We start from the raw sequence: 57671 nt of genomic DNA, 5'->3' as shown, positions 1-57671 counted from the left end.
CCAATTTCGGCAGTTTTCGGGCTCCGAGTGTAACGCGTGGTGCAACGTGGAGGCCGTTGTTACACTCCGAGCATGGGCTCAATTCTTACCCGCCGTCGGAAGAACGGATCGCTAGGTTACACGGCACTCGTGCGGCTGAAGCGCGACGGCAAGACAGTCATCTCCGAGTCCGCGACCTTTGATCGGCGCCAGTTGGCCAACGAGTGGATACGTCGGCGAGAAGCCGAACTGGACCAGCAGCGGGCGCGCGGCGAGCCAATGGGAAAGGGCGCCACCCTGGCCGAGCTGCTGGAGTGGTATGGCAAGGACATCAAGGAACTCACACCATGGGGACGCACCAAGGAAGCCGACCTGAAGCGCCTGGCCGGGTACGAGATCGCAAAGAAGAACGTGCTGCGTCTAACGACCGCCGACTACATCGGCCACGTCGAAGCGCGCCGACGGGACGGCGCCGGCCCGGCGACCGCCAACAACGACCTGATCTGGCTGCGCCAGGTCCTACGCTCCGCTCGCGCTTCCCTCGGCGTTCCGATCGACCTGCAGCTTCTGGAAGATGCCACGCACGAGCTCCGGCAGCGCCGGGTGACCGGCAAACCCAAACAGCGCCAGCGCCGATTGACGACCGCCGAGGAAAAAGCCCTGCTCGACCACTTCGCCGTGCGCGACGTGCGCGCAGAGATTCCGATGGCCGACATCATTCGCTTCGCCTTGCTCACCGCCCGCCGCCAAGAGGAAATCACTCGACTCAAGTGGGCCGACCTCGATCGCGAGAAGGGTATCGCCTGGCTGGACGACGTGAAGCACCCGCGCAAGAAGATCGGCAACCGCCGCGCCTTTCGCCTGCTGTCCGAGGCCTGGGAGATCATCGACCGGCAACCCAAGATCATGGTGGAAGGCCCGGATGGGAAGCCGACCCCCGACCCGCGCGTGTTCCCCTACAACCCCAAGTCGATCGGCGCCAACTTCACCCGCGCCTGCCGGCTCCGCGGGCTGGAGGACCTCCACTTCCACGACCTCCGCCACGAGGCCACCTCCCGGCTGTTCGAGCGCGGCTACGACATCCCGGAAGTCGCCCAGTTCACCCTGCATGAGTCCTGGACGACCTTGAAGCGCTACACCCATCTCCGGCCCGAGCAGGTCGAGGAGCGCCCTGCAAAGGCCTCCGCCTGACTCACTTGCCATTTATATCAATACGGATATACTCATGCCCGTCAAGCCAATCGAGTTCCTGGGAGACTCCCTGCGCAGCCTGCGGGAGTTCCCGGATGACGCGAAGCGGGACGCCGGCTACCAACTGGATCGTGTACAGCACGGATTGCAGCCGGACGACTTCAAGCCCATGCCGGCAATTGGCAACGGCGTCGAGGAAATCCGGGTAAGGGACGACACCGGCGCCTACCGCGTCATCTACACCGCCCGATTGGCCGAAGCGGTGTACGTACTCCACGCCTTCCAGAAGAAGACGCAGGCCACATCGAAGCGCGACATCGAACTGGCGAAGCAACGCTTTGCCCTGCTGAGCAGGAAGTGACCATGAGCAAAACTAAGACCGAACGATTCGCCAGCGTCTGGGATGCGCTTGCCGATACCGCCGAGGAAGCCGCTAACCTCAAGGTGCGGGCCGAACTTATGCGGAAGATCGCCGCGCTCGTCCAGGACAGCGGCTGGACACAGGCCGCGGCTGCCGAACACTGCGGGATCAGTCAGCCGCGCATCAACGACCTGCTTCGTGGCCGCATCTCGCGCTTCTCGCTCGATGCCCTAGTGAACATCGCCGCCGCCCTTGGCCAGCAAGTCCACGTGGAACTGGAAGCCGCATAGCTCACCCTGCCCCGGAGCCACCGCAATGACGCACGACCACACTTACGAAGGAACGCACGCAGGAGCGGACACCCAGCAGAAATCGACTCCGTCGGACACTGCCGCACAATCGCCTATCGACAAGATGGTCGCCGCCATGACCCGAACGCTGGAGGAGATCCAACGTGATCCCCTCCTCCATCACAAGCTCAGCCAACGAGGCTTCTGATGCCCGGCCCTTCCCTCCGACTCGGTCCTGATCCGAATCGCACCTATCTGGAGCGATGGAACGAAATGCACCCGGATCGGTACGGGAGGCCTGATTCTTCGGCCGACAGTGACAATGGCTGGCAGCGAGGTCTTACGAACGACGATTTGGATGTTGGCAGCGTCTCAGGGAGCTTCCTTGACTCGTTGCTTGGCTTGACCATCCCCATCGTGGCGCCGCTGACGGGAGCGATCACAACAGTTCTAATCTACCGCTGGACCGCACCCAGCCATCTGACAACTGGCTGGATAATTGGCTACGCGGCAATCTTCCTGGTTACCGCATGGATGAGCACCATGCTCGTCTATGTACTCCGACGGTTGCTAGTGGCAGCAGCCATCGCTGGTGCCACCCTCGGCATCGGTTACCCGGCCTGGAGTCTGTGGCTCAGTTGAGCCGCAACAGGTGTGAGTTCCCGACAGCAATTATCTGCGAGCTCGAAAGCGAAGGGAGGACAACTAGCCCGCTTTCGGCCAAGCGCTGCTTATAAAGAATGTCGCCAGAAGCGGTGTTCGATGACAGTATCGACCCGAAGCGGACTCTACGGGGGTTCTCGGCTCCGCGGTGGGCTCGTAGTCCGTAGACCAAAGGGGAGAGTAGAAGCATGCATATTTCGGAAATTCACGCATCCGGATTTCGGTGCTTCGGACCGGACAGCCCCTTGTCGCTGAAACTCCGGCGCGGATTGAACATTCTTGTCGGGCCGAACGATTCCGGGAAGACTGCCATTATCGATGCACCGCGATTCGTGCTTTGGACACGAGGCGATGACTTCCTTCGGCTTGATCCAGGCGACTTTCATGTCAAGCCAGACGCGACCAAAGTCGGTGATCTTTTCATCCGCTGCACGTTTGAGAGTCTGACGCCAGACGAGGAAGCCCGTTTTCTCGAATGGTGCTCAAACGAAGCCGGCACGCTGCGCCTGCATGTTTGCCTAAGGGCCAGCCTGCGCATAGCCGCCGGCGGCGGCGAGTCTGTCATTACGCAATACCGAGCGGGCAGAAACGCGGACGGCCTGCCACTTGAGGGCGATCTGCGCGAGTACCTGAAATCCACCTATCTCCGGCCACTGCGAGATGCCGAGCGCGAACTACGCTCGGGGCGGCGATCGCGGCTCTCCCGGATTCTCGGCGCGTTGCCAGCCATGTCGAGCCAGGCGGCGCCCGCACAGCTGGGTCAACCTGAAACGCTGCGCGACACCATGAATCAGGCCAATGCGAATGTCGAAGCCAATCCGGCAGTACAGGCGGTCCAGAGCGATGTAAACACATCCTATCTCGAGGCCCTGTCGTTTGCCGACGATCCCCTTGTGGCCACCCTTGGCCTCGGCGTTAAGGGTTCCTTCGACCAACTTCTCGAACGGTTTGAGCTTTATCTCAACCCGTCGTCGGGACGGGCAGTGCGTCTTACGCGCGGCCTTGGATATAACAATCTGTTGTTCATGGCGGCGGAGTTGCTACTGCTTCAGTCGCATCCCGATCAGGTTCCATTCTTGCTGCTGGAAGAACCCGAAGCCCACCTTCACCCGCAGCATCAAACGCTTTTCATGCAGGTGCTTGAACGGAGAGCCGCACCTATTGCCGCGGGCGAGGCTGGCCAACAAGTTCAGGTTGTGCTCAGTACGCACAGCCCGCAGCTTGCCGCGGGGGCCAATCTTGACGCCGTAGTGATGGTGCTCGGGCATAAGGTATTTCCGCTGGCCGAGGGCATGACCAAACTTGAGGCGGACGATTACGCCTTTCTGCGCCGGTTTCTCGACGCCACCAAGGCGAACCTCTTTTTCGCGCGCGGGCTGGTGATTGTCGAAGGCGATGCCGAAAACATACTGCTGCCCGCCCTGGCAGCGAAGATCGGGCGTCCGTTTGGCAAGCACGGCGTTTCGATAGTCAATGTCGGCCATCGGGGATTGTTTCGCTACAGCCGCATTTTCCAGCGCACCGACGACACCGTCGTCCCGGTGCCAGTAGCCCTTGTGCCGGACCGCGATATTCCTCCGGACGCTGCCGCCGAGCTTGTCGGTGGGGACCGTCAGACGCAAGGACAGTGGGATGCCGTCGCCCTTACTGAACACATGAGAAACCTGTCGAAGCATTCGGGTGGAGCGGTTCGCGCGTTTCCTTCCGAACAATGGACGCTTGAATTCGACCTCGCCCGGCAGCCGGCACTCGCCAGTCTTGTGCATCAGGCGGTTCAGATCGGCAAAGGCAGGGCAAACAGAACCCGCACACAGATCATCGAGGAAGCGAGGGCCGAGGTTGATGCGTGGCAAGCCGACGACGCCAGGACCGTCGATGACATCGCGGTGCTCATATTCACCCCGCTTCACAAGAAGCATGTTTCCAAGGCTGTCGTCGCCGAGCAGCTTGCCGCCCTGATTGAGGAATTACCCGATGACGCCGCCGCATTCAGGGTGAAGCTACCAGCGTATCTTGTGACGGCGATCGAATACGTCACGGCGACGCCGGGCGCTGCCGCAGGCGAGGAACAAGCGGCCGTCGCTGATGCAGGAACGCCCCCGGCATGATTGCGATTCCGCCCCTCACTCCGGATCTGCTGGACCAGCTCGGAACAGAGCTGGGCGGTTGCGATTTTACCGGCGCCAACCAGCAGGCCTTTTTATCCAGCTTAGACTCCTGCGACGTGCAGGCGGCACCGGGCCACGGCAAGACGACGTTGCTCGTCGCGAAACTCGCCTTGCTGTCGCGATGCTGGGATGCGCGTGCGCAAGGCGTTTGCGTGATTTCCCATACGAATGCCGCCCGCGAAGAGGTAGAGAAGAAGCTGGCACATCATCCAGCAGCGTCCGCATTTCTCGGCTATCCGCATTTCATCGGCACGGTGACGGCCTTTCTCGACCGTTACATCGCACTTCCGTATTTGCGCGGCCTCGGATGGTCGGTTCATCGCATCGACGATGAGGTATTCGCCGCCGCAGCCGGTTCCAGGTGGCGCTCGAAGCAGGCGCTTGTCGGCTATGCACAGATGAACAACGGCGCCAATCGGCGGGCCGTCGAGCATGAGTTTGTGCCGAAGCTCGCCTTGGCGCAAACCTTCGTATGCGATGCCGGCATCGCACCGCAACGTCTCGCTATCCGCCATCGCCACCGCCAGCCCGGCCCGAACAGCGCATCGGGCGCTGCCCTTGAGGAACTGAAGGCGGAGCTTGTCAATGACGGCTACTATCGGTTCTGCGATCTGACGGCGCTCGCGGTTCAGGCCCTCGAAAAGTGCCCGGCCGTCGTCGAGCGCATCCGCAGACGCTTCCCCCTAGTACTTCTTGACGAGGCGCAAGATACGAACGGCGAGCAGCTCGCGCTACTGAATCGCCTGTTCGCCGCCGACGTTGCGTACCAAAGGCTGGGCGATCAGAACCAGACGCTTTACGAAGATGAAGACCTGACGCCCAACGACTACTGGCGTGCAGGAGACGGCGTCATACCCCTGAATGAATCGAGGCGCTTCGGCACAAGCATCGCTGAATTCTCAAGCCGGCTTACCGTACGGGCGCAGCAGCGGATTGCGGGTCTGCCCGATGTGCCGAGCCGCCGGACGCTGATCCTGTTTTGTCCGGACACGATCGGCGTGGTGCTGCCGGCCTACGTCGCCGAGGTCCGCAATCACTGGGGCGACGCCGTCAACACCGGTATTGATATTCGCGCTGTTGCTTCGCGCCACAATCCGACGACCGACAATACCGGCGAGTGGCCGAAAACCCTGGTCGAATACTGCCCGAATTACAGGAGTGGGCGCGGACGCCAGAGCCGTCCCGACACGCTCTGTACCCACTTGCGGCAGGCGGCCCTGCTGCATCAGGCGCTGTCTTCACCCGCGGAGGTCGCGGAGTTGTTCACTGCCGGCATTGCCGGCCTGCTGCGGCGCCAGCTCTGGCGCAACGCGCTCGGCCAAGCTGCCGACGGCCGCAACCTATGGCGCATTCTTGCCGCGCACGAAGACAGGCTGGCGCTCAGGGTGCGGCGCTTGCTGCGTGATCGGATTGCCGTCGGGAATGCGCCCTGGAGCGCCGATAGCTGGAACGCCTTTCGCGAAGAACTGACCGTCATGCTCGGCATACACGGCGCATTGACAAACGCCGCAACGACCTACCTCGAGTTTGTCGCCGCCGGCGCCGCCGACCGTGAAGGACTGGCGCCCCAACCGTCGAAGAGCTTGTTCGAGCATGATGGCGTTACTGTCAGGCTCGGATCGATCCATTCGGTAAAGGGCAAGACCGTCGATGCGCTTCTTGTCGTCGAAACCGAAGTTTGGCGGGGCCAGGCCCTTGCCAACCGCGCCATGGATCTTGCCACGGTCCTGCCCCATGCGTTCGGCCTTGAGGATCGGGATTTCAGCGCCAATATCGCTCAGCTAGCAGCAGCGACGAATATTTTTGTAGCAGCGACGAGGCCGCGCCAGTTACTTGCTTGTGCGGTCCGCAAGGCGGCCGTGACAGACGACCTTGTTGAAGCGGCCCGCGCCCAGGGCTGGCAAGTTTGTGATCTCACCGTGGTGCCGGCGGCGGGTCAGTCCGCGCCGGAGGGCAATGGCTCATAGAGATGTTCGTTGATCGTGACACGACATATTCGGGGTGAAAGGGCCGGCAGCACGATGAGCGGATTGTTCGAGAGCGCGGTGCAGTCGATCCAGCTCGGGGTCGAGGACTATCTGGCCAATGATCCCAAGCGCGCATTGTCGGCCGTGCGGAACTTCTATGCCGGCGTTCTGCTTTTAGCCAAAGAGGTTCTGGTGCGCGCAGCGCCGGGCGCGAGGCCCGAGGACATAATCGGCGCCCGCTACAAGCCGGTGCCGGACGGCAGCGGCGGCGTGACGTTCACGCCGGCATCGCATCAGACCATCGACTTCACCACCATCGGGCAGCGGTTCAAGGACTTCGGGCTGCCGATCAATCAAGACGCGCTCGACGACCTCAACCGGGTTCGCAATGAAGTAGAGCATCACTATACCCAGAAGCCGCACGCGGCCGTGCGTGAGGCAATCGCCAAGGCCATGCCCGTCGTGGCGGACCTGTTTCGCCTCATAAACGAGGCGCCAAACGAGGCGTTGGGTGATGCCTGGCAGGTGATGCTTGACGTGCACGGTGTTTACGAAACCGAACTCGCCGCATGCCGCAGCACATTCGAGACGATCGCATGGCCGGCCGGTATGCCCGCTGAGCTATGCTTCAACTGCCCGGAGTGCCATTCCGATCTGGTCGCGCAGCAGGACCCGGCCAACACCGGCCACGAAACGATGGATTGCCGGTGCCGGTTGTGCGGCTATGAGTTTTCGGCGGAGGAAGCGATAGCACGGGCGCTGGAAGCGTGTTTTGAATCGGAAAGCTACTCCGCGCTCACAGACGGGGGCGACCAGCCGGTTCAGGATTGTCCTGAGTGCAGCCTTTCAACCTTCCTGCTGACAGACGAGCATGTGGGTTGCGTCTGGTGCGGCCTTGTTCTCGGCGAATGCGGGCGGTGCATGACGGGCCTCACGCCGGAGAACGTCTCACCTGACAATCATGGCCTCTGCGGCTATTGCGACCATCTGGGGTCGAAGGACGATTGAAATCCTAGCTCACCGGCGCCGCTCTATCGGCTTTACCAGCAGTTCTCTCCATGGTCGTGGTCCGTTTCGAATCATCTGGCGCGCGGTGGCGGAAAAGAAGTTGATACAGCATCGTGACGCCCGACCGCCGCAATAGACCGTTCGGCGCGCTTCGGCGGATGATGGCGATCCAAAGCGCGGGCGGCTGAAATGGGTCGGCAGCACATCCGCCATCGAGCTTGTACCGCAATGTGGACTACCAATCCCTGTCGCTCCGCGACTTACGTGCCGTCCTGGCACCTGGCCACCATCCGGGTGGCCTACTCGCCGCGTCCTGCGGCTCGCCGGATTCTTGCGAATCCGGTTTGGTCAGCGTGGAAGAGTGCGTCGGCGATAGTGTCGATAATCGCTACAGGATTTGTCGTAGAAGTCCCAATCGTGCATGCCAACCATGTTGAGACGTTCTTTAAGATTCTGCTTTCACTCCCGGCCACCGCCCAGCATCGAATGCGGGCTTGAAGAACTCGGCCAAGGCAGCAATCTCTTGCTGCGCGAGTGATTCACGCACTTCCTTGGCTATACGGTCACGTTGGGTGCTAGGCCTCTCCGAGGTCCCCTCCTCTGCCTCCGCCCCCCCCTCCGCGACCGCTCGCCGGTTGTCCTCAGCAACTCTGGTCAATTCTTCGACAAGATGGCGGAGGACTTGCTCCTCACAGCCAGCTTCAGCGAGCACTTGTTCACGAATGTAGTCGTTCAAGGGCAGGCCGGCGTCGCGGGCACGCCGCACAAGCAAGTCTCTCTCTTCGGCGCTGTACTTCACGCAGAGTGAAACGGGTTCGGCAGCGCGGGCTCGTACCATGGCCTCAATGGTAGCGCTCGTCGCTAGTTTCGCCGAGAAAAGTTCAGCACGCTGAACTTCCGCCTGCAGCGGCTTTTTTAGTCACGGCGCTTCGGAGGTCAAGACGACGGACTCGGGCCGAGAAGGCCGATTTCGTGACGCGAGAGCCCAGCCACCTATAGGTGCGTTTCGCCGGGGCGACGTGCCATCTACTTCCTTCTGCCCTTCTCGGGCACCGGCCTGAAGAACATGTTCCGTGGATTCTGAGCCGACTCTGTCCATCTCCGCCGGATAGTGGCTCCCTTCCCGAGGACGCTTGCCGAGTCAGTCCTTCTAGGGGATCTGCGCCTATAAGTTGCACAACAAAGGTCGATCGCTGCTGCTCACGCAACTTCCAAGCCTTCAAAGCGTCCACATACTCCTCGCTGCAAGATAGTCGATGAGCGATGTCCGGCGAAGGTGTTCATTGCACGGCTTCCGCCAACCCGCCCATCCATTCCAGGGTCCCTGGACACTCAAGCAATCTCTTGACGCGATGGCGGCTGCAAACTATGCCTTTGATCCGCAAAGACTCCGAGATCCTTCGGTAGCTAATGGGTTCACCCAGCTCCGAGACGACACCCGCGATTGCGGATCTAAGCTTCTTGTCTTCAACATCACGCGTTCTCGACCCATGGCGAAGCCACGCGTAGTAGCCGCTTCGAGCGATTTCAAACGCATTGCAAGCTGCCGCAGTCGGAAGGTCACTCATACGATCTCTGATGAACTCGTAAACGGCTTCCCTCGGGATACTGGGAACCGGGCGAAGTTGCCGCACCTGCTGCTCAATCAACCTGTTACCCCTGAGCGCCTCAATGATGGCCGCCTTTTCGCTTAGATCTTCCCGTCTGACAGAGGAGACCCAGCGGCTCATCCCCATCCAATGAAGAGCTACCTCGGCGGCCATCAACTCCGCTCGCAGGACTTCAATGCTGGTTCTCTGAACCGCACTTTCGATGAGCTCAGGACAATCCTTCCAACGGTAGACGCTAGCAACAGAGACGAAGTGCGACTTAGCAATGCGCCGGGCATCCCTGCGTAAGACCGCGAAATCGCGCACTACAGCGACTTTGGTTGTCTGCGAAAACTGATGGTCATCGAGCATGAACCTAGCATCGCTGTGGCAGTGCTCCGCCACAACTGTCCTCAAATCTTGACCACGATGCTATTCATAGATTGTTCAGTTTGATTCGGCGTGTTGAGATGGCTGTTTTCGGCCGATTTTGTGCCATTGTGCCATTGTGCTCAGGCTTTTTCGGGTTTCGATGGAGTTAGCTTCATTCTCACGTTCTTTCGTGAGAGGCACGCAATGACACACACGGAACTCCAGATCAGCCAGCAGTACGGAGCACCACTGATACCCCTCGCGGCCGTAGCAACCATCCTCGGTCGTAGTCCTGGATCCCTGCGCATCTTGATCAACCAAGGCCGGGGCGACCAAGCATTGGCAACGAAGCTGAGAGCTTGCCGCGCGCAGCTCGGCCGCCGGACTATGTTTCGTGTGTCGGACATCGCTCGGCTGATCGACGAGGCATGAGGTTAGGCCATGAGCGATCTCACCAAGCATTGGGCTTGGAAGCAGCGGCTGGCTCCGAACCTCAAGCTGCTGCTCCTAGTGCTCTCTGACGAATCCGACGACCGCGGTGAATGCGGCACGTCGCCGGTTTCCCACTTCTCCTACAAATGCTGCATGGGCGAGAGGACCGTCTTTCGTCTGCTGCAGCAGTTGGAGGAGTGCGGGCTCGTCACGCGCACCAAGCGGTTCCTGGGAGGGAGACAGGTCGCCAGCCAGTACAAGCTGAATCTAGCCAACCATTACAAAGGCGTGGTGCCGGATGACCAGTTGGCCACAAAGCGGTCTGCCAATCTGGCAGACCGTAGCAACGTCAAGCCGGTCAGCGTCGAAATCAGCCGCCCTGCCAACTTGGCAGTGCGCGAAATGACAGGCCGGACTGCCAGTTTGGCAGAGGAAACAACAAAAGCTGTTGTTGTTAGTTCAACAACCAAACGGGGTGACAGCTGTGGCAGACCGCACGCTGAAGGTCTGATCCCGCCTCGAAGTTACTCGCCGGCGCAGCAGGCGTCGGCACTGGCAATGGTCGCGACCCTTGCCGCCCCAGTCGGCCAACGGGTGATGGACGAGGCAGAGGGCTACGAGCGGAAGGGTTTGCGGACGAGCAGTGATCCGCTGCGGCTACTCCAGAGCTTCGTCCGGGCAGCCGAGACAAACGGCACCTTCGATGGCACACACGGGATCGAGATCGCTCGCGAACGGGAACGTCGTGCCCGGGAGGCCCGTGAAGCCGCAGAGCGGGCCGCCGCACGGACCCGCCTCAAGCCATCCGACCCGAACACTGCCAAGAAGCACTTGGATGCGGTTGCAGCGATGCTCCGCAGCGGGAGCAGAGCATGATGCCCAGCCGTCCGCAGTGGCCTTACGGGAGATCCAGCTGTCCTGCTCCACGTCGGCTTCTGGCACTGATAAGGCGCCTTTCATGGTCGGAGTTCAGCACGCTGAACTCGAAAGCACCGCGAACACAGAGGGTACTCCGCGTTCAGGTTAGTCCGGCGCGCTGGACTCAAAAGCACTGTGTGGGGAGAGGGCAGGATAGGGAATCGTGTGCGATTCCCCGGGATTCCTCCCGTTGCCCCCACTCCCCACCCGCTGCGCGATTGCATGGAGGCAATCCATGCCTCGTGTAGAAACCACGATCGACAGCTTCACCAAGAACGCATTCCACGCGCTGGCCAAGCGCTCAGGAGTAACGGAAGCCGCGCTGCTCCGGCGCGTGATCGCGACCCTGGTCAGGTCGAATCCCAGCGGTCCGGTCAACAAGGCCGCCGAGGATCGACGCTCGATGCGGCTGTCGGTAGGGGTTACGCCTGGCCTCTTCGATGCCATCACCCAGGCTGCCAGAGACGCACACACGACCCGCCCCAGCATCGTGCTCGGGACGCTGCGCTCGCGGTTCCTGGATGCACCCACGCTGCTTCCGGTCGAGTTCGAAGCCGTGTCCAAGGCCGCCTACGAGGTCGGCATGGTGGGCGTCAACCTCAATCAGCTCGTCCGCTCGCTTCATCAGGGCCAGCATGTCGGCTTGGCTGCCTGTGAAGGGGTAGTGGGCGAAACCGCGGCATCGCTCGACACACTGCAAGGTCAGATCCGCCGATTGATCGAGACCGCCACTGTCCGCTGGGGACCGACGGAGGGCTGGGAATGAATCCGTCGCTCGAGTCCCTTGACCGGCTGTTGCGCGGCCCCGTCCGCTGGCGCCGGGAAGCGCCCGACCAGCCCGCCAAGCGCCGCCGCACGACCCTGGCCGAGGACCTGCAGACCGTCGCCCGCGTCACCGCCCGCACGCCAGAGGTGATGGTCCGCATCTCGGGCAAGGCCAAGGGGGCCAAGCATGTCGAGGAGCATCTGCGCTACATCACCCGCGAAGGCGATCTGACCGCTGAAGACGAGAACGGTCGGTTGGTTCTTGGCCGGCGGATGGTCAAGGAAACCGCAACAGCATGGATGGCGGGCAGCGAGATCAACCGGCGCAAGAACAGCCGGGACACGGTGAACATCGTGCTGTCGATGCCGCCTGGCACCGACAGGGACAAGCTGCTGGACGCTGCGCGCCAGTTTGGCCGGGAGACCTTTGGCGATCGATACGCCTACCTGCTTGTCCGGCACGACGATACGGACCATCCGCATTGTCACCTGACGGTGCGCTCGCTCGGCTTCTCCGGGCATCGCCTGAATCCGAACCGGGATGACCTGCAGACATGGCGCGTCACCTTCGCCGCAGCCTGCAGGCAGCACGGGATTGCGGCAGAAGCAACGCCCAGACGGGTTCGTGGCGTTGTCCGCAAGCCGAAGAAGCAGGCCGTACTCCATGCCGACAAGGCAAGGCGCTCATCCGTTCAGAAGGCGAAGCTGCAGGAATCGCTTGTAGCGGTAAGCCGCGAGAACGGGCAATCAGACCCGCGTGACAAGGCGGCGGTAGACGCACAACTGCGGGTGCGCAAGGAGTGGAAGCAGGTTGCCCATGACCTCGCCAAGACGACGGCAGAGTCAGGCCAGGCGATGGCGAGGCAGATCCAGCAGTTCCTCGCACGGATGCCAGCACCGGAAACCGAACGGATGCAGATCCAGAAGCAGCTGCGTCAACACCTCCACCAACAGAAGGATCACGACAATGAGAAGCCCGAAAGGTCGGCTTGAAGACCAGGCCAGACTTCAGAGCGGGGAGTCCGGCCGCGCAATGAGGATGTTCCTCCTCACCTACGAGTACGGCAGCACCACCGTTCCGCTTGCCCGTTGCGCGGAACTGTTCGGCTACTCGCCAGACGAGGCCGCCAAGCGGGCTGCACGTGCCGCCTTGCCTGTTCCGGCTTTCCGCTGCGGAAGCCAGAAGTCGCCCTGGCTGGTCAATGTGGAAGACCTGGCCGACTACCTCGAAACACAGCGCCGTCAGGCCCTGCAGGAATGGAAGAGGGTCAACGGCGTCCCATACCAGCTGTCCTGACGATGCACCACACACACATCATCCAACGGGTGAAGGGTCACGCCCCGCCGCAAGGCGAAAGCTCCAGGCATCCCTCCTGCCTCCGGTCACACAACGCCGGCAACTCACGCCAAAGGAGCGGACACATGTCCCTGCCAACCAGATCCACGCCTGCTGTCATCACGGTCAGGCCCACCCGCGTCAGAACCGGGGGCCCGAACCCCACACCACCGCCGGACGACTTCCATCACCGACTCAGGCGACCATTCGCGATCGCGATCTACATGGCGCTTGGCACGTGGATGGCGCACCTGATCGCTTCTGGCTTCAGCAGTACCGCCGCCTTCTGGGTCGGGATCACAGGCATGTGTGCCACTGGCCTCGTCCTTTACCGCGAGCTATACAAAGCCGGCGCGATCCTCAACTGGATCGTTGGCGCACTCATCGTGCTTGCCACGCTCCTACTACCAGCCGTTTTCACGCATACGCCACTTTCAATCTTCGGACTGAGTTCGAACCACTTCGGAGCCATCAGCCTGGGATTGGCGATCAGTTGGTTCGCACATGCCTTGAGCCGGATCAACAAGGGAGAGCCGCCATGCCGAACCGCCCTCTGATTCTTGCCGGGCGCGGCCATGCTGACGCTGGCTGGCTGCTCCGAGTCCGAACCTGCAACTGATGCAGCCCTTGCACCCCTGCTGGGTGGCGAGATCCCGGACTGCCTGACTCTTACATCTCCTGCACATCGGGAATACCGGATTGCCGCTCGCCGCGAGTGCTTGGCGCAGCCATCTCTCGATGCTCGCACGAAGTCCAAGGGCTGTCTGATCCAACAGGAGATCGGACGCTGCAGGACCACGAGAGAAGCCAAGGCGAACGGCTATGGCATCGAACAAGTGCAAGCCGAGCAGGCAGCTGCAAGGCGCTGACAAGGAGAACGGAACATGGAACCAGATGACCTGATGATCGCCCGCTTCCTGCTTCAGAACTTCCAGCCCGCGATCGAGAACTTCGTGGTTGACGGCAGCACCACCGTCATCGGCGTCATTGCCGGACCGGCAGTGGCCTTGCTTACCATCTACGTCCTGTTCTGGGGCGCAGCGATGGCCTCGGGGCAGATCTCCGAACCCTTCACCGATGGCATGACGCGGATCATCCGCATGATCGTCATCGTCGGCCTGGCGCTGACCGCAGGCCTCTACCAAACCACGATCGGCGAGTTCTTCATGCGTGCGCCGATGGAGATGGCGGCCCAGATCGCCTTGCCCGGAAGCGACCCAAGCGGCGGCGACCTGGACTCGATCGCGACAGCCCTTGACCAGGTAGGCGCCAGCGGTGGCGAGTTCGTCACCAGGGTCTACCAGGAAGCCATCTCGCTCCACTCGGAGAGCTTGATCGGAATCAGCGCCACCGGGCTCGTCTACGAGTTCACGGCGGTGTTCTTCTTTCTCATTGTTCTGCTGACCATCGTTTCCGCAGCGGGAATGGTGCTGGTGACCAGCCTCGGTCTGACCGTGCTGCTGGCCATTGGGCCCCTCTTCATCCTGCTTGCCCTGCTGCCAGCAACCCAGCGATGGTTCGAGGCATGGATGGGCCAGGTAGTGAACTACGCCATCAGCGTCCTGCTCATCATCCTGACCGCCAGCCTGGTGTTCAAGATACTCGACACCTACTTCGCAAGCATGGCCGGCGTGAGCGTCGCGGAACTGGTGATGTACACGTTGATGGCTACGGTGATGTCGGTCTTCACCATCGGAGTGATGTGGAAGATGCTTGGCGTTGGCGCGGCCATTGGAGGAGGTGCGGCTGCATCTGCAGGAGGCGCCGCAGGTCGGCTGGCAGCAATGGGGACCGGCGCGACTCGCATGGCCGTCACGGGGCATTCCAGCCGCGCGATCACTGGGGCCGCGGCGCAGCGGACTGCACGCAACGTTTCGAGTACCGCGAAAGCCGGATACAGGACGGTGAAGGCTGGGTACGAGATGGCCAGAAAGCGATTCAGATCGCCCAATACAATCACGGCGCGCTAGCCAGATCTGCCCTCTAGGGGATGGGCCAATCATCCCAAAGGCTTGCGCAAAGGCACTTTACTGCTCAACCCTCGGCATGCTTTTCCTCTCAACTGATCATTCGAATCTACTACGTACCGTCTTGCGCTTTGAATAAGCTGAACTGTCTTCTAGGCTCTGGACGCGCGTTCGATAAAAGCAGCCCACGAAGATTTTCCAGTATCTGTTGTGCTAACAAGCTACTGTCTACTGCTCGAATCTCAGCCAACAAGCTAACAGTCGCTGGAACGTCCGTAGGACGTATCGCCCTTTCATCTATTGTCACGAATGGACCATCTGTCTCCGTCAACAAGCGATCGCTTGGCAGTGCCCGCAAGATCGGTCGCATCTTCTCGGAACGAATCATTTCCATGTTGACTGAAAAGCAGCAGCCCATCTCGATGGCCCTAGCCATCTCAGACCTTGTCCCGGTGAACCAATGCAGAACAGGAACGCAAGTTCGACTCGGCAAGTTGGCCTCTAACTCGCGCAAAACTTTCGAGACGGATCGCACGCTGTGGATGCTCAGCACTTTGCTGCCTTGCTCGTCACAGGCTCGGAGGATCCTTGCGAAGATGCGCCGCTGTTCTTGGAAACTGGCGTAGAACCGAGGGCCGGCATCCAGCCCAACTTCCCCTACGTACTGGGTACGATGAAGTAGCTTCTCGAACAATGAGAGCTCACCCGCTCGCTCCGCAACTAGCTGCGGATGCAATCCTAACCCTACTAGCACATAGGGATAACCAACCGCCATTTCCGCATTGCGTTCGAACGCCTTTGGAGTGGTAGTCACTCCAAGGGTAACGATGCTCGCTTCATCGCACTGCCGCAGTAGACGCTGATGATCCCGATACAGATCCAGATGACAATGGAAATCGACCCATCTTGAAGTTGCTGGGATCATGCCTGTCAGTCTAGGGGCCTCGCCTCCACGTTCTCAAGGAGACTGGCCACCTCCTCCAAGCCGTCGCGATACACGGCCTCATAGTCGTCCCAATCGTTCGGAAAGTCTACCAACGGTCCAGGCTTGTGGATATCGAAGCGGGCACGCTCAGGCTTGCTCCTTAGTCTGGCGATCGCAATCTGGAACGAACGAACATGCTGACCCTCAGCCTTCTTGCTATCGAGGATAGTAGCTTCTAGATCGACGAGCTGATACTCCGTCCCGTCCTCCCCTAAACCCCTCTTCAACGCAGCGCGTCTAATCAGACAAGGAACGCAATGCCCGCAATTCTTTGATTGTCTCCGTTCCTCGTCAGGAGAGAAACGCGAGTTGGCAGGAGAAGAACACGAGATAGTATTGGCCGCCTGTGCTCGGAGTAGTGCTTGATCCGCACATTGCTCCACCATCTCTCCCTTTGTCATGTGTCGATAGGCGTTGTGCAATGAGCATCCCAGCCCAAGCTGAGCCAGGAGATCGTTGAATCTTGCCATGTAGTACGGATGCGTGGTTCGAGTGCTTAAAGAGCCCAGGCGTAACGGGTCTAGCGGCACGTTGAGAGAGATAAGCCCGTTCTCCGGGACATGAATAGTGATCTCTCCGCCAATCGCATCTGCCGACATCGCCGCCAGCGCAAAGAACAGGAATGAACGCCCCCTCAGGGTATTTTCCATCAAGCTACCATCCACCGTCCCCTTGGCGAATCCGACTCTGGCACGCACGGAGTAGAAAGGGACATCCTTGAACCGCTCTGCAAGAGCAGTAAGGCAGAATTCTTGATGCTTGCTGGTGACACTATCCCAATAGTGACTGACGAGCAGAACGCTCTCGCCTTCTGCCAACAGGTCGACCGCGCCAATGAAGCTGTCGAGACCGCCGGAGAATAGGCATACCGATGTTGGCTTTTCGGCATGGGTTTCCGTGAATGGCTCAAGGATTCGTTCTACGGACCGGGATCTTGCTCGAAAGGACAGTGTCCAAATGTCTCCGGTCAAGAAGTTGAGCGTTTTCTCCAAGAGTGGCGTTGCACGGACCCATGTCTGCTGGTCGCGAACGGGAATGCAGACCTCCAACTCCCTCGTCCATCCATCTTGTGCCTCGACACCTCGCTCAACACGCGTATCAGCCGCCGTCACCGCGGCCGCCAACACAGCCAGATCCAATGACATCTCGGATGGCTGCAAGCTCAACTTCTCAAGCTTTCCCAGCATGCCCCCGAGCAGATGATCTATGTCAGCAAGGCCGTCGTAATGGATTTCGGTTACATGTGCTCCTGAAAGCCTCGGTCGAACCGCCCTAGTATCGTCGGCGCCGATACGAAAAACGATCGCTTGCCTACTCATTCCACGTCTCCCGCGGTTGCAGAGACCAACTCAAATGCGGCTTCGTAAATCCTATCGACGAGCTCGTTAACCTGCTGGTCTGTCTTCTCCGAGAGCCCGTCGAAATGCTGGCCAAGATGGCCGCGGACGCAACCGGCGATAAAATCATGCAACTGCTGCTGCACTTTCTCAACACCGTCCACAGTGTCGGGAAGATCGATCGAATGCTTGCCTATGTCGGCAATCACGCGCCCTTCGATGGTGCGAATGACGAAGTCTTGGAAGAACTCAGACAATTGTTCTGACGACATCTCCTCGATGCGGCCGACACCCGCTTCGGCCAGATCGGCGATGGCATCCAGCAGCGCCTGTCTGGCGATCGCTTCGTCCAGGCGTCCGCCCGGGGGACAAATTCCCTCTACAAGCGCGACAAAGACATCCCCCGCCGGCCGCCCCGCGAGGTTTCCCAAGTTGAAGCGCTGCAGGGCCGCCGTGGCACCCTGACTGTTTATATCCCGGATGACCTGCAGGAGCTGTGACCCAACGCCTCGGGAAGCTCCCATCCGACGCGCCGCCTTACGTGCCGAACCGGTGCCGTTTCGCACGTACTGCGATACCGCTCGCCTTAACGTTGCCGAGTCGCCGCTATGCACAAATCGGGTGAAGTTGCCTTTTGCTCCACTGAGTACGCCTGCAGACGAAGTATCCGGCGACGCGGCTGGGACTCTGGGCGGCTGACCCGGTGGAGTTCCGGATGCACCATCACCACCTCCGGGGACGACCGCAGGAGCCGCGGCGCCCGCTGCCGTGTTATCGACCCAGCTGGGGACAAGTCCCGAGGGCGACCCCCCATATCCCTTTGATGTCCCCATAGGTCACCTCATCCCCTTTTTTCTTTGATCTGGCTGATGAGCTCTGCTGCCTTCTTGAGAGTTTTGTTATCGGTCTGATCCGACCATCCTTTCAGTACCACCTGGTACTCACCTTGGACGGTGCGATCGGTGAATACGTTGCCAAAGACCGCCGGCGCCCATGCACCAAGCTTGTCTGCCGAGAGTTCCTGTGCAAACTCAAGCAAGGATCCTTCCAACTCTGGACGTACTTTGACCAGTTCCACCAGACCAACAACTCCTGCCGGCTGAGTGGAGAATGCGTCCTCTTCGAGGATCCGAAGTCTCACGGTGTCAAAAAGCTCCTTGACTGCCTGCGCCGTCAGATCGCGCGCTCTTTGTGCGGCAGTCTTTGCTTTCAGGGGAGTGGCCATCAGCTCGTCAGCGATCTGTCCGAGTTGCGATGTCGCACCGGCACCGCCCAGCGACATCCGCTTGTCCCGGGTGACGAAGATATAGGGTCGAAGATCTATGCTCGCCAACGGCGGTTGAATGCAGGCCCACGTATGGATCCAGTCAATTTTGACCCAATCCTCAATCTCCTCAGGAACCGATGGCTTGCCCGGCTTTCCTCGCAGAAGGGTGCCAGGTTTCGTTGATTCCGCCGGAGCAAGCGCGCCGGAAGCGGCCACGAACTCCTCAAGCCGCTTAAGGCGTAGCGACCTGCCGTCATCAGATGCGCTGGCCTCACGCGCCACTTCTTCGAAAAAGTCCGCTTTAAACCTCTCCGCGAGCATCAACTTCCCGAGGACCTTCATGGAGATGTCTCCACCAAACCCCCTTGCTTCACCAATCTCTTTTCGCAGCATCATGGAGTTTAGGAAACGCTTGATCTGACGAGGGTTGCCTTTAGTTCCTTCGGCAAGCATTGCTGTCAATTGTCCCGCGAGCACCATCGCCTGGTCCGCTGCTTGGGGAACATTCTTCCCCATTGATTCCTCCATTATCCGGGGAGTGATGCCGTGGCTTAACCACGGGCGACGCATGTCCTCTCGGGCCGCACTGAGTAGTTTCTTGAAACCTTCGTTATCGGCGCCGTATTCCGCCTCCACCAGCAGAAGCGTGATGTACGTGCGAGTTTCCGCTACGCCAAGGGAGGGGATTCGGAACGGAACCTGGATCAGCTTCTCTAGATAGTTGCGCGCGTAGCTGACGGGACCAGCTGAGGGGGGCAGGTCTGGGAAATGCTCCTTGACAGCGTATTCGATCATCATCTCGTCCGCGCCAATGACAAATGCGGTGCGATCCACAAAGAGGAAAAGCCGGATTGCCTCGAGAGTGCTGATCGCGGTCGCTGGCAAGCAGCGATCCAGGTCATCCACCATCACGATCAGCTGCTTGATCTCGGCCGCCTCCAGCAATTCGACGAATTCTTTGCGGAATGCATGTATGTGCGCAGGAACGCTGTCCTCCTCCGCATCCTTGAACAGACCGGTGGTTTCGTCTGCAAACCCCTCGATATCTTCTCGCGTGAGGTCCGCTGCACTCTTCCCTAGCGCCGACCTGGCGGCACCTATCAGATCCCCGATTTGGCCGAAGGTCGGCATCCCTGTCGCAACCGTAAAAGCAAGACCTCCCGCCTTCTTCGCCGCCTTCAGCCAATCAATCCGCTTGAACAGCTTTCTCGCCGCGTCCTTGACCTTCTGTACCTTCGGCCTCGCCCGCTTAATCTCATCGATGATCGTTTCCAGTACAACGGTCTTGGCATCTTCGAACCCCTCGAATGCCCAGCCGTTGAACCAGATGCAGAGGACTCCATCCTTTCCTTCGAACGCGGCCTGCGTCATCTTGAGCACGCTCGACTTTCCTGCACCCCAATCGCCGTGCACGCCTATCGTTACTGGTACGCCTGGGCTCCCCTGAATTAGCTTCACGACGGTCTTGGCTATCGCCTCGTACTGCAACATATCGGTTGCAGTCTCGTGGTCGCTTATGAACATGCCACCCCCCGTTTCCATACTTAGAACTCTCGGCCGCGCCGGCCAATAGCAGTGCTGCGTTACGAGTTCGACGCTGGGTTAGTTTCGATCAGAACGAGGGAAGTCGTTCATGCACGCTTACCAGCCGGCAAGAATCCGCTATGCCGTCCGATCTAGCGGCGTTTAACGATCGAAAAACTACTGGCAACGAAACCCGTCATATGTGGCTTTGCCCCCTCGGACCACTATACGGCGAGCGACTCGCTCGGATCACAGCCAGATACAACCCATTTGCAACACAGCAAGAGGCAATCAGCCTAACTGATTGTTATACGTATGGTTTTTTGGAATGACGATCCAGTCCATCATCGGGGCGACCGACAGGCTTACGGAAGCCTCATATCGCGATGTAGCGCGCAAATCCAAGTGCTTGGCCCCGGCTCCGCCGTTGTCGGCGTGCGTATGATCGATCAATTCCGGCGAGTTTTCGATGGCAGGCGGCGGCACGAGGGCTTGGCGCACCAACTGTTCCCTCGAGGCGGGTCGCGCTGGCTCTGGCATTGCCGGCGATGGACCCGACACGACGGTGCGGGGAGGGTGCCGGCGGCCCTGCTGTCCGCAGGGTGGGAGGGCTTGCGTCGGCTGCGCCCCGAACCGCCATCTCATTCGAACGGAATGTTCGATATTCACCGTCGAGTTGCCCAGGGCGAAGCCGCAGCCCGCGTCCATTGTTCCGCCAGCACGTAGTTCGATGTACTCCAGCCCGGATGCATTCGAATCGTGGGACTCGAGCACCAGGTACCAGTCGTCCCCGCTGAGCCGTATACGGCCCGCGCCATCTTCGCGCTGCATGCCCGCATGCTGGAGTTGGTCGACGATCCTGTCCTGGAGCGGGCGCGGCACCGCGAGGCTCACCCCCACGATGTCCTCGAAATTCCGGCCATCCTTCCATCGCACGGCCAATGCGTCGGCTCGGCGGGTGCGGGGGACTGTCCCGGCATTTCCCGACAACCAGGACACGAATTCCGGCCTGTCATCGCCCATAGCACCAGCCGGGGATTGTCGCTGGTGGCATCGACCTGGATGGCGTCGTACCAGGGCACCAGTGGATCCGTGCGGCCGAACTTCACCTCGGAGTGGCGCACATCCGCGCCGTAAGCTGCACGCCACGCCTGCTCCAGTGCCTCAAGGTCGGCGGCTGCGTCCAAGCCCATTGCGATCCCCGCCTTGCCGACCGGCTCGCCGAAGCGGTTGCCGGGCGCGAAGAATTCCAGGTAGGTGTTGCGTCCACGGAGAAACAGGCGGTCGCTGTCATCGGTGGGTTGCTGGAAGTGCGGAAGACCTGCGTCCGGTCTGGCCAACGCACGCTCCACCCACGGACTGTCGCGCAGCGCAGCGAACGTCTCGGCATCCAGGACGACGTACAGGTGGTTGAGCGCTGGCCGCGGCAGCGCTTCTGCGGCGCCGCCGGATGCGTCGGCAGTCGGCTCGCGCTCCGCCCAGGTCGGGCTGAGCAAGCCGATGCCCAGGCAGGCAACCGCCAGAAGGCTGGCGGAGGAAGGACGCCGCCGCTTCACGGCCTCGCGCCTCGGGCGTGCTGCCTGACATTCCGGACAGCACTCGGGGTACCGAGCTGTCATTGGATCACTGATCGCCGTCGAGGCTCACCACCGCTTGGTCAACGTCAGCCGGACGGCGCGCGGCGGCTGCGGATAGAGCTGCGCGAACCCGCCGGTGATGTAGTAGCGCTTGTCGGTCACGTTGTCGACGTTCAGCAGCAGGTCGATGCCATCGCCGAACGCGTAGCGCGCATTCAGGTCCAATCGCGTGTACCCCGGCAGGAACAGCGTGTTGGCGGTGGTGCCGGCCTGCTCGCCGGCATGGAAGACGCCACCGCCCACGGTCAGCCCCGACAGCACGCCGCCGAACGCCCATGAGGTCCAGAGGCTGGCATGGTGGCGCGGCACGCCGGCGAGCCGGTTGCCGACGATGAAGGGATCGGAATCCTCGTGGATGGTGGCGTCGGTGTATGCGTAGGACGCGACCAGCGTCCATGCGTCCAGCGGCCGGATCGACATTTCGGCTTCGACGCCGCGCGAGCGCAGTTCGCCGGCCTGGATGACCAGATTCCAGTCCACCGGGTCGGCGACCACCGCATCGGTCTTGCGCAGGTCGAACGCGGCCAGCGTGGCTTCCATGCGGCCATCGAGCAGGATCGACTTGATGCCGACCTCGACCTGCTCGCCACGCGTGGGCTTGGGCGTCAGGCCGCTTTCCAGCAGGCCGGCGTCGGCCTCGTTGCGGAACGATCGTGCCCAGCTGGCATACAGCGACAGGTCCGGCGTGAGCATAAAGGTCAGGCCCGCGCGCGGCGAGAACGGCGTGTCGCGACGGGTCACGGCCGGGTCGACGCCGCCGGTGTAGAACGCCAACGTGTCGGTGCGCTCATAGCGCCCGCCCAGCAGCAGCCGCCAGCGGTTCCAGGACATCTCGTCCTGCAGGTACAGCGCCGTGGCCTCGAACTCGTAGCGGCTGTCGCCGACGTCGAGATAGTTGTCCGGCCGCCCGGTCGGCTGCGGGTCGTACAGGTCGATGGGATTGCCGTAAGAGATGCGCCCGCCCAGGTACGCCAGACGATCGACGCTGCGCTCGGCGCCGAACATCAACCGGTGCTGCACCGGGCCGGTGGACCAGCGGCCGTACAGTTCGGCCTGCAGCGTGGAGTCCTTCTGCGTTTCGCGGTAGCTGACGAAGTTGCGGTTGACCGTGGTGCCGCTGAGCGTCGGGAAACCGTAGTTGAAGAACTCCTCTTTCGGCACGTCCACGTCCGACCAGTACGCGCCCACGCGCAGGCGCCAGTCGGCGCTGAGCACCCGATTGAACTCCAGCGCGCCGACCAGTTGTTCCTTGCGCACGCGCATGAAGTCCTCGCCATAGTTGCGGCCGATCGGCACCTGCAGGAACAGCGGGCTGTTGCCGAGGCCGCGATCGAAGGCGGCGTCGCGCTCCAGGTATTCCAGCCGCGCCAGCAGACTGGTGTTCGCGTCCGGCCGCCATTCCAGCGTCGGTGCGATGAAGGTCTGGCGGTTGTCGATGCCGTCGCGGTAGCTGTCCGAATCCTCGTGGGCGAAGTTGAGGCGCGCCAGCAACTTGCCCTCCCCGTCGAGCGGTCCGGTCAGGTCGACGCCGACGCGGGCATGGTCGTCCGAGCCCACGGTCAGCGCGGCCGACGCCGCGAACTGTGGCTGCGGCCGCTTGGACACGAAGTTGATGACGCCGCCGGGTTCGAAGCGTCCGTACAGGGCCGACGCCGGCCCCTTCAGTACCTCGATGCTCTCGACCGCCTGCAGGTCGATCTCCGGTTGCGACATGCTCTGGCGGAAGCCGTCGCGCAGGGTGCTGATCGCCTGGAAGCCGCGGATGCGGAAGCGCTGGTTGCCGGAGAACCCCATCGTGCGTTGCACGCCGCTGATGGTCTCGGTGGCCTGGCCGATGTTGGTGACGCTGCGCAGGTCCAGCAGCTCGCGCGGCACGATGTTGACGGTGAACGGCGTTTCCAGCACCGGGGCGCCGGACTTGGTCGCGGTCTCGCCCGGGATGCGGCCCAGCGGCCTGCCGTACACCGTCACGGTGTCGAGGTCGGTTGCCGTTGCGGTTGCGATCGTGGTTCCGTCGTCGTTGGCGACGACGGAATTTGCCACGCTGGCGAGCGCAAGTGCAGTGGCGACACGCAGGCATTGGGACATCGGGGATTCCTCTTGCTGAAGGCGGGAAAGAAGTTGGGAAAAGGTTTGGGGACCACCGGTACGGCATGCACATCGACCAGCCCGTTCTGCAGGAGCGGGCCATGCCCGCGACGCCGGTGCCAGCCCGGTCGCGCCCATGGGGCGCTCCTACATTCGCGAGTCGGCGTGCTGCCGCTCCGTGCGCTTTCAGGCCGGGCCGCGCCCGGCCCGGCGCAGTGCGAGCGTCGACAGCACGAGGGCCAGCCCCCACAGCACGAACAACGGCCAGCGCACGACGCGCCACGCGCTTGCGGCATCGGGTTCGACGAACGCAAAGGTGGGCAGCGCCTGCAATCGCTGCGCGTCGAGCAGTTCGCCACCGAGCATCATTCGCCCGGTGCGTTCGCGGAAGTCGACCAGGTGCGCTCGCGACTGCGCGATGAACGCGCCGCGGCGACGCTCGTCGGTGCCAGCGGTGGCGATCAGTCCGCGCTGCAGCATCAGGGCCGGCGTCGCGAACTGCCAGCGTTCGACCGTGACCTGCTGCGCGGCCAGTGCTTCATCGAAACGACGGACGACCGGTGCGACCGCCTCGTCCACCAGGCGCGAGGTCAGGAAGAGGTTGGTCGCCCAGGCCGGCAGGTTGCTGCCCGCGGTCGCATCGAGTTCGGGATGGTCGTGCGCGTAGTCTCCCAGCAACGCCGCCCCACGCTTGATGCCGGCGATCTCCTGCGCGCGCGCGGTGGCGATCAGCTCGAAGCGCGACGGCGGCGGGTGCAGTTCGCGCGACACCAGGCCGGCCAGCGCCGGCAGCGCCAGCACCAGCAGCACCCATGCGGCCAGCAATGCCAGCAATGTCTGGCCTTCGCGCAACCGCCACGTCCCCACCCACGCCACCAGCGCCCACCAGAACGCGAGGTAGCCGACCGCCAGCGCCAGCGCCCAGCCCATCCGCAGCGTGCGTTGCGCGGGATCCGGCGCATGCGCCCCGCCGAACAGCCATAGCCACGCGAACACCAATAGCAAGGGCACCAGCAGCAGTGCGGCGCGCGCCAGCAACCGGCCGGCCAGCAGGCGTCGCAGCGGCACCTGTTGCACGGCGAGTACGCGATCGAGCCTGCCTTCGCGCTCCTCGGCCAGCACGCCATAGCCCAGCGCGATCACCAGCAGCGGCAGCAGGGTCTGGATCACGAACGCCAGGTCGAAGCGACCCTGCACGAGCGCCAGCGGACTGTCGATTTCGTAATGTCGGAACAGCTCGTGCTGCTTGCGGAAGGTGAACGCGGTGGTCGCGCGTGGGTCGAGGTCGGCGCGACCGCTGGCGATGTCGGCCAATGGCGCAGGCGGCAGCACGATCGCGCTTTCGGCATTGAACGCCGGCGCGGCCCAGCTGTCTCCGGCGGCGATGGCGTCCAGCAGCCGGGTGCGCCCCTCCGCCGCCGACGTCGTCGCGGCTTCGGCCTGCGCCTGCCATTGGCCGGCGAACTGCGCGCCGTTCCAGCTCGCCAGCATCGCGAACACGACGGTCAGCAAGGCCACCACCACGCCGACACGGCTGCGTGCCAACAGTCGCCAGTCCCACAGCATCGTTCGCAACAGGCTCTTCATCGTGCGGCCTCCGTGCGCGCGGCCGCACGCGATGCCAGCCACAGCGCCAACATCAGCCACGCGACCAGCAACAACCAGTCCAGCCATTGCCGCGCGGCCAACGCGGCGTAGCGCGGCAGCGCGTAAACGAACTCGGGAACGCGGTTCCACAGCGATTCATCGGCCAGGTAGGCCATGTCCTTGCCGGCGCCGTGCCGGATCAGGTCTTCGTCGAGCGTGCGCACGATCACCCGGCGCTGCGCTTCGGCCTGCGCCATGAAATCGACGTGGTGGGCGATGTCGGTGCCGGCCGTGGCCATCGACACCTGCTGCAATGCCGGCAGCGGACCGGCCAGCGCGCCGACGCGGCGCCAGCGTTCCTGCGCGCGGTAGGCATCGCCCAACGCGCCGAAGTGGCGGTCGAAGACGATGTGGCCGTAGCGTTCGCCTTCCTGCAATGCAAGCCCGGCGAAACTCACCGGCAGGTCCTCGACGCGTTCGACGCCGTACTCGGCCAGGACCTGTTGCTTGAACGCCTCGCGGCGCTCGTCGGCTGGATCGTGGCCGTCGATGCCTTCGCGCAGGTCGCGCTGGATCGCCTCGGAAAACTCGCCGGCAGTCGGTACCGGCGCCATCGCCTCGGCGACGCCGATCGCGAGGCGCGGTGCGATCAGCGTCGCCAGCGTCCATATGGCCAGCAGTGCGACCAGTGCGGTGCGCGTGCGCGTCGCCCACAGCGATACCGCCAGCGCCAATGCGATCCACACGCCGAGATACAAGGCATGGCCCAGCGTCCAGGCCAGCGTGCGCAGCACCAGGTCGCCACTGTCGTCCGCACGCGCCCAGGCCGCGGGCAACTGCGCCAGCGCGAGCAGCAACAGCGGCACGCCGAACACCAGCGCGAGTGCCAATGCCTTGCCACGCAACAGCGTGCGCGCGTTGGCGCCGCCGCCGAGCAGCAACGGCAAGGTACCGCGTTCGCGTTCGCCGGCCAGCGCATCGAAGGCCAGCGCGATGATCAGCAACGGCAGCAGCAGTTGCAGCAGCCAGGCCGGGCTGAGGTCGGCAAGGCGGCCCAGTTCCACCCGGTCCTCGGCGGCGCGCAGGTTGGCCGGGTCCTGGTAGTGCGCTTCCAGCCAGATCGCGACGCCGGCATAGGGGCCGATGCCCGGATCGAGCGCGGCGATCGGCGCCAGCGGCCGGAATGCGAAACGCGAGAAATGCGCGACGCTGTGCGGATTGCGTTCGCCCTGGTTGGCGAAGGTCTCGCGGTCGGTGGCTTCAGCGGCGATGCGGTCGCGCTCGGATGCGGCGGTGCGCTGGATCGACAGCGTCGCCGACAGCGCACCCAGCAATCCGATCAGCAGCAGCACCACAGGCAGCCTGCCCTCGCGCCACCACAGGCGCAGCGTCTGCGTGGCGACGGCGCGCGCGGCGCTCATGCCACGTCGCGCAGGTGGTGCACGTACAGCGCCTCGATCTCGGCGGCGCTCATCGTACGCGGATCGACCATGTCCACCAGCCGGCCCTGGCGCATGATGCCGATGCGGTCGGCCATCTGCTGCGCGCGGAAGATGTCGTGGGTTACCGCGAGGATCGCGTGGCCGTCGGCGGCCAGTCCGCGCACCAGCGCGACCAGTTCGTTGGCGGCCTTGGGATCGAGCCCCGACAGCGGCTCGTCGAGCAGCAATGCCTGTGCGCCCTTCGACAGCGCGATCGCCAGGCCCAGCTTCTGGCGCATGCCCTTGGAGTAAGCGGACACGCGGCGGGCATGCGCATCGCGCTGCAGGCCGACCTGCGACAGCGTGCGATGCAGTGCTTCGTCGTCAGGGCGCGGCTTGCCGGACAGGTCGGCGAAGTAGCGCAGCGTCTCGATCCCGCTCAGCGCCGGATACAACTGCACGACTTCCGGCAGGTAGCCCAACCGCGCGCGTGCCGCTTGTGGATCGGTGTGCACGACGCGCCCGTCTACGCGCGCCTCGCCCGAAGTCGGCGCCAGGAAACCCAGCAGCAGGTTCAGCGTCGTGGTCTTGCCGGCGCCGTTGGCGCCGAGCAGGCAGACGACCTCGCCGGCGTCCACCGCCAGGTCCAGGTCGTCGAGCGCGATGGTATCGCCGTAGCGTTTGCCCAGCGCGTGCGTTTCGAGCAGCGGCATGCCGGTGTCTCCTTTAGAAGTCGTGGTGCCGGTCATCTGGTGGCGGACCTTGGACATCCGTGCTAGCGCTCCAGGTGCGCAGTGCTCCGCTTCATCGCCTAGAAATCCCAACGAACGCTGGTGCGGAACTCGTCGGCAACGGAATCCACGCCGCACACACGCAGGGCCTGCACGTCCTGGAGGGTGATGGAGGCCGGCGTGCCGACCAGTGATCGGCCTGTGCGCGTGGCAGTGGCACCACACGACCCAGTTCCCTGGCAGTTGGCTCCTGCCCTCGAGCGACCCCCGGCAACAACAGAACGGCCCACGCCTTGCGCATCCGATTCCCCTGATGTATCAATGGCAGATATGTTATTACATAACATCGTAAGATTGGGGGTCGCCTCAAGTCCCTACCGCGACTCTCTTTCGCCATCGTTGGCGCCGCCAGGGGTCATCGGCGTCGCGGCCGAGGGATCGGGACAGGTAGCGTTGGTCAGTCGATCTGCGGCCGGACCCTGCGCGTCTCCAGTACCTCCCAGCACCACCGCGCGGCTCGGTAGGTTTCCGGAGACCACATTGAGTCCCCTCGTTCCTCTTCCGCGCGCTTGGGCGAACCGCCTAGGGATCGCAAATCGGCCCACCTGCCTGCTGATTTGCGCGTTCTGGACGTGTGCCGTGGGTGCCCAGCCCGCTCCGGCGGCGGGTGTGGCGAACATCGTGCGTTATCCAGCGGCGGACTTTGCCCCTTACGCGCCGCAAACCGCACTGGACATGGTCAGGCGCACGCCAGGCGTCGTGCTGGACGAGGGCGACGAAGACATCCGTGGCTATGGCGCTGCCGGCGGCAATGTTCTGATCGACGGGGTGCGCCCCGCCTCGAAGGCCGGCGTTATCGATGCGTTGAGCCGCATTTCCGCAAGCCAGGTCGAGCGGATCGACGTGATTCTGAACGCCTCCACTGCCGAGGCGCAGGGGCAGGCACTGGTCATCAACGTCATCCGAACCGAACGCACGGCATCGGGTACGTGGTCCGCTGAGATCGAGCGCAACGGCAATGGCAGGGTGTATCCCCGGCTGGAGGCCAGCTACGCCAGGACCGTCGGAAGTTGGGAAACCTCGATGCGGTTCAGCGGGCTGTGGGAAGAGTTTCCGTTCCGCACGCTGCGACTGGTGCGCGGCGCATCCGGGGACCTGCTGTCGTCCGTCGAAACCGACCTTCCCTCGACGCTCGCCATGAACTATGTGTCCGGCGATGCGCGGCGGCCACTGGCCGGCGGCATGCTCAACCTGACGGGCCGCTTCGGCCGCTACCACTATTACTACGACCAGCCTGGCGACACCTACCTCGGTCGGTTGCCCGATGGCGACCCCGACATCACCCAGGTCACGAGCTACGACGAGGGGCGCTGGGACCTCGAACTCGGCGCCGACTACACCCGCGACCTCGGCGCATGGCGCTGGAAGACGCTTGGGCTGCTGACCGCGAAGGACGGCGTTGAGTCCCAGTCCGATCCACGTCGCGATCGGGAGGGCACGCTGTTGTCCGACACCACGGTGGACGCTACCGCGCGGCCGCTGGAACTGGTGGCGCGAACCACCTTCGCACGCGTCGACGCCACCGGGTGGAAGCCGGAAGTCGGCGTTGAGGTGGCCTACAACCGGCTCGACAGCACTTTCGCGCTGTGGTTCGACGACGGCACGGGTCCGATTCCCATCGCCCTGCCGGGTGCCGATGTGCTGGTGGAGGAGTTGCGCGGCGAAGCCTTTGCGAAGGTCAACAGGAGCTGGACGCCGCGCCTCGGCGTCGAAATGGAACTGGCCGTGGAGACATCCGAGATCTCGATAAGCGGCGATGTCGAACAGACGCAGTCCTTTGTCTTCTTCAAGTCGGCCGTTGCATTGTCTTGGCGACCCGGCGACCGGTCGCAGTGGCGGCTGGGCATGCGTAGACGGGTCAGCCAGCTCGATTTCGGCGACTTCGCAGCATCGGCATCGCTCAACGACGGGACCACGGTCGCCGGCAACCCCGACCTGGGGCCGGACCAGGCCACGCGCTATTACGCATCAGTCGACTACCGCGGCAGCGGCGACCTTGCGCTCAATGTGGAGGCCTTCCACGAGGATCGCCAGGACGTGCTCGAGCAGGTGCTGTTGCCCTCAGGCGCCGTCGGCCTGGCCAATGCGGGCGATGCCACCTACCGCGGCGTCAAGGCATCGCTGACCCTGCCGCTGGATGCGGTACTTGCGGCCGCGCGGCTCACCATCGATGCAACGGTGCTGCGCAGCAGCTTCGATGACCCCATCATCGAGACCGCCCGACCGCTCTCGCGCGTGTACTCGCCGTTGGTCAATGCCGAGTTTCGCCATGACCTGTCGGCGCGCCGCTTCAGCTGGGGCGTGACGTGGAAGGCCGCCAACGAAGGTGCGATCTACCGCGTTGCCGAGATTGATCGGCTGCGCGTGGCTGACAATTTCGGTGCCTTCATAGAATCCGGCGCGCTCGGTGATTTCAAATTGCGGCTGGCGGCGCGCAATGCCGACACACTGCGCAACCATCGGAGTCGCCAGTTCTTCCGGGGAGATCGCTCAGCAGAGAGCGTGCAGACTGAGGAGCGTCGACAGCGCAGTCCGATGTTCCTGACGCTGACGCTCAGCGGAAACTTCTGACGCAACCCATTGTTGACTCGTCATCTCGCACGTTCCCACTGCGCGTTGTCGTGGGACAGCCAGCACCAGTGCGACTTCGGTCCGTCAATGCCCCGTCTCTGGGAGAGATGAGTGACTGGTACGCGGCGGTGCCCCCCATGGCACCGCATCTTCGCAGGCAAGCAGCCGGGACCGAGGCGCTCCCGACGGCGACGACAGCCTCTGCCGACACGGCAAAACACCGTTGAAGAGAGTGGGAACGTAAAAAGGTGCGGTTCAAGTGGCGACGTTGGCCGCTTCTCCGATCCCCACCATCTGAAGTATTGACGACAAAAAAGAATGTTATAACATTACCTAATACTGGGGAAATCGCTTGATGAAGAATTTCATGGGTGGGTGCTTGGCAGTCCTGGCTGTCTTGGCCGCTTCAGACAGCCGGGGGCGAGAGAAGGACGAAGACGATGCTTCGCACAGCTCTGACGAAGCGGTAGCGCTCGACACTGTCCGCGTGACCGGTCGAAGGATCCGCAGCTATTCCGCCGACGACACGTTGACCGGGACTCGCGTACCCACTCTGCTCAAAGACCTCCCTTTGTCGGTCGGCGTGGTGTCGCAAGAACTCATCGAAGACCGCGGCCTCACTCAGCTATCCGAGGCACTGGACAACGTCTCCGGGGCTCAGCGAAAGCAAGGTTACGGGGGCACGCAGAACTTTGGTGCTTTCATTCGTGGGTTTGACCAGGGGTTCCTGACGTTGCGCAATGGCCTGCGGGACCCGGGCTTCTACACGCTGCGCGACGTTGCAAACGTAGAGCGCTTCGAAGTACTGAAAGGACCGGCGTCGATCCTCTACGGCGCCGTGAATCCGGGTGGAATTACCAATACGATTACCAAGCAGCCCCTCGCGGCGCCACATGCACGCGTGAGGGGCATCTTCGGCAACTTCGATCGTTATCGCGCCGAGGCAGATGTGGGGAGCTCGATCGGCGAGGGGGAAGTGCGCTACCGGATCAATGCCGCCTACGAGGATTCCGGCAGCTTCCGCGACGGCGTGGACAATAAAAGTGCGTTCCTTGCGCCCGTGGTTGCATTTCGCCTGGGCGACGCCACGCGGCTGGCCCTTGAGGCCGAGTACAAGCAGAGCGACTTCGTCTGGGACCTCGGCCTGCCCCGCGATCCTCGGTCGCTAACCGTGCCGGTCGAACGCTTCCTGGGTGAGCCCGGCGCGCGCAACGACGTGGCTTCGCTATTTGGCGCCGCGACACTCGAACACCGCATCAGCGACGCGCTCTCGCTGCGCGCTGTGGTCGGCCGGTCCCAGACCGAAGGCGACTACAATTTGCGCTCGCCGCTGAACATCACCAATGACCGCACGGTCAACCGCGTCGCCTACGCGACCTTCGAGGAGAACGAGACCGACAACGCTCAGGTCGATCTCGTTACGGCGTTCTCCACCGGCCCGTTTGCGCATCAGCTCACAATCGGCGCCGAGCACTATTGGGCCGTTCAGTACTACCACTTCGACTTCCAGACCCTGGCGCCAATTGACCTCTACGCACCGGTGTATGGGGCCCAGCCCGGCCCCGGTTTCCCGCTGTTCTCAAACCGTGTGACATCGGACGCAAGCGCGATCTACGTACAGGATATGATCTCCATTGGCGGGCAGTGGAAGGTGCTGCTGGGTGGGCGCTATGACGAAGTTCGCAGCCGGAACGTCGACGCGCTCGCTGGCGCGCAGGTGCAACGGAGCCGGGACGATGCATTCAGCCCACAGGGCGGCGTGGTCTTCCAACCCAATACGGCAACCAGCCTCTACGTCAGCTACGGTCGTTCGTTCGTACCGATAACATCCGGAAACACTGCTACTGGCCAATCGCTCGCCCCGGAGACCGGCGAGCAGATCGAACTGGGGGTCAAACGCGAGTTGTTGGATGGCCGCGCGAACATCACGTTAGCCGGGTACGAGATCGTCAAACAGAATGTCTCCACGCCGGACCCCGACAATGCGTTGTTTCGTGTGCAAACCGGTGAGCAACGCTCCCGCGGCGTCGAACTGGACCTGACCGGGGAGATCCTGCCGGGATGGGACTTGATTCTGACGGCCTCGCACATCGATGCGGAGGTCACGCGCGACAACCGGTTCGCAGTGGGGTCGCGCCTGCCCGGTGCGCCTGAGAACAGCGCGGGGCTATGGACCACCTACGACTTCAATGGCGCGTTGAAGGGCCTGTCGATCGGCGGCGGCGCTTACTACGTGGATGATCGCCAAGCCGGCCTTCCGAACAACGCGTGGACGTTGCCTTCCTACATGCGATTCGACGCGATGATCGCCTACGACATTGGCCCACTGTCGCTGCAGCTCAACCTGCGCAATCTGGGGGACGAGAGAATCTACGATCTGACGGGGACGACGATCATCCCGCAGGAGCCACGGTCCGCCGTGCTGCGCGCCACTTACACATTCTGACGCCTGCATGATTGCGACCATCGCTCGACGAGAAATGCTGCTGCAGGCGCGCGACGGGCGCCTCCTGGTGACCGGGCTGCTCGTGATCGTGCTGATAGGGGCCGCCGTGATCGCAGGCTGGCGCGACCACGCGCGCGGCGAGCAAGAACGAAGCCTGTTTGCCGAACGATCCTACGCACAGTGGCTGGATCAACCACCAAAGCACCCGCACCGCGCGGCGTCTTTCGGTATCTACGTCGCCAAGCCAGAATCGCCCCTGGCGATCTTCGAATCCGGTTTACGCCCGCACGCGGGCCGGACGCTCTGGCTTGAGGCGCATAGTCAGACCGCGTTTTCGCATGCGCCCGCCGACGACGACCTCGCCGCATCGGCAGGGCTGGGTGAGCGAAGCGGCGCAGCCTTGTTGCAGTTGCTTGGGGCATTGCTTGCCCTTGTCCTGGGCGCACTGTCGGTTGCTCGCGAGCGCGAGACAGGCCAACTGCGGCAGATCCTCGCGCAGAATGTCTCGGCGGCGCGCTGGGTAGCCGGCAAGTACGTGGGGCTTGCCGCTGCGATGGCGGTCCCGCTACTCCCGCTGGCTATCGTCGTGATGGCCCTGCTCCTAACGGTGGCTGAGGCGGGCGAGCGCGCCGACACGGTATTGCGAGCGTTCGCGGCGTTCGTCGGAAATGGCGTTTTCCTCCTCGCAATGCTAGCCGTCGGCATGACCATTTCGATCCTGGTGCGCTCGTCGCGGACGGCACTCGTCGCTGCCTTGGCCATTTGGGTTGCGAGTTCGCTGCTGGCGCCGCGCGTTGCAGCGCACCTGGCGAGGACACTGGCGCCTACGCCGGACGCGGCGACATACGCGAAGGCCATTGGAACCGAGTTCGCCACAGGCTTCGAAGGCGAGCCCGGTTGGGACGAGCGTCTCAAGCGACTTGAGCGGGCCACCTTGGAGCGGTATCGCGTAGCCAGTCTCGACGATTTGCCCATCGGCTTTTCGGGTTTGCGCATGCATGCCATGAGCGAGTGGAGCGACCGCATCGCCGAACGCCAGTATGCCCGCCTGCTGGCGATCTACCGGCGCCAAGAACGGATTCGTATGGCCGCTGTAGCGGTCTCTCCCGCGATCGCGGCAAGATCATTCTCACACGGTATGGCCGGCATGGATTGGCCGCACTACCGCCACTTCGCGGACGCCGCCGAACACTATCGCCGCGGATTCAACACGGTAATGAACGATCTCATCGTGGAGAGAACGCGCGGAGATGCCTGGGAAATGCTCGCGGACCGCGACGATTGGGCACGCGTTTCCCGCTTCGTCTACCAGCCGCCCAGTGCGGGATGGGCGTTGCAACAGGCTGTGGTCCCGGCCTCGTTGCTAATGGTCTGGCTGTTCGCGGGCTGGTCGCTGCTCTGGATCGCCGCCCGTAGGCTCCGCCCATGAGCGGTAGACGTATGACGCGCCTGCTTGCGCAGGAATGGCGGCTCTTCTCTGCAAACAGAGCCAACTTGCTCGTTCTCGGCGTGCTGGGGCTTCTACTCGGGTTCACTGTAGTGAATGGTGTGGTCAGGGTGACCGAGACACGCGCAGCGCAGCGCGAAGCGATCGCCGCAACCACCGATTCCTGGCTCCAGGCTCGTGCCCGCTACGTCGAGCTCGAGCAGGGGACTCGCGAAAGGCAGACATTTGACGATCCATCTCGTGCCGACCTCGTGGTTATGCACGCACGCATTACCATCGCCATGCCGCCCACGCCACTTGCGTCGCTGTCGGTCGGCCCGGCGCGCGAAGGCAATGATCTGATCACGTTCGGCGTGGGGTCCCGCCACAGCGCGTCTCCGCCCAGCCGTGAGAATCCAGCTATTCGGCTCGATGGCCCGCTCGACGCCGCGTTCGTCGTCGCCTGGCTGCTACCGCTGGTCCTGATCGTGCTCGCCTACGATTCACTCTCACGCGATCGCGAGCAGCAGATCACGCCAGTGCTCGCTTCCCAGGGTACGTCACTGGGAACGATCATGTTCGCCCGTCTTGCCGTGTGCTTCTTGGCAGTGTTGGGAGTCGTGGGAACCATTGCCACGGCAGGTGTCTTGGCTTCGTGGGAAGGCCCGTTCCTACAGTTGCTGCCCGATCTGCTGTCATGGCTGCTCGCGCTGGCCGCCGCCATCGCCTTCTGGCTGGCCCTGGCAGGCTTGATCAACGCGCACGCGCGCAACTCCGCAACAGCCGGCGTCACGTTGCTGGCCACGTGGATCTTGTCGGCTGTGCTGCTGCCGGTCGTTTCCTCACAAGTGCTGTCCCAGGACGGCCCCGCGCCGCAACGTTTGGACTCCGTGATAGGTAGGCGCGCTTTGGACTCGGACCTGACCGAGCGCGCGACAGAGGTTACGGAGGCCTACTACGCCGAGAACCCGCTGCGGCGACCGCGCCGCGGGGCGTTCAACGAATACGAGCGCTACTTTGTCGAGAGCTATTACTCAAGGCAGATCATCATTGACCGCATGTTCACCCCTGCTGCACGTCGCATCGAGGAGCGTCGGGTGGAGCAGGCCCAACGCCTGCGGATCGCTGCAATGTTTAGCCCGGCGCTCGCCATGAAGGTGCTGACGGACGACTTCGCCGGTTATGCACCGGAGCGCCGCCAGCGCTTCGAGGGCGCAGCGGATCGCTTCCAGACCGAATGGCGGAACTTCTTTGACGTCAAGTTCGCGGCACGCATCCCATTGACGCTTTGGGACTACGACGCTGCGCCACGTTTCGCGTATGAGGACGAGCCTCCTCGCGATCGAGTTTCCCGCGCTGCCTGGCCCCTGTTGGGGACGGTGCTTGCAACGCTGCTCGCGGCCTTCGCCGCCTATGTGCGCCTTCGGCGCGCCCGTCCCTGAGGTCGCAATGCTGAGAGCTCGACTGCTTCACAAACGTTTCGGCGGCCATATTGCGCTGCGTGCGCTGGACCTCACAGTCGAGCCAGGGGAGATCTACGCGCTGCTGGGCCCGAATGGGGCCGGCAAGACGACGACTATCCAGTGCTTCCTCGGTTTCCTGGCTCCCGACGGAGGACACGTGACCGTGGATGGATTGGACCCCCAGGTTGATCCCAGGGGTGCTCGCGCCCGGCTGGCCTACATTCCCGAACAGGTCAACCTGTACGGCCATTTCACCGGCGATGAAAACCTCGACTACTTCGCCGAGCTCGGTGGGCACCGCTACTCGCGAAAGGAGAGGACCGCCCTGCTCGAGGAAGCCGGCCTGCAGGCTGTAGCCTTCGACCAACGTGTCTCTGGCTATTCCAAGGGGATGCGACAGAAGGTCGGCATCGCCATCGCGTTGGCGAAGCAGGCTCGCGCCCTGCTGCTCGACGAGCCCACCAGCGGCCTTGATCCCAGCGCTAGCCACGAGTTCAGCCAACTGCTCGGTAGGATCTCGCAGGATGGCGTCGCAGTACTCATGGCCACCCACGATCTGTTCCGCGCAAGGGAAATCGCTACCCGGGTGGGAATCATGCGCGCCGGCCAGCTCCGTCGCGAGTTCGCGCCCAACGAACTCTCCGCGGCCAATCTCGAGCAGATTTATCTCGAAGAGATGGTCAAGTGAAGCGTGTCTCCTCTACTCGTTCTTGCGATTGCACAGCGTACGAATAGACTGCGGCGGTATTGAGATGGTCAGAGCTCTCACCCTGGCAGGAGCTCAATTCCTGAGCGGCTGCAAAGGGTCGAAAGCAGTGTCGACACCTGACCATCGCCGGTTGTTCGTGTGCGGATTGGTGTGCTCAAGTTGCATGCGCCGCCTTTCAAACAGCTGAAAACAATGGCCTTCCCGTCTGTTCCATCGTCAGGACGACCGAGAGGCGCAGGGAGGCCGCATCGTGTGTCGGGGGCGGCGGCTGGCGATGTCCGGTCATGACGAAGGCGGCGGGGGCAACGACGCCACCATTGTCGTCGGGCGCTGTCCGCAGGTCTCGAGTCGACCGAGGCGAACCTGTCGCCAGATGTCGTTTACCGTCGAATGCAGGGTCCGATGCGCGCTTCAACCAGCCTGGGGCTGGGCGCGCAGCAGCCCGGCCAGGGCCTTGGCATCGCGTGCCTTGTAGTAGGCGTATCCCTGGATCGTGTAGCAGCCCCAGTCGGCCAGCAGTTCCACATCCACCATCGACTCCACGCCCTCCGCGATCACGTTCTTGCCCAACTCCTTCGCCAGCCCGATGATCGCGCGGATGATCGCCGCCATTTCGGTATTGCCGTCCCCGATGCCGAGGACGAAGGCGCGATCGATCTTCAGGGTGTCGACGGGCAGTCCGGCCAGGTAGGAAAGCGAGGAGTAGCCGGTGCCGAAGTCGTCGATGGCGATGGCGACGCCCATGTCGTGGACGCTGCGAAGTTGCTGCTCGCCCGCCTCGCTGTCCTGGACCAGCATGGTTTCGGTGATCTCGATCTCCAGTTCCGGAGGATCGATGCCCGCCGAATCGATGGCCGTGCGCAGCGTCTCGACGAGCCGTCGCGAACGCAACTGGTGACTGGACACGTTCACCGCGACCACCGGCAACGACAATCCCGACGCCTTCCATGCCGCCTTCTGCCGGCAAGCCTTGCGTAGCACCAGTGCGCCGAGATCGTCGATCAGGCCGGCAGCCTCGGCCAGGACGACGAAGGTCGACGGCGGGATCGGACCGCGTTGCGGATGCGTCCACCGCGCGAGCGCTTCGACGCCCAAGATGCGACCGTTGCGGCTGTCGACGCGCGGCTGATAATGCACGTCGATCGCACCCGCCGCGATCGCCTCGCGAAGATCGTTCTCCATCTGCAGCGACGACTGCGCCGCCGCGTTCATCTCCGGCTCGAACATTCGCAGCGCCCTGCCCCCGGCCCGTTTGCCGTGGTACATGGCGACGTCGGCATTGCGGATCAGGGTGCTGGCGTCCCGGCCGTGCACGGGATAGAACGCGATGCCCGCGCTGAAGCGCTGCACGAACTGGCGGCCGCCGGCTTCCACGGGGCGCGCCAGGCCATCGACGACGCGCTGCATGGCGCTTTCCGCCTCGGCTGCGCCGCCGGCGTCGGCCAGGATGATGCAGAACTCGTCGCCACCGAACCGGCCCACGAAATCGTGGGCCGGCAGACTGGCGCGGATGCGCCGCCCGACGCCGACGAGCAGTTCGTCGCCGGACGCATGGCCGAGGCCATCGTTGATCGACTTGAAGCGATCGAGATCGAGAAAGGCGACCGCGAACCGCGAGCCCGATCGCTCCGCCGCCTCGATCGCCGTGGCGACGGCCTCGAAGGTCGCGAGCCGGTTGGGCAACTGGGTCAGTGGATCGTGGTGCGCCTGGAATTCCAGCCGCTGCCTGCGCTCCTCGAAGGCGACCGCGACGGGAATGGCCTCGGCCAGCTTCTGCGCCTGCGCGAACGGGCCCTCCAGCTCGCGCGGCTGCGCCTCGAAACCCAGGACCACCTGGACGCGGCCCGGGTGCTCCGCGGGCGCCAGCACCAGCACCTCCCTCACCCCGTCGAGCAGGCAGGCATCGCGCAAGGCCCCACCACCGAGTTCGTCCACGCGCTGCCAACGCCCCTGCGCGGCCGTCGGCACCGCGCCGCAGGCGCCCGGACAGGGAATCTGTTCGGTCGCGTTCCCGCCGCGCCGGCGCAGGAAGAGGGTCGCATCGCCGTCCGCGTCCACGGCCGAGACCAGGACGCAGACCGTCGTCGGCCCCACGGCTTCCTGGATGCGTCGCGCCACGAGGTCCACCAGTTCCAGCAACGATGCGCCTTCCAGGATCAGCCGGTCGACGTCCGACAGCGCGCGCAGCGTGTCCATCTGGCGCCCGATCCGGTGCTGCATCCCGTCGAACGTCCGCGACAGCAGGTCGAACTCGTCCTCCCCCGCCTGCCTGGCGATCCGCGTGCTCGCGCCATCGAAGGCGCGGATCCTGCGCAACAGGTCAGACAGCGGCACCAGCACGCGCCGGATCTGGATCGAACTGAGCAGCATGGCGAGCAGCAACACCGCCGCCGCCGCGGGCGCGATCACGCCCGAGTAGTGCCGCAGGCCATGTCCGGCTCCGGCCACCGCGGCGACCGTCCAGGGTTCCGCGGCGAACCGGGCCCTGAGAAACAGGTCCCACGTCTCCGCCAGCAGCCGGTCGCCGCGCTCGGTTCCCGGATGACCGCCGCAGAACAGGCGTTCGCGTCCGGCGTACATGCAGATCCGCATATCCTGGCGCATGTCCGCGGTGCCGCCCCAGAGGAAGGCCGGATCGAGGGTGCCGACGAGCACGCGGCTTCCGGTCACGCGCACCAGCTTCAGCGCGACCCCGTCGGCATGCGACTCGACCCGCAGCCGGACAGGGACCGCCCCGGGGTCGCCGAGCGCCGCTGCAGGAGCCACGGACGGCGTGCCGGGTGCCGTGCGCGGCAAGTCGACCAGGGCCGTCTGGCTGAAGTACAACGCGAGAAACGGGTCCCGTCCATCGCGCGCAATGGCGTCCGCATCCGCAGTCGCGAGGGCGCCTGCGGCGATTTCCAGCCTGCCGTAAACGCCGAGGGCGAAATCCTTGCCGCCCTGCCGCAGCGCCCGCTGCGTCGCCGCTTCCGCGTCGGCAGCCGCGGTGCGATAGGTCATCCAGAACACGATCGCCGCGGGCAACAATGCCGCGAGGCAGAACATGGTGAAAAGGCGTCGACCGAAGCTGCTGCCGAAAAGCGCGGTGGACAGACGTGAACTGGCAGGCATCGGTTGCGCTCAGAAATCCTCTGCAATCCCGATGTAAGCGCCGTCGCGCGCCCGGATCACGTCGTCGAGGCTGTCCTTCTGGCTGATCTGCGGTTTGAACACGCCGTCCTTGCCGGCGCTGAAGAGATCGTAGTCGGAGTTGATCGGATTGAGCCGGCGGTCCTTCCTGGCCGCGCCCTTGTTGGTGGCGGTCAGGTTGGTGTAGTGGTAGGGGCGCTGCCATGGATCCAGCAGATCGTCCCTGCCGATGTCGGCCAGGGTCGCGGGCAGGCGGCCTTCGTGATTGGATTGATAACGCAGCACCTCCGTCGTCATCGTGGCGATGTCCGCCTTGGCCACGGCGATCCTGGAGCGCTCCACGTACCCGGTGAACTGGGCCTGGGCGAGCATGCCGACGATCACCAGCACCGCGACGGCGAAGATCAGCTCCAGCAAGGTGAAACCCGCACCCCCGTGCACCCGGGAACCAGCGCGACCATGGCCGCGCTGCCGGCGATGCCGGCGCATACGGCCGGCTTCATGAATGCGAATGGGATTCATCGCCAAATCTCGTGGTTCCTCGACAGCTGCCGGCAGTCGCCGCTACGAGGAGACAACGGCCGGGCGCAACAGAACGTGAGGGTCGGCCGCGACCGTGTCGCGTGCATGCGACCATGCCCCACCGGGGTCTGGCCTGGGAACGGGGGCGGCGTCGCCCGAAGATCCGGCGCGGACGCGCAGGCCATGCACCGGGCGGGCGTGCTCCACGCCCGCCAACCCAAGCCCCTGAAAGCAGGAGTGTTCGCCTCCACCGTATCAGCCGGACGAGCGACGCCTGCAGCAGGGCAGCCGAGGCGCGGAATCCCGCGCGTGGCGGCACGGGAGCAGACCGGGTATCGGGAAAGCCGGCGGCGGTCATACGAGTCGGTTGCGGCTCCCTGCGCCTTCACGGCCGCGCTGCGAGGGCTTCCTCCGCCGGCACGGGATCCTCCAAGGTGACAAGGACCCGCCCGACCCGGCGCCCGGGGAAAGGGAGGATGCGCCGGTCGCCGTCCGCCCTGCGCGTTGCGGGGTTTGCGCCGCCTCCGGCACCCCACGTCGCCCGGCACCGATGACACCCGGTCTAGCCCTTCCGCGGGCGCAGGCACTGTCCGGCGATCGCGGTAATCAGGATGCAGCTGTTGGTGACGATGAACACCCAGTTGTCGAGCAGCACGCTGTAGGCGATGAAGCCGACCGAGGCCAGGCTCTGGCCGATGAACAGCCAGCGCGACACGCCCGCGCCGGTGCCGTCGGCCACCTGCTTGCGCACCTGGCGCACCAGGGTCGCGAGCAGGATCGCCGAGGCGAGCCAGCCGATGATGTCCGGGTTCACCGCGCCGGCTCCGCGTCGCTTCGCGCTACTGGCGCGAGTCGGCCATGCACGTGCGTCGCGGCGATCGCCGCCTGCCCGACCGCGACCGCGATCTGGTTCAGGCCGCCGACGATGTCGCCGATCGCATACAGGCCCGGCACCCGGGTCTGCTGGTGGCGGTCGACGACGATCTCGCCGCTGCGGGTGCGTTCGATGTCGAGGCCATCGAGCGGTACCGAGGTGTCGAATCCCAGATAGGAATACACCGTGTCCAGCGCGATCTCGCCATCTGCCACCTTGTAACTGCACCTGCGCCCGTCGAACCGCAGATCGCCCGCAGCGAGCCACCGCACGCCCGCCTGCCGCGCCGCCTCGCCCTCGGCACCCCCGTCGCCACCGTCGCCACCGTCGGCCGGAAGCGCGTACACCGAGGAGGAGAACGCCAGCAGGAATTCGGCGTGCGACCCGATCGAATCGGCGGGGCCGTACACCCCGATCCTCCGGTCGCTGACCTCGAATGCATCGCAGATCGGACACAGCCGCAGCGCGCCGCAGGCCAGCGCGTCCTCGGCCCACTCGCCCGGCAGGCGGTCGCGCAGCCCGGTGGCGATCATCACCGTACGTGCGTGCCAGCTGCGTCCCTCGCCATCGATGACGAACCCGTCGTCCTCGCGCGCCACGCGCCCTACGCGCACCGGCTCGATCGGTACCGAGAAGTCGCGCGCCTGCTCGCGCAGCAGGCGCAACAGCTCGGGCCCGGACACGCCGCCCGGGAAGCCGGGGCAGTTGTTGCTTTCGGGAATCCAGCGCGCACGGCTTTCGTCGGCATCCAGCATCACGCAGGAGCGGTGGAAGCGCCGCAGGTAGGTGGCAGCGGTCAGGCCCGCGGGCCCGCCACCGACGATCGCCACGTCGATCATGCGCTTGCACCATCCGGAAGAACGAGGACGGCCACCTTAGGCCAGTGCGTCGTCTAGGCGGCGAGAAGGCCGGCCCGGACCCGGCGCGGGAGAGGACGCACGGCCGTGCGGCGGCCGCGGCCAGGCCTGCGGGGACGCGGCGCCCGCCAGCTACGGTGGTGAAGACGCCCCGGAGTCGAGCGGGCGCGCCCAGCGCACGTAGCTCTCGGTGATGTCGCCGCGGATACGCCGGTAAACGGCGGGCGCAACGTCCAGCTGCGCGGCGATCGCGTCCCACCCGGCGGCCGGATCCTCGCGACGCGCGTCCAGTACCGTCCGGCACGACCGGCCGGTCGCCTGCGCCAGCGCGCAGGCGAAGTACACATCGCCCGGGCGCATCGCGCCCCCGGCGAGCGCGCCTTCCACCAGCGCGCGCGGCGCCTCGTGGTAGCGCACGATCTCGTCCACGAACGCATCGCCATGGCGCGCGGCATAGTCGTCCATGTCGAGCAGTCGCGCATCGATCCAAGCGTCGCCGGTGCGTGGTTGCGGCCGTGCCGGCGCTGCCTGCGATGCGTCTGCCGCGGTTTGCGCGACGTCCTGCGCGTAGGCCGGGCCTGGCCCGGGGAGAAGAGCGAGGATCGTGACGACGGGAGCAAGGGCACGCATCGGGGCGTCCGGCATCAAGCTTCGACGATTGTAGCCACCGCGGCCGACGCCACGATGTCGCCGATCGCCGCCGGGAGCGCGGCGGCATCGGCCACCTGCCGCAGCCGCGGGTGCCCGGCGACATCGTCGGCCTCGTTCTCGTGCGCCCAGGTCAGGTGGTAGGGCACGTGTACGCCCCAGCCGCCCAGGCGCAGGATCGGCACGATGTCCGAACGCAGGGAGTTGCCGACCATCACGAAGCGGTCGGCGGGCACCGCGAACTCTTCGAGCAGGCGCGCGTAGGCGGCGACGTCCTTTTCGCTGACGATCTCGATGCGGCGGAACAGATCGGCCAGGCCGCTGTCGCGCACCTTCGCCTCCTGGTGGAACAGGTCGCCCTTGGTGATCAGCACCACCGGGTGCTCGGCGGCGATCGCCTCGACCGCGTCGCGCACGCCCGGCAGCAGTTCCACCGGATGGCGCAGCATGTCCTTGGCGATCTGCACGATGCGGTGCAGGTCGCGCGCCGCGATGCGTCCGTCGGTGACGTCGACCGCCGCTTCCACCATCGACAGGGCCATGCCCTTCACGCCATAGCCGAACACCGCGATGTTGCCCTTCTCCACCGCATAGAGCCGATCGAGTACGCCGGCTTCGGCGAGATCCACGTAGCGCCCGACGATGCGCTCGAACTCGTCCTGCGCGGCGTGGAAGTAGTCCTCGCTGCGCCACAGGGTGTCGTCGGCGTCGAAGCCGACCATCTCGATCGGGGGAGTCGTATCCATCGTCGCATTATGCCGCGGCGACGGGGCGCGGCATCGTCCTGGAGATCCATCAGGATCGGGCCTCCGGCCCCCCGGATGCCGAAAACGCCATCGGCGGCCCTGGGGCCGCCGATGGCTCGCTTGCCTGCGTTGGAAAACAGCCCTGCAAGGAAGGCTGCGCTACGCCGGTTCGGGTCAGTCGCTGCCGCCGGACGCGTCGGGCTGCTGCGGATTCGCCTGGGCGACGAAGGCCTTGTACTCGTCCGGCGTCAGTTCGCCATCGTTGTCGGCGTCGGCGTCGTCGAACACCTGCGCCAGCGACGGCAGCGCGCCCGCCTCGTCCTTGCTCAGCGTGCCGTTTCCGTCGACATCGACATCGGCCCACGTCAGCGGTTGCTGCTCGGTTGCCGGGGCGGTGGACTGCGTGGGCGCCGTCGGCGCCGTCGGATCCTGCGGCGCCGGCGTGGTGGCGTCCTGCGCGAAGGCCATCGGCATGGCGAGGGCCGCGCCCAGCGCGATCATTCCGAACAGCGGCTTGCGTGCATTCTTCATCACTATCTCCCGTGGGGATTCGATTTTTGTGGTGCGCGGCTGGCGTCCCTGACGACCGCTTTCCGCACGGCGCACACCTTGCCCGGGTGGGCATAAAGATCCGTGCATGCGCGAAGTTAACAAGACGTTCCCGCGAATCTCGCGTTCAGTCTCGCGCCGCCAGGCCCGCTTCGCGCGGACGGGGCCCGCCCAGCGCCAGCCCAGCCGTCCCGGGCCTATTCGTCTTCGCGGCGCAACGTGATCCGCGGTGAATCCGGTGCATCGAACGCAACCGCGACCAGCATCGGCCGGCAACACACCTGGCAGTCCTCGACGTACGACTGGTCGTCCGCGGACGCGTCGAGCGCGAGCGTGACCGGTTCGCCGCAATAGGGGCAGTCGAGCGTCTCGAAATCCTGCATCGTCATTGCGTATCGCCGATGGCCGGTATGGCCGGGGGTCGGCGGACGGTATCATGCGGAGACCCCCGATCCCGGTGAGGAGATTCCGATGCCACGACCCGCGCTGACCACCACGCTGCTGTCCCTGGCGTTGCTCACGGCGTGCAACGCCAACGGCACCGCGGAATCCGCCGCGCAGTCCGCGGCCAAGGACACGGCTGCGACCGCGCAGGACGCGGGCGATCGGCAGGCGCGCGAGACCCGCGAGATCGGCCCGTTCTCGGTCGAGACGGTCGCCGCGTTCGACGAACCCTGGGCCCTGAGCTTCCTGCCCGACGGCCGCCTGCTGGTGAGCGAGAAGCCGGGCGCGCTGCGGCTGGTCGACGTGGCCAGCGGGCGCGCCGGAGAAGTGACCGGCGTGCCGGACGTCGTCTACGGCGGCCAGGGCGGGTTCGGCGACGTGGTGCCGCATCCGGAGTTCGCCGAAAACGGCATGGTGTACCTGAGCTATGCCGAAGCAGGCGATGGCGACACCGCCGGCGCGGCGGTCGCGCGCGCGCGCCTGGTGACCGACGACGCCGGTGGCGGCGCGCTGGAGAACCTCGAGGTGGTCTGGCGCCAGGTGCCGAAGGTGAGCGGACGAGGCCATTACGCGCATCGCATCGTGTTCCACGACGGCATGCTCTGGATCGGTTCCGGCGACCGCCAGAAGTTCGACCCGGCGCAGGACATGGCCTCGAACATGGGCAAGGTGCTGCGCCTGAACGACGACGGCAGCGTGCCGGCGGACAACCCGTTCGCCGGCCAGGGCGAGGTGGCCGCGCAGGTGTGGTCGCTCGGGCACCGCAATCCGCTCGGCGTCGCCTTCGACGACAACGGCCAGTTGTGGGACATCGAGATGGGGCCGAAGGGCGGCGACGAGCTCAACAGGGTCGAGCGCGGCGCCAACTACGGCTACCCGATCGTGTCCAACGGCGACCACTACGACGGCCGCCCGATCCCCGACCACGACACCCGTCCGGAGTTCAACGCGCCCGCGATCACCTGGACCCCGGTGATCTCGCCGTCGAGCCTGGTGTTCTACTCCGGCGACCTGTTCCCGGACTGGAAGGGCGACGCCTTCGCCGGCGGCCTGTCGTCGCAGGCGCTGGTGCGGATCGAGTTCGAGGGCGATCGCGCCTGGGAGGCCGAGCGCTTCGAGATGGGCGCGCGCATCCGCGGCGTGCGCCAGGGACCGGACGGCGCGTTGTGGGTGATCGAGGACGGCAAGGGCGGGCGCCTGCTGAAGCTCACGCCGAAAGGCTGAGGCGCAGCGAGAACCGGGGAAAACCGGGGTCAGAGTCGACTTTCCCCCGGTCATCCGGCGGTCGGCACGGATCTTCGGGGAAAGTCGACTCTGACCCCGGTTTTCCTACTGTGCCGGCCGCTCCACCCGGAAGCCCATCGCCTCGCGATAGCGCGCATGCAGCGCCTGCACCTTGGCGATGTACGCTTGCGTCTCGGCGTAGGGCGGCACGCCGCCGTAGCGCTGCACCGTGCCGATGCCGGCGTTGTAGGCAGCCAGCGCCAGCGTGCGGTCGTCGTCGTAGCGCCGCAGCAGCGCGCGCAGGTGGCGGGCGCCGGCGCGGATCGACTGCCGCGCGTCGAACGGATCCTCCACCCCGTAGTCGGAGACCACGTCGGGCATCAGCTGCATCACGCCCTGCGCGCCCTTGGGCGAGAGCGCCCCCGCGTCGAAGTCGCTTTCGGCATGCGCGATCGCGCGCAGCCATGCGTCTTCGACCCCGGTCGCCTTGGCCGCGGTGCGGAACTCGCCCGGGAACCGGTCCAGCCGCGGCGCGCCGACCTGGCCGAGTCCTTCATGCGCCGGCTCACCCGGCGGCGTGGTCGCGGTGAAGCGCAGGTACGGGCGCGAACCCGGCAGGTTGCGCGTGCCGTAGACGAGGGTGCCGTCCTGCTCGCGCTCGTACAGGGTGCCACTGAACACGCCCATCGATCCCCACAGGTTCGGCGTCTGCACGGCGTTGTCGTCGAGTTCCTTCGCCTCGCACTTCGATCCCGGCTCGGGCGCGGTGGACAGGCTGACGGTGCCGTCGCGCACGCAGCGGTAGACGGTGCGGGCATCGGCGTCGGGCGCTGCGGTGGCGAACACGACGACGGCGAGCAGCGCGATGGTGCCGCTGGAGCTTGTTGGCCGCGGACACGCCGCCGTCCCCGCCCTTCCCCCGCAAGCGGGAGCAGGGCGATGCGCAGGCACCTGGCGCTGGAAAGCGAGCGGGGATGCGTGGTCCATGGCACGGGCTTCGCGCGGCAGGCGCGCCGCGCCGACGTCAGGACGCGATTTCGACGCCGTCGGCGGTGATGCGGTATTCCACCGGCTCGGCGGCGATGCCCTTGCCGCTGTCGCCGCTGAGGTGCTCCACCTGTTCGGGGGTGAGTTCCTTGCGCGTCAGCACGCCGTGCACCACCGCGCTGCCGGTGGTGTCCTTCGGGATGTAGAAGTCGTGCTTGCCGAACATCACCCGTGCGCTGCGGCCGTCGTCCTCGAGCATCATCCAGCAGCCCTTGGCCCGGCAGACTTCGGTGATGCGGCCGCTGAAGCGCTTCGGCGCGCCGGCGTGGGCGTCGAACTCGGCGATCGCCTGCGACACCGGCACGGTCTCGCCTGCGGGCAGGGGCTTGCCGTGCGGTGTGCCGCCAGCATGCGCGACGGCGGCGCAGACGCTCAGGACCAGGATCGGCAGCAGGCGCATGGCGGCGCTCCTTGGAATCGGGCGGCCACGATAGCGCGAAGGCCGGGCCGCGGGCAGGGGCGATAGGATGGCCGCCTGCCCCGCTTCAGGATCGTGCCCGTGTCCGACTGGTTCCGCCTGGTCCGCGACGTCCCCGACTTCCCGAAACCGGGCATCGTGTTCAAGGACATCGCCCCGGTGCTCGCCGATGCCGACGCGTTCGCCGCTGCGGTCGCTGCGATGGCGGCGCCCTGGCGCGACGCGCCGCCGGACGCGGTCGCCGGGATCGAATCGCGCGGCTTCATCCTCGGCGCGGCGCTGGCGCATGCGCTCGGCTGCGGCTTCGTGCCGGTGCGCAAGCCCGGCAAGCTGCCGGGTCGGACGCTGGCTCTGGACTACGCGCTGGAGTACGGCAGCGACCGGCTCGAGGTCCATGTCGACGCCCTGCCGCCGGGCGCGCGGGTGCTGGTGGTCGACGACGTGCTGGCCACCGGCGGCACCCTGCGCGCGGCCACCGCGCTGCTGCGCCGCCAGGGCGCCGAGGTGGTCGGTGCGGACGTGCTGGTCGAACTGGCGTTCCTGCGCGGACGCCAGCGCTGGGACGACCCGGTGCCGCTGCGCGCGGCTCGGGTGTTGTAGGCGCGCGGCACGATGGACGTCGCCGCGCTCAAGCGCTACTGCGCGGGCCTGCCCGGTGCGGAGGCGCGGCTGCACGGACCGCCCGCGAACATCCTCGTCTATACGGTCGCCGGCAAGCGCTTCGCCCACTTCAAGACCAGCGCGCCGCAACGCTGGCGGTTCAGCCTGAAGGCGCCCGCGGAACGCTTCCTCGAACTCACCGACCAGCCGGGGATCCAGCCGGCACGCTGGCTGGCGCGCTTCGGCTGGCTCACGATCGTGGACGTGCGCACGATGCCCGCCGGCGAGCTGCGGGCACTGGTCGACGGGTCCTGGCGCAGCGCGGTGGCGAAGCTGCCGAAGTCGCGAAGGCCGCCGGACCTCGACCGGCCGGCGCCCGGTCGCGCCTGAAGGCGCTCCTACGCACCCATGCCCGCCATACCCCTGTAGGAGCGGCTTCAGCCGCGACCGACGCGTGATGCCCCGAAGCCCGGGTCGCGCCTGAAGGCGCTCCTACGGAACCGGCATGCGTGGGACCGCGGTGTTCCAGCCCGGGAACGACGACGCGCCGTAGAATGTCGGCCATTCCGCGCGACGCACCGTCCGTGTCCGCGCGCCCCTGCCCCACGGTGTCCGATGCGTCCCTCGCCTGCATCGGTCGGCCCAGCGTCCGCGTCCACGCTCGCCATCGCCCTCGCGCTGGCGTCGGTGTACCTGATCTGGGGTTCGACCTATCTCGCCATCCGTTTCGCGCTCGAAGGCGGCTGGCCGCCGCTGCTGATGGGCGGCGTGCGCTTCCTCGCCTGCGGCCTGGTGCTGCTGGCGGTGCTGCGCTGGCGCGGCATGGCCCTGCCCACCCCCGCGCAATGGCGCAATGCCGCGTTCGTGGGCATGTTGCTGCTCGGCGTCGGCAACGGCCTGGTGTGCGTGGCCGAGCAGACGGTGTCCTCGGGCATGGCCGCGGTCGCGGTGGCCTCGGTGCCGTTGTGGATGGCGCTGTTCGCGGTGCTGCGCGGCGAGCATCCAAGGCGGGTGGAATGGATCGGCCTTGGCGTGGGCTTCGTCGGCGTGGCCTGGCTCAATGCCGGCAGCAGCCTGACGGCGACCCCGGTCGGCCTGGTCGCCCTGCTGGTGGCCGCGGTGGCCTGGGCCTACGGTTCGATCTGGAGCCGCGGCCGCGACCTGCCGTCGCCCTTCATGTCGGCCGCCGCGCAGATGTTGTGCGGGGGTGCGGCGATGCTGGTGGCGGGGCTTGCGATCGGCGAGCGCTTCGACGGCTGGCCGAGCGCCCGCGGCCTGTGGGCGGTCGGCTACCTGGCCAGCTTCGGGTCGCTGGTGGGCTTCAGCGCCTACATCTGGCTGCTGCAGCACGTGCGGCCGGCGCTGGCGAGCAGCTACGCCTACGTCAACCCCGTGATCGCGGTGCTGCTCGGCATCTGGCTGGCGGGAGAGACGTTCGGCGCGCGCGACCTCGGCGCGATGGCGGTGGTGCTGTCGGGCGTGGTCGCGATCACGCTGGCCAAGGCGAAGAAGCCCACGCCGGTCGCCGTCGCGGAAGCGGACGCGTGACCCCGCCTGGCCTCGACCGCCGCGGCCTGTGGATCGCGGTCGGCGCGTTCGTCATCTGGGGGCTAATGCCGCTGTACTGGCACCTGCTCAAGGCGGTGCCGTCGCTGCAGATCGTGCTGCACCGCGCGGTGTGGTGCGCGGTGCTGGTCGCCGCCTGGCTCGCCCTGCGAGAGGGCCGCGGCTGGTATCGCACGGTGCTCGCGCAGCCGCGGCTGGTGGCGATGCTGGCGCTGTCGGGCACCCTGATCGCGGTCAACTGGGGCCTGTACGTATGGGCGGTCAACGCCGGGCACGTGGTCGAGGCCAGCCTGGGCTACTTCATCAACCCCCTGCTCAATGTGGTGATGGGCGTGCTGTTCCTGCGCGAGCGGCTGTCGCCGGCGCAATGGGTGGCCGTGGCGCTGGCGGCATGCGGCGTGCTGTGGCTGACGTTCCACTACGGGAGCTTCCCGTGGATCGCCTTGTGCCTGGCCGGCTCGTTCGGGCTCTACGGACTGATCCGCAAGTTCGCCGCGGTCGAGGCAGTGCGCGGGCTCGGCGTGGAGAACATGTTCATGTTCTTCCCCGCGCTGGCATTGCTGGCCTGGTTCGAGTTCGCAGGCGAGGGCGGCTTCGTGTCGTTGCGCTGGGGCGGCTGGATCGACCTGCTGCTGGTGCTGGGCGGCGCGCTGACCGCGATCCCGCTGATCTTCTTCGCCTATGCGGTTCGACGCGTGCCGCTGAGCGTGGTCGGCCTGCTGCAGTACATCGGGCCGACGCTGCAGTTGCTGCTGGGGGTGCTCTTCTTCGGCGAGGCCTTCGGCCGCGACCGCGCGATCGGCTTCGCCATCATCTGGACCGGGCTGGCGGTGTTCGCGATCGACGGCGTGCTCGCCGCGCGGCGGCGGGTGGTGGCCCAACAGGCGTAGCCCGGATAAGCGCAGCGCATCCGGGGATCGCGGAGACGCCGGTGCCGCAGCGCAGCGCGAAGACGCCCTTGGAAGCGCGTGGTGACGCCCGGCCGTAGCCCGGATAAGCGAAGCGCATCCGGGCTACGCGCTGGGGCGTTCTTCTTCGGCGCAGGGCGTGCGATCGCATGAGCGATCGTCTGGGTCGGGCTGGCGGTGTCGCACGGTGGCAGGCAGTGGCGCACCGGCCGTAGCCCGGATAAGCGAAGCGCATCCGGGGATCGCGGGAGCGGGAGCCGCGGCGCAATGCGGGAACGGCGCTGGACGCGTGCAGTGGAGGTTGTGCTGCAAGGATGCGTGGGGTCCCGGATGCGCTGCGCTTATCCGGGCTACGCTTCTCCGGGCTACGCTGGTCGGGGCTACGCGTTGCGCTGATTCGCGGGGTCGGCGAGGGCCAGGGGCGAGGGGCAGTTGCGGGTCGGCGAGGCGTTGTCGAGCCAGTCGATGACGGTAGGCGCCAGCAGGTCGAGGCGCATCGGCAGGCTGATGTGGTCCTCGCCGGGTACTTCGATGTAGCGGGCGCGCGGCGCCGCGGCGGCAAGCGCACGGCCATGCGCCACCGGCACGTGCGCGTCCTCGCGGCCGTGCAGCAGCAGCACGCAGCCAGGCACCTGCGCCAGCGCCGTGCCCACGTCGATCCGGTCGAGCGGCAGCTCCAGTGTGTCGCTCGCGGCCGCGATCGCGCGCTCGAGCGCGGCATCGTCCAGCTGCCAGCGCAACCAGCGATGGGTGAACTGCTGCATCAGGCTTTCCGGCGCCTTGTGCAGCAGGTGCGGCACCATGTCGCGGATCGCGCGCCCGGCGTTGTCGAACGATTCGATCGCGACCACGTTCTCCACCTGCAGCCCCAGCTCGCGCGCGCTGAAGATCGCGGTGGCCGCGCCGTAGGACACGCCCATCACGTGCAGCGGGCCGACGATCTCCCCGCGCTCGCGCAGCGCCGCCACCGCGTCGGCGACGTCGCGCGCCTCGCGCAGGCCGTAGCCCGACGGCGCGGCGCCGGAGCGGCCGTGGTTGCGCAGGTCGAGACTGATGGTGCGGTAGCCGGCCTGCGCCAGCTGCAGCGACCACGGCAGCAGCGAACCGCCGTCCATCATCCAGCCATGCAGCAGCAGCACGGTGCCGCGCGGCGCGACCGGCGTGGCCGTGGGCACGGCGAAATCGAGACTGAAATCCATGCGCCCGCGCTCGCTGCCGTCCGGGCGATAGGCGTAGTCGAGCCGGTACGCGCCCGGATCGAACGCACGCCAGAACAGTTCGACGCCGGCCGCGGTCGCGACACGCCCTTCGCGATGCGGCAGCCGCGCGATCGCCTGCTCGATGCGCGCGCCCGGCAGCAGCGGCGACACGCCGCCTGGCGCGACCAGGCGCCGGCCCAGCGCGTCGCCGCCATCGGGCCAGGCGAAGCCGGCCAGCAGCAGGCAGGCACACAGCAGCGGCAGCGCGCGTCGCATCGTCGGCGGTCCCGGGGGTTTCGCGGAAAAGGTTGCAGAGGTTAGGGGTCGCGGGCGCGGCCCTCTACCGCGTTCGCATGACAATCCGATGACAGCGTGCGCGCTGTTCAGCATTAGAATCGCGTGCTCCGTCTCCTTTCGCACGCCCGGCCCACGCCATGACCTCCAGCGACCCCCTCCTGCGCGGCAGCATCGTCGCGCTCGCCACGCCCATGCACGAAGACGGCAGCGTCGACTACGCCACGTTGCGCAAGCTGGTCGACTGGCACGTCGAACAGGGCACCGACTGCATCGGCGTGGTCGGCACCACCGGCGAATCGCCCACGGTCGATGTCGAGGAACACTGCGAGATCATCCGGGTCGCGGTCGAGCAGGCCGCCGGCCGCGTGCCGGTAATGGCCGGCTGCGGCGGCAATTCGACCGCCGAGGCGATCGCGCTGGCGCAGTTCGCGCGCAAGGTCGGCGCCGACAGCCAGCTGCAGGTCGTGCCCTACTACAACAAGCCCGGGCAGGAAGGCCTGTACCGCCACTTCCGCGCGATCGCCGAGGCGACCGGCGAGCTGCCGGTGGTGCTCTACAACGTGCCGGGCCGCTCGGCCGCCGACCTGCAGCACGAGACCGCACTGCGGCTGGCGCAGGTGCCGGGCATCGTCGGCATCAAGGAAGCCACCGGCAACCTCGAGCGCGCGCAGTGGCTGATCCGCGAGGCGCCCGCGGGCTTCGCCGTGTACTCGGGCGACGATGCCACCGCCGTCGCGCTGATGCTGTGCGGCGGCCACGGCAACATCAGCGTCACCGCCAATGTCGCACCGCGCCTGATGCACGAACTGTGCGTGGCCGCACTCGCCGGCGACGTGGCGGGCGCGATGGCCATCCAGATGCGGTTGCTGCCGGTGCACAGGCAGCTGTTCGTCGAGGCCAACCCGATCCCGGTGAAGTGGGCGATGGCGCGCCTGGGCCTGTGCGGTGGCAGGTTGCGCCTGCCGTTGACCGAGCTCGACGCGTCGCACCAGCCGAAGGTGGAAGCGGCGCTGCGCGAGGCGGGGTTGCTCGGGGACTGAAGCGCCACGGGGCGCCCCCGTCACCCACCCGCTGTCATCCCGAGCGCAGCGAGGGATCTTCTTTCTGCCGCCGCGGGGCGCAGATCCCTCGCTGCGCTCGGGATGACATGGCCGGCGGGATGACATGACCGGAGGTTCTCGACTCGACGCGGTGAACCGGCGCAAAGTGGAAGCGTGCTGCGCGAGGGGGTCGCTGGGGGACTGAAGCGCAGCCAGGTCGGCACCGCTCCAAACGCTGTCATCCCGAGCGTAGCGAGGGATCCGCGCACCGCAACTGCGGAAGCAAGATCCCTCGCGGCGCTCGGGATGACGTCCCAGTTTCGTGCGGTGGCCTCGGCTTCGGGGCGGTGGCGAGGCTGGCGCCGGCCATGGGCGGATCGACCGCGCCTGCGGCGCGCGCCGACTCGCGCCAGGTGCGGTTGCCGGCGCTGACCGGCATCGGTTTCACGCCGGTCTTCGTCTGCGCCCCATCCGCCTTCGGCACCTTCCACCCGTGAAGGGCGCAATGCCCCGCGAGCGGCGGAAGGGAAAGCGGGGCGCTCCGGCGCCCTGCCCCGCAGCGCGGGGAGGACGCACGATGTCCTACATCGCCCGCAGCGCGTCGGTCACCGGCAGGGTCGCGGCGCGCAGCGCCGGGAACAGGCCGCCGACGAAGCCGATCGCCAGCGCCCACTTCAATCCCTGCCACAGCAGCTCCGGCGACACCCGGAACTCGAAGCTCAGGCTGGCCACGCCGCCGGCCAGGGTCGAGGCGGTGTAGCCGTTGAACACCAGCCAGGCCAGTACCCCGCCGAGCAGGCCGCCGAGCAGCGCCAGCAGCATGGTCTCGAGCATCACCGCCACCACCACCGGCATGCCGCGGAATCCGATCGCGCGCAGCGTCGCGATCTCCCGCGCGCGCGAGGCGACCGTGGCGAACATGGTGTTGAGCGCGCCGAATACCGCGCCGATCGCCATGATCGAGCCGACCACGATGCCGATGATGCGCAGCACCTTGGTCAGCGCTTCGGACTGGGAGGCGAAGTAGTCCGCGGTGGTATCGGCCTCCACCTGCAGCCGCGGGTCGGCCGCGAGCGTGGCCTTGAACGCGTTGAACGCGCCGGCATCGGTCAGCTTGGCGAACACCGAGGCGCGGCTGCTGCCGCGGTTGAAGGTCGAGGACACCACCTCGGCGTCGGCCCACATTTCGGACTCCATCGCATCGCCGGATTCGAACACGCCCACCACGGTCCAGACCTGGCTGCCCAGGCGGACCTCCTTGCCCGGATCGAGGCCGACGAACTGGCGCTGCGCGCCCTTGCCGACGACGAGTTCGCGGCGGCCGGTCTCGAACCGGCGTCCGTCGACCAGCTTCAGGTCCGGCCGCACCGCCCAGGCCATGTCGCCGACGCCGCGCAGGGTGACGCTGCCGTCCTCGCCGTCGCGGCGCACCACGTTCGCAGACACCACCAGTTCGGCCGAGGCGAGCGGCCGGCCTTCGGCGTCGCGGGCCACCTCCGGCGCGCGCTCGATCGCGGTGATCGCGTCGCGCGAGACCACCGACATCAGCTCCGCCGACGAGCCGCCGCGCAGCACGATCGCGGTGTCGTCGCTGCCACTGCTGCTGACCGTGTGCCGGTAGCCTTCCGCCATCGCCAGCAGCGCGACCAGCACCCCGACCACGCCGGCGATGCCGATCACCACCACCGACGAGGCGCCCAGGCGCTGCCGGAGGGTGCCCACGCCCACGCGCGTGACCGAGGCCGCCTGACGGCCGCTGCGGGTGAACGCCATCCACAGCGCGAACAGCACCGCGATCCCGATCAGCGCCTGCCACGGCAGCGCGATCCAGGCGGCGAGGAAGACGGCCAGCAGCAGGAACAGGCCGAAGCCACGAAGTACCTTCTTCAAAGCGGTCATCTGCATTCCCTCATGAGTTCCATCACGTCCGGCCGTCCGGCACCGCGCGGCGCGCCGGCCGTTCGCGGCGATCGCGCGGCGTCGGCGCGCAGGCGATCAGCGTCGGCCATCAGCGGCCGGCCAGCGCATCGACGATGTTCAGCCGCATCGCGCGCATCGCCGGCAGCGCCCCGACCAGCAGCCCGATCGCCACCATCAGTCCCAGCCCCAGCGCCCAGCTCTGCCAGCCGATCGCAGGCAGGCTGATCGCGCCGTTGCTGCCGGCGGTCACCGCCGGCCCCAGCACCGCCGCCAGGCCCAGGCCGAGCACGCCGCCGATCACCACCAGCAGCACCGACTCGGCCAGCACCATCCCCAGCACGCTGGCGCTGGTGAAGCCGATGGTCTTGAGCACCGCGAGCTCGGAGGTGCGCTCGCGCACCGCCTGGGCCATGGTGTTGCCGGTCAGCAGCAGCAGGGTGAAGAACACCGCGCCCATGATCGAACCCACGATCAGGCCGATGTCGGCCATCTGGTTGAGCTGCGCGGCCATCGCCGCCTGCTCGTTCATGGTCTTGGTCTCGTGCGGCGAGTTCGCCGACAGCGCGTCGATCGCCTTCGCCGCCGCGTCGCTGCGGTTCACGTCGGACACGCGGCTGATGTACCAGCCGACGGTGTCGTCCACGTAGGGCGTGGCTTCCTCGAAATAGTCGTAGTGCATCAGGATCAGCGCTTCGGTGAAGCCGGCGCTCCTGCCCTCCTTCGCCCGCAGCACGCCGACGATCTCGAACGACCAGTTCAGGGTGCCGTCGCTGTTGGGGAAGATGGTCGACTGCAGCGGGATCCGCTCCCCGACCTTCCAGCCGAAGCGGGTCATCATCTGCTGGCCGACGAGGATGCCGTCGCGGGTGCGCTTCCAGGCCTCGAGCTGCGCGGGGTCCACGTCGACCTCGGGATACAGGTCGAGGTAGTTCGACGCCACCGCGAAGGTGAACAGCTGGTTGCGCGGGTTCTGGTAGGCGCCGCCGAACCAGTTGGCCCAGGTCACCTCCTGGATGTTGTCGACCTGGCGGATGCGCGATTCCAGCGAGATCGGCAGGCTCTCGACGATCGACAGCCGCGAGGTGGTCTGCAGCCGCTGCGCGCCGTCGGCGCTGCGCCCGAGCTGGGCGAACGTGGTGCGGATGCCGTCGAGCATGCCGAACAGCAGGAACGCCGCCAGGATCGAGGCCAGCGTCAGGAAGGTACGGGTCTTGCGCCGGAACAGCGCCGCCCAGATCAGGTGAAAGTACTTCATCGCGCAGCCACCTCTGCACATGTCGTCCCGAGCGCAGCCAGTGGTCTGCCTCTGGCTGACGGCGGGATGGAGGAACGGGATCCCTCGCTTCGCTCGGGATGGCAGGAAACCGCGGAGCGCACCGGATCCACGGCACCAGGACCGGAGGCACGACCGCGATCCACGGCGTGGCGGGCATTCATGCCGCGTGCGCCTGGCGTTCGACCAGGGAACCCTTGTCCAGGTGCAGGGTATGGCTGGCGTACTCGGCCGCCTTCGGGTCGTGGGTGACCATCACGATGGTCTTGCCGTGCTCGCGGTTGAGCACCTGCAGCAGGCCGAGGATGTCCTCAGCCGACTGGCGGTCGAGGTCGCCCGTGGGCTCGTCGCAGATCAGCAGGGTCGGGTCGGAGACGATCGCGCGCGCGATCGCGACGCGCTGCTGCTGGCCGCCGGACAGCTCGGTGGGCTTGTGGCTGACGCGGTCGGACAACCCGACCAGCTGCAGCGCGATCTGCGCGTTGCGCTTGCGCTGCGCGCCGCCGAGCTTGGTCAGCAGCAGCGGCAGCTCGACGTTCTTCTGCGCGGTCAGCGCGGGCATGAGGTTGTAGAACTGGAACACGTAGCCAACGTTCTGGCTGCGCCAGTGCGAGAGCTTGCCGCCACCGAGCTGGTCGATGCGCTGGCCGTCGACCTCGATGCTGCCGGAGGTCGGCGAGTCGAGCCCGCCGATGAGGTTGAGCAGGGTGGTCTTGCCGGAGCCGGACGGGCCCATCAGCGCGACGAAGTCGCCCTTCTCGATGTCCAGGTCGATGCCGTGCAGCACCTCCACCTTCTCCGGGCCGCGCTGGTAGGTCTTGGTCAGGTTGCGGATCGATACCAGGGATGCCATGGCTTGCCTCGTGTGGTGTCGTGGCCGGGAATGTCCCGGAGGTTCATGCGATGGAGTGATTCGCAGCATCGCGCCTGTTTGTCACTTCGAACATCCTGCAGGAGCAAAAAAGCTTGTCATTTCGACCGAAGGGAGAAATCTTTCTTCCCAAGCCCACAGCAGACCTCTCGCTGCGCTCGAGATGGCAGGGACGATGCCGGATTCATTTCGCGCCGGTGGACACCGTCGCGCCCTCCGCCAGACCCGTCGGCGGCTCGACCACGACGGTCTCGCCGGGCGCGAGGCCCGACAGCACCTCGCGCGCCTCGCCGATCATGGCGCCGGCCTGCACGCCACGCACTTCGACCACGCTGCCGTCGCCGACGACGAACACCGCCTCGCCACCATCACGCTGCACGATCGCCGTCGCCGGCACGCGCACGCCGCGCCGCGGCTCGCCGCCAGCCTCGGGCGCCTTCTCCAGGAAGCTCACGGTCACGCCCATGTCCGGCACGATCCGGACGTCCTTCTCGAGCAGGGCCACGCGCACCTTGACCGTGGCCTTGCCGCGGTCGGCGGTGGGGATGATGGCGATGACCTCGGCCGGGATCTTCCAGTCCGGATAGGCGTTGAGCGTGGCCTGCACCGGCATCTTCGGCTGCACCCGGCCGATGTAGGCCTCGCCGACGTCGACCTCGACCTCGAGCGAGTCCATGTCGACGATGGTGCCGATGCCGGTACGGGTGAAGCCGCCGCCGGCCGACAGCGGCGAGACGATCTCGCCGGGCTGGGCGGCCTTGGCGATCACCACGCCGGCGAACGGCGCGCGCACCACGGTGTTGTCGACGCCCAGGTCGGAGATGTGCAGGCTGTCTGCGGCGACCTGCGCATTGCGCTGCGCGGTCACCAGTTCGGCGCGCAGCGCGTCGCGCTGGGCGATGGCCTGGTCGTGTTGCGCCTTCGACACCAGCTGCTCGCCGACCAGCCGCGACAGCCGCGCGGCGGTGGCCTCCGCCTCCTTGAGCCGCGCCGAGACGCTGGCGGCCTGGCTGCGCGCGGCCGACAGCTGCGCGGCGCTCAGCGAACGCTGCGCGTCGGCGTCGATCGGGTCCAGCCGCGCCATCACCTGCCCTTCTTCGACTTCCATGCCCTCCTCGATCAGCACTTCGCGCACGCGGCCGGTGATCTTCGACGAGACCGTGGCCATGCGCCGCGCGACCACGTAGCCGGAGGCGTCCAGTACCGAGGCCGACGCGGTGCCGGCCGCCAGCGACACCGCGGTCGCGGTCTCCACCGGCACCGCCTTGTCGCGGGCGAACA

53 protein-coding genes (1 of these 53 running past the window's edge) are annotated in these 57671 nt (G+C 65.7%); 26 read left to right on the top strand and 27 right to left on the bottom strand.

Features of this window, described 5'->3' with window-relative positions; translation table 11 throughout:
• Positions 1-72 precede the first annotated feature (72 nt).
• From JMO03_RS10805 to JMO03_RS10770, 8 genes are all read left to right on the top strand, one after another.
• The gene (locus JMO03_RS10805; protein ID WP_202843223.1) at positions 73-1170 is read left to right on the top strand and encodes a site-specific integrase; all 1098 of its coding nucleotides are present in this window, start codon (positions 73-75) and stop codon (positions 1168-1170) included.
• Positions 1171-1204: 34 nt separating this feature from the next.
• Complete coding sequence (locus JMO03_RS10800) at positions 1205-1531, top strand: type II toxin-antitoxin system RelE/ParE family toxin (RefSeq protein ID WP_202843220.1); 327 nt, start codon at positions 1205-1207, stop codon at positions 1529-1531.
• 2 nt (positions 1532-1533) lie between these two features.
• On the top strand, positions 1534-1821 hold the full coding sequence (locus JMO03_RS10795; RefSeq protein WP_202843344.1) for a helix-turn-helix domain-containing protein: 288 nt from the start codon (positions 1534-1536) through the stop codon (positions 1819-1821).
• 25 nt (positions 1822-1846) lie between these two features.
• The gene (locus JMO03_RS10790; RefSeq protein ID WP_202843218.1) at positions 1847-2029 is read left to right on the top strand and encodes a hypothetical protein; all 183 of its coding nucleotides are present in this window, start codon (positions 1847-1849) and stop codon (positions 2027-2029) included.
• 194 nt (positions 2030-2223) lie between these two features.
• The gene (locus tag JMO03_RS10785; protein WP_202843217.1) at positions 2224-2463 is read left to right on the top strand and encodes a hypothetical protein; all 240 of its coding nucleotides are present in this window, start codon (positions 2224-2226) and stop codon (positions 2461-2463) included.
• A 209-nt stretch (positions 2464-2672) separates the two neighbouring features.
• Positions 2673-4592, top strand: coding sequence for an ATP-dependent nuclease (locus JMO03_RS10780; RefSeq protein ID WP_202843215.1), 1920 nt, complete (start codon positions 2673-2675; stop codon positions 4590-4592).
• Positions 4589-6619, top strand: coding sequence for a UvrD-helicase domain-containing protein (locus JMO03_RS10775; RefSeq protein WP_202843213.1), 2031 nt, complete (start codon positions 4589-4591; stop codon positions 6617-6619). Before JMO03_RS10780 ends, JMO03_RS10775 begins: the two co-directional genes overlap by 4 nt.
• Positions 6620-6673: 54 nt before the next feature.
• Positions 6674-7627 (top strand): hypothetical protein, encoded by a 954-nt coding sequence (locus tag JMO03_RS10770; RefSeq protein ID WP_202843211.1) that lies wholly within the window; start codon positions 6674-6676, stop codon positions 7625-7627.
• Positions 7628-8072: 445 nt separating this feature from the next.
• On the opposite strand, the gene JMO03_RS10765 is transcribed toward JMO03_RS10770, so the two are convergent.
• Entirely contained in the window at positions 8073-8426 is a 354-nt protein-coding gene (locus JMO03_RS10765; protein ID WP_202843209.1) for a hypothetical protein, read from the bottom strand.
• A 481-nt stretch (positions 8427-8907) separates the two neighbouring features.
• Positions 8908-9588, bottom strand: a complete 681-nt coding sequence (locus JMO03_RS10760; RefSeq protein ID WP_202843207.1) for a hypothetical protein — start codon at positions 9586-9588, stop codon at positions 8908-8910.
• A gap of 441 nt (positions 9589-10029) precedes the next feature.
• Between JMO03_RS10760 and JMO03_RS10755 the strand changes: the two genes are divergently transcribed.
• The 6 genes from JMO03_RS10755 to JMO03_RS10730 all read left to right on the top strand — a co-directional run bounded on the left by JMO03_RS10755 (position 10030) and on the right by JMO03_RS10730 (position 15009).
• A complete protein-coding gene (locus JMO03_RS10755; RefSeq protein WP_202843206.1) occupies positions 10030-10896 on the top strand; it encodes a hypothetical protein in 867 nt (288 codons plus the stop codon).
• Between the two features lie 277 nt (positions 10897-11173).
• Positions 11174-11704 (top strand): hypothetical protein, encoded by a 531-nt coding sequence (locus JMO03_RS10750; RefSeq protein ID WP_202843205.1) that lies wholly within the window; start codon positions 11174-11176, stop codon positions 11702-11704.
• The gene (locus JMO03_RS10745; RefSeq protein ID WP_202843204.1) at positions 11701-12696 is read left to right on the top strand and encodes a relaxase/mobilization nuclease domain-containing protein; all 996 of its coding nucleotides are present in this window, start codon (positions 11701-11703) and stop codon (positions 12694-12696) included. Before JMO03_RS10750 ends, JMO03_RS10745 begins: the two co-directional genes overlap by 4 nt.
• A gap of 46 nt (positions 12697-12742) precedes the next feature.
• Positions 12743-13000 (top strand): pyocin activator PrtN family protein, encoded by a 258-nt coding sequence (locus JMO03_RS10740; RefSeq protein ID WP_202843203.1) that lies wholly within the window; start codon positions 12743-12745, stop codon positions 12998-13000.
• Positions 13001-13125: 125 nt separating this feature from the next.
• Positions 13126-13596 (top strand): hypothetical protein, encoded by a 471-nt coding sequence (locus JMO03_RS10735; protein WP_202843201.1) that lies wholly within the window; start codon positions 13126-13128, stop codon positions 13594-13596.
• A 327-nt stretch (positions 13597-13923) separates the two neighbouring features.
• The gene (locus JMO03_RS10730) at positions 13924-15009 is read left to right on the top strand and encodes a TrbL/VirB6 family protein (RefSeq protein ID WP_202843199.1); all 1086 of its coding nucleotides are present in this window, start codon (positions 13924-13926) and stop codon (positions 15007-15009) included.
• Between the two features lie 109 nt (positions 15010-15118).
• Here JMO03_RS10730 and qatD read toward each other — a convergent pair whose 3' ends face one another.
• From qatD to JMO03_RS10680, 10 genes are all read right to left on the bottom strand, one after another.
• Positions 15119-15931: a Qat anti-phage system TatD family nuclease QatD gene (gene qatD, locus JMO03_RS10725; RefSeq protein WP_202843197.1), complete on the bottom strand. Its 813-nt coding sequence runs from the start codon at positions 15929-15931 to the stop codon at positions 15119-15121.
• Positions 15932-15936: 5 nt separating this feature from the next.
• Positions 15937-17310 (bottom strand): Qat anti-phage system QueC-like protein QatC, encoded by a 1374-nt coding sequence (qatC, locus tag JMO03_RS10720; protein ID WP_202843195.1) that lies wholly within the window; start codon positions 17308-17310, stop codon positions 15937-15939.
• Positions 17307-17894, bottom strand: coding sequence for a Qat anti-phage system associated protein QatB (gene qatB / locus JMO03_RS10715; protein ID WP_337926402.1), 588 nt, complete (start codon positions 17892-17894; stop codon positions 17307-17309). The genes qatC and qatB overlap by 4 nt, the downstream gene beginning before the upstream one ends.
• Positions 17895-18169: 275 nt before the next feature.
• Positions 18170-20119 (bottom strand): Qat anti-phage system ATPase QatA, encoded by a 1950-nt coding sequence (gene qatA / locus JMO03_RS10710; RefSeq protein ID WP_202843191.1) that lies wholly within the window; start codon positions 20117-20119, stop codon positions 18170-18172.
• A 291-nt stretch (positions 20120-20410) separates the two neighbouring features.
• On the bottom strand, positions 20411-21013 hold the full coding sequence (locus JMO03_RS10705; RefSeq protein ID WP_202843189.1) for a hypothetical protein: 603 nt from the start codon (positions 21011-21013) through the stop codon (positions 20411-20413).
• Positions 21010-21675, bottom strand: coding sequence for a DUF5829 family protein (locus JMO03_RS10700; protein ID WP_202843187.1), 666 nt, complete (start codon positions 21673-21675; stop codon positions 21010-21012). The genes JMO03_RS10705 and JMO03_RS10700 overlap by 4 nt, the downstream gene beginning before the upstream one ends.
• A gap of 87 nt (positions 21676-21762) precedes the next feature.
• The gene (locus tag JMO03_RS10695) at positions 21763-23844 is read right to left on the bottom strand and encodes a TonB-dependent siderophore receptor (RefSeq protein ID WP_202843185.1); all 2082 of its coding nucleotides are present in this window, start codon (positions 23842-23844) and stop codon (positions 21763-21765) included.
• Positions 23845-24030: 186 nt separating this feature from the next.
• The gene (locus JMO03_RS10690) at positions 24031-25431 is read right to left on the bottom strand and encodes a DUF3526 domain-containing protein (RefSeq protein WP_202843183.1); all 1401 of its coding nucleotides are present in this window, start codon (positions 25429-25431) and stop codon (positions 24031-24033) included.
• Entirely contained in the window at positions 25428-26852 is a 1425-nt protein-coding gene (locus JMO03_RS10685) for a DUF3526 domain-containing protein (protein WP_202843182.1), read from the bottom strand. Before JMO03_RS10685 ends, JMO03_RS10690 begins: the two co-directional genes overlap by 4 nt.
• Positions 26849-27622: an ABC transporter ATP-binding protein gene (locus JMO03_RS10680; RefSeq protein ID WP_238346069.1), complete on the bottom strand. Its 774-nt coding sequence runs from the start codon at positions 27620-27622 to the stop codon at positions 26849-26851. Before JMO03_RS10680 ends, JMO03_RS10685 begins: the two co-directional genes overlap by 4 nt.
• Positions 27623-28222: 600 nt before the next feature.
• Between JMO03_RS10680 and JMO03_RS10675 the strand changes: the two genes are divergently transcribed.
• From JMO03_RS10675 to JMO03_RS10655, 5 genes are all read left to right on the top strand, one after another.
• Positions 28223-30214: a TonB-dependent receptor domain-containing protein gene (locus JMO03_RS10675; protein WP_202843181.1), complete on the top strand. Its 1992-nt coding sequence runs from the start codon at positions 28223-28225 to the stop codon at positions 30212-30214.
• 355 nt (positions 30215-30569) lie between these two features.
• Complete coding sequence (locus tag JMO03_RS10670; protein ID WP_202843180.1) at positions 30570-32660, top strand: TonB-dependent siderophore receptor; 2091 nt, start codon at positions 30570-30572, stop codon at positions 32658-32660.
• Positions 32661-32667: 7 nt separating this feature from the next.
• Positions 32668-34089: an ABC transporter permease subunit gene (locus tag JMO03_RS10665; protein ID WP_202843178.1), complete on the top strand. Its 1422-nt coding sequence runs from the start codon at positions 32668-32670 to the stop codon at positions 34087-34089.
• 11 nt (positions 34090-34100) lie between these two features.
• On the top strand, positions 34101-35528 hold the full coding sequence (locus JMO03_RS10660; protein ID WP_202843176.1) for a DUF3526 domain-containing protein: 1428 nt from the start codon (positions 34101-34103) through the stop codon (positions 35526-35528).
• A 7-nt stretch (positions 35529-35535) separates the two neighbouring features.
• Positions 35536-36237: an ABC transporter ATP-binding protein gene (locus tag JMO03_RS10655; RefSeq protein WP_202843174.1), complete on the top strand. Its 702-nt coding sequence runs from the start codon at positions 35536-35538 to the stop codon at positions 36235-36237.
• A gap of 432 nt (positions 36238-36669) precedes the next feature.
• Here the strand turns inward: JMO03_RS10655 and JMO03_RS10650 are convergent, their stop codons facing one another.
• From JMO03_RS10650 to JMO03_RS10615, 8 genes are all read right to left on the bottom strand, one after another.
• Positions 36670-39303, bottom strand: coding sequence for a putative bifunctional diguanylate cyclase/phosphodiesterase (locus JMO03_RS10650; protein WP_202843173.1), 2634 nt, complete (start codon positions 39301-39303; stop codon positions 36670-36672).
• 75 nt (positions 39304-39378) lie between these two features.
• On the bottom strand, positions 39379-39909 hold the full coding sequence (locus JMO03_RS10645; RefSeq protein WP_202843172.1) for a hypothetical protein: 531 nt from the start codon (positions 39907-39909) through the stop codon (positions 39379-39381).
• A gap of 562 nt (positions 39910-40471) precedes the next feature.
• Complete coding sequence (locus tag JMO03_RS10640) at positions 40472-40723, bottom strand: hypothetical protein (RefSeq protein WP_202843171.1); 252 nt, start codon at positions 40721-40723, stop codon at positions 40472-40474.
• A complete protein-coding gene (locus JMO03_RS10635; RefSeq protein ID WP_202843169.1) occupies positions 40720-41622 on the bottom strand; it encodes an NAD(P)/FAD-dependent oxidoreductase in 903 nt (300 codons plus the stop codon). Before JMO03_RS10635 ends, JMO03_RS10640 begins: the two co-directional genes overlap by 4 nt.
• A 150-nt stretch (positions 41623-41772) precedes the next feature.
• On the bottom strand, positions 41773-42270 hold the full coding sequence (locus JMO03_RS10630) for a hypothetical protein (protein ID WP_202843167.1): 498 nt from the start codon (positions 42268-42270) through the stop codon (positions 41773-41775).
• Positions 42271-42284: 14 nt separating this feature from the next.
• Positions 42285-43034, bottom strand: coding sequence for an HAD family hydrolase (locus JMO03_RS10625; protein ID WP_202843165.1), 750 nt, complete (start codon positions 43032-43034; stop codon positions 42285-42287).
• A gap of 174 nt (positions 43035-43208) precedes the next feature.
• Complete coding sequence (locus JMO03_RS10620) at positions 43209-43565, bottom strand: EF-hand domain-containing protein (protein WP_202843163.1); 357 nt, start codon at positions 43563-43565, stop codon at positions 43209-43211.
• A 215-nt stretch (positions 43566-43780) separates the two neighbouring features.
• Positions 43781-43972, bottom strand: coding sequence for a CPXCG motif-containing cysteine-rich protein (locus tag JMO03_RS10615; RefSeq protein WP_337926401.1), 192 nt, complete (start codon positions 43970-43972; stop codon positions 43781-43783).
• A gap of 82 nt (positions 43973-44054) precedes the next feature.
• Between JMO03_RS10615 and JMO03_RS10610 the strand changes: the two genes are divergently transcribed.
• Positions 44055-45251, top strand: a complete 1197-nt coding sequence (locus JMO03_RS10610) for a PQQ-dependent sugar dehydrogenase (RefSeq protein ID WP_202843160.1) — start codon at positions 44055-44057, stop codon at positions 45249-45251.
• 105 nt (positions 45252-45356) lie between these two features.
• Here the strand turns inward: JMO03_RS10610 and JMO03_RS10605 are convergent, their stop codons facing one another.
• The gene (locus JMO03_RS10605) at positions 45357-46097 is read right to left on the bottom strand and encodes a lytic transglycosylase domain-containing protein (RefSeq protein ID WP_337926400.1); all 741 of its coding nucleotides are present in this window, start codon (positions 46095-46097) and stop codon (positions 45357-45359) included.
• Between the two features lie 178 nt (positions 46098-46275).
• Positions 46276-46698 carry a DUF4920 domain-containing protein gene (locus JMO03_RS10600; RefSeq protein WP_202843158.1) on the bottom strand — a complete coding sequence of 141 codons (423 nt, stop codon included), beginning with the start codon at positions 46696-46698 and terminating at the stop codon, positions 46276-46278.
• Positions 46699-46797: 99 nt separating this feature from the next.
• Between JMO03_RS10600 and JMO03_RS10595 the strand changes: the two genes are divergently transcribed.
• From JMO03_RS10595 to rarD, 4 genes are all read left to right on the top strand, one after another.
• Positions 46798-47316 carry an adenine phosphoribosyltransferase gene (locus tag JMO03_RS10595; protein WP_425491825.1) on the top strand — a complete coding sequence of 173 codons (519 nt, stop codon included), beginning with the start codon at positions 46798-46800 and terminating at the stop codon, positions 47314-47316.
• Between the two features lie 12 nt (positions 47317-47328).
• Positions 47329-47706 carry an MmcQ/YjbR family DNA-binding protein gene (locus JMO03_RS10590; protein WP_202843157.1) on the top strand — a complete coding sequence of 126 codons (378 nt, stop codon included), beginning with the start codon at positions 47329-47331 and terminating at the stop codon, positions 47704-47706.
• 225 nt (positions 47707-47931) lie between these two features.
• Complete coding sequence (yedA, locus tag JMO03_RS10585) at positions 47932-48864, top strand: drug/metabolite exporter YedA (protein ID WP_202843156.1); 933 nt, start codon at positions 47932-47934, stop codon at positions 48862-48864.
• A complete protein-coding gene (rarD, locus tag JMO03_RS10580; protein WP_337926399.1) occupies positions 48861-49772 on the top strand; it encodes an EamA family transporter RarD in 912 nt (303 codons plus the stop codon). The genes yedA and rarD overlap by 4 nt, the downstream gene beginning before the upstream one ends.
• Before the next feature lie 398 nt (positions 49773-50170).
• On the opposite strand, the gene JMO03_RS10575 is transcribed toward rarD, so the two are convergent.
• The gene (locus JMO03_RS10575; RefSeq protein ID WP_202843154.1) at positions 50171-51265 is read right to left on the bottom strand and encodes an alpha/beta fold hydrolase; all 1095 of its coding nucleotides are present in this window, start codon (positions 51263-51265) and stop codon (positions 50171-50173) included.
• 158 nt (positions 51266-51423) lie between these two features.
• Between JMO03_RS10575 and dapA the strand changes: the two genes are divergently transcribed.
• Both dapA and JMO03_RS21370 read left to right on the top strand, forming a co-directional pair.
• Entirely contained in the window at positions 51424-52326 is a 903-nt protein-coding gene (gene dapA / locus JMO03_RS10570; protein ID WP_202843152.1) for a 4-hydroxy-tetrahydrodipicolinate synthase, read from the top strand.
• A gap of 368 nt (positions 52327-52694) precedes the next feature.
• Entirely contained in the window at positions 52695-52823 is a 129-nt protein-coding gene (locus tag JMO03_RS21370; protein ID WP_273544247.1) for a hypothetical protein, read from the top strand.
• Positions 52824-52908: 85 nt separating this feature from the next.
• On the opposite strand, the gene JMO03_RS10565 is transcribed toward JMO03_RS21370, so the two are convergent.
• From JMO03_RS10565 to JMO03_RS10550, 4 genes are all read right to left on the bottom strand, one after another.
• Positions 52909-54225, bottom strand: a complete 1317-nt coding sequence (locus JMO03_RS10565) for an ABC transporter permease (protein WP_202843150.1) — start codon at positions 54223-54225, stop codon at positions 52909-52911.
• 109 nt (positions 54226-54334) lie between these two features.
• Positions 54335-55501: an ABC transporter permease gene (locus tag JMO03_RS10560; RefSeq protein WP_202843148.1), complete on the bottom strand. Its 1167-nt coding sequence runs from the start codon at positions 55499-55501 to the stop codon at positions 54335-54337.
• Between the two features lie 178 nt (positions 55502-55679).
• Positions 55680-56372: an ABC transporter ATP-binding protein gene (locus tag JMO03_RS10555; RefSeq protein WP_202843146.1), complete on the bottom strand. Its 693-nt coding sequence runs from the start codon at positions 56370-56372 to the stop codon at positions 55680-55682.
• Between the two features lie 202 nt (positions 56373-56574).
• Positions 56575-57671, bottom strand: the 3' portion of a protein-coding gene (locus JMO03_RS10550; RefSeq protein WP_202843144.1) for an efflux RND transporter periplasmic adaptor subunit. It continues 136 nt past the right edge of the window; the window shows 1097 of its 1233 coding nt (coding positions 137-1233); its start codon lies beyond the right edge, outside the window; its stop codon occupies positions 56575-56577.

The organism is Luteimonas saliphila, assembly GCF_016774335.1.
GTDB classification, from domain to species: domain Bacteria; phylum Pseudomonadota; class Gammaproteobacteria; order Xanthomonadales; family Xanthomonadaceae; genus Luteimonas; species Luteimonas saliphila.
Note: the sequence above shows the minus strand (reverse complement) of the source record. Positions and strands in the feature narration are given on the sequence as shown.

Excerpts from the sequence above, each read along its gene's own strand:
- JMO03_RS10805 (WP_202843223.1), top strand. The coding sequence starts at position 73 with ATGGGCTCAATTCTTACCCGCCGTCGGAAGAACGGATCGCTAGGTTAC.
- JMO03_RS10800 (WP_202843220.1), top strand. The coding sequence starts at position 1,205 with ATGCCCGTCAAGCCAATCGAGTTCCTGGGAGACTCCCTGCGCAGCCTG.
- JMO03_RS10795 (WP_202843344.1), top strand. The coding sequence starts at position 1,534 with ATGAGCAAAACTAAGACCGAACGATTCGCCAGCGTCTGGGATGCGCTT.
- JMO03_RS10790 (WP_202843218.1), top strand. The coding sequence starts at position 1,847 with ATGACGCACGACCACACTTACGAAGGAACGCACGCAGGAGCGGACACC.
- JMO03_RS10780 (WP_202843215.1), top strand. The coding sequence starts at position 2,673 with ATGCATATTTCGGAAATTCACGCATCCGGATTTCGGTGCTTCGGACCG.
- JMO03_RS10775 (WP_202843213.1), top strand. The coding sequence starts at position 4,589 with ATGATTGCGATTCCGCCCCTCACTCCGGATCTGCTGGACCAGCTCGGA.
- JMO03_RS10770 (WP_202843211.1), top strand. The coding sequence starts at position 6,674 with ATGAGCGGATTGTTCGAGAGCGCGGTGCAGTCGATCCAGCTCGGGGTC.
- JMO03_RS10760 (WP_202843207.1), bottom strand. The coding sequence starts at position 9,588 with ATGCTCGATGACCATCAGTTTTCGCAGACAACCAAAGTCGCTGTAGTG.
- JMO03_RS10755 (WP_202843206.1), top strand. The coding sequence starts at position 10,030 with ATGAGCGATCTCACCAAGCATTGGGCTTGGAAGCAGCGGCTGGCTCCG.
- JMO03_RS10750 (WP_202843205.1), top strand. The coding sequence starts at position 11,174 with ATGCCTCGTGTAGAAACCACGATCGACAGCTTCACCAAGAACGCATTC.
- JMO03_RS10745 (WP_202843204.1), top strand. The coding sequence starts at position 11,701 with ATGAATCCGTCGCTCGAGTCCCTTGACCGGCTGTTGCGCGGCCCCGTC.
- JMO03_RS10740 (WP_202843203.1), top strand. The coding sequence starts at position 12,743 with ATGTTCCTCCTCACCTACGAGTACGGCAGCACCACCGTTCCGCTTGCC.
- JMO03_RS10735 (WP_202843201.1), top strand. The coding sequence starts at position 13,126 with ATGTCCCTGCCAACCAGATCCACGCCTGCTGTCATCACGGTCAGGCCC.
- JMO03_RS10730 (WP_202843199.1), top strand. The coding sequence starts at position 13,924 with ATGGAACCAGATGACCTGATGATCGCCCGCTTCCTGCTTCAGAACTTC.
- qatD (WP_202843197.1), bottom strand. The coding sequence starts at position 15,931 with ATGATCCCAGCAACTTCAAGATGGGTCGATTTCCATTGTCATCTGGAT.
- qatC (WP_202843195.1), bottom strand. The coding sequence starts at position 17,310 with ATGAGTAGGCAAGCGATCGTTTTTCGTATCGGCGCCGACGATACTAGG.
- qatA (WP_202843191.1), bottom strand. The coding sequence starts at position 20,119 with ATGTTCATAAGCGACCACGAGACTGCAACCGATATGTTGCAGTACGAG.
- JMO03_RS10695 (WP_202843185.1), bottom strand. The coding sequence starts at position 23,844 with ATGTCCCAATGCCTGCGTGTCGCCACTGCACTTGCGCTCGCCAGCGTG.
- JMO03_RS10690 (WP_202843183.1), bottom strand. The coding sequence starts at position 25,431 with ATGAAGAGCCTGTTGCGAACGATGCTGTGGGACTGGCGACTGTTGGCA.
- JMO03_RS10685 (WP_202843182.1), bottom strand. The coding sequence starts at position 26,852 with ATGAGCGCCGCGCGCGCCGTCGCCACGCAGACGCTGCGCCTGTGGTGG.
- JMO03_RS10680 (WP_238346069.1), bottom strand. The coding sequence starts at position 27,622 with ATGTCCAAGGTCCGCCACCAGATGACCGGCACCACGACTTCTAAAGGA.
- JMO03_RS10670 (WP_202843180.1), top strand. The coding sequence starts at position 30,570 with ATGAAGAATTTCATGGGTGGGTGCTTGGCAGTCCTGGCTGTCTTGGCC.
- JMO03_RS10665 (WP_202843178.1), top strand. The coding sequence starts at position 32,668 with ATGATTGCGACCATCGCTCGACGAGAAATGCTGCTGCAGGCGCGCGAC.
- JMO03_RS10660 (WP_202843176.1), top strand. The coding sequence starts at position 34,101 with ATGACGCGCCTGCTTGCGCAGGAATGGCGGCTCTTCTCTGCAAACAGA.
- JMO03_RS10655 (WP_202843174.1), top strand. The coding sequence starts at position 35,536 with ATGCTGAGAGCTCGACTGCTTCACAAACGTTTCGGCGGCCATATTGCG.
- JMO03_RS10650 (WP_202843173.1), bottom strand. The coding sequence starts at position 39,303 with ATGTTCTGCCTCGCGGCATTGTTGCCCGCGGCGATCGTGTTCTGGATG.
- JMO03_RS10645 (WP_202843172.1), bottom strand. The coding sequence starts at position 39,909 with ATGAATCCCATTCGCATTCATGAAGCCGGCCGTATGCGCCGGCATCGC.
- JMO03_RS10635 (WP_202843169.1), bottom strand. The coding sequence starts at position 41,622 with ATGATCGACGTGGCGATCGTCGGTGGCGGGCCCGCGGGCCTGACCGCT.
- JMO03_RS10630 (WP_202843167.1), bottom strand. The coding sequence starts at position 42,270 with ATGCGTGCCCTTGCTCCCGTCGTCACGATCCTCGCTCTTCTCCCCGGG.
- JMO03_RS10625 (WP_202843165.1), bottom strand. The coding sequence starts at position 43,034 with ATGGATACGACTCCCCCGATCGAGATGGTCGGCTTCGACGCCGACGAC.
- JMO03_RS10620 (WP_202843163.1), bottom strand. The coding sequence starts at position 43,565 with ATGAAGAATGCACGCAAGCCGCTGTTCGGAATGATCGCGCTGGGCGCG.
- JMO03_RS10615 (WP_337926401.1), bottom strand. The coding sequence starts at position 43,972 with ATGACGATGCAGGATTTCGAGACGCTCGACTGCCCCTATTGCGGCGAA.
- JMO03_RS10610 (WP_202843160.1), top strand. The coding sequence starts at position 44,055 with ATGCCACGACCCGCGCTGACCACCACGCTGCTGTCCCTGGCGTTGCTC.
- JMO03_RS10600 (WP_202843158.1), bottom strand. The coding sequence starts at position 46,698 with ATGCGCCTGCTGCCGATCCTGGTCCTGAGCGTCTGCGCCGCCGTCGCG.
- JMO03_RS10590 (WP_202843157.1), top strand. The coding sequence starts at position 47,329 with ATGGACGTCGCCGCGCTCAAGCGCTACTGCGCGGGCCTGCCCGGTGCG.
- yedA (WP_202843156.1), top strand. The coding sequence starts at position 47,932 with ATGCGTCCCTCGCCTGCATCGGTCGGCCCAGCGTCCGCGTCCACGCTC.
- JMO03_RS10575 (WP_202843154.1), bottom strand. The coding sequence starts at position 51,265 with ATGCGACGCGCGCTGCCGCTGCTGTGTGCCTGCCTGCTGCTGGCCGGC.
- dapA (WP_202843152.1), top strand. The coding sequence starts at position 51,424 with ATGACCTCCAGCGACCCCCTCCTGCGCGGCAGCATCGTCGCGCTCGCC.
- JMO03_RS21370 (WP_273544247.1), top strand. The coding sequence starts at position 52,695 with ATGGGCGGATCGACCGCGCCTGCGGCGCGCGCCGACTCGCGCCAGGTG.
- JMO03_RS10565 (WP_202843150.1), bottom strand. The coding sequence starts at position 54,225 with ATGACCGCTTTGAAGAAGGTACTTCGTGGCTTCGGCCTGTTCCTGCTG.
- JMO03_RS10560 (WP_202843148.1), bottom strand. The coding sequence starts at position 55,501 with ATGAAGTACTTTCACCTGATCTGGGCGGCGCTGTTCCGGCGCAAGACC.
- JMO03_RS10555 (WP_202843146.1), bottom strand. The coding sequence starts at position 56,372 with ATGGCATCCCTGGTATCGATCCGCAACCTGACCAAGACCTACCAGCGC.